Here is a 54,436-nt window from a genome sequence, read left to right as displayed (position 1 = left end):
AGCTTCCCCTTGATGTTGGACACCTGGAGACTGGGACGTGAGGTTCCAGAGGAAGTAGTGCCAGGTGGGAAGCAAGAGCAACCGCAGCAGGCGGTACTCGGAGGAGTTCAAGCGCGACGCGGTCGCGCTGGTCCGCTCCTCCGGCAAGACCGTCACCGAGGTGGCCCGGGAGATCGGGGTCAGCGCCGAAGGGCTGCGGAACTGGGTCAAACAGGACACGATCGACCGCGGACAGGGGACGCCGGGCGAGCTCACAAGCGCGGAGCGGGAGGAACTGCGTCGGCTGCGGCGGCAGAACCGTGAGCAGGCCGAGACGATCGAGGTGCTGCGAAAAGCGGCGGTCTTCTTCGCGGGGGAGAGCGATCGATGAACGATGTGTATGCGTTCATCGAGGCGGAGAAGACCACCCACCCAGTCGCTCTGTTGTGCCGGCTGCTGAAGGTGGCCCGCTCCTCCTTCTACGCCTGGATGGCCGGCGAGCAGGCCCGCGCCGCCCGCCGGGCCGCCGACGACGCCCTGGCCCACGAGATCACCGTCTTGCACATCGCCTCTCGGTGCACCTCCGGGGTGCCGCGCATCCATGCCGAACTGCGCAGGCTGGACCGGCGGGTCAACCGCAAGCGAGTGGAGCGGATCATGCGTGAGCGCGACATCACCGGGGTCACCCGGCGCAAGCGCCGGTCGCTGACCCGTCCGGCGAAGAAGGCGGTGCCCGCTCACGACCTGATCGGCCGCGACTTCACGGCCGCCGCCCCGGGGCGGAAACTGGTCGGTGACATCACCTACATCCCCACCGACGAGGGCTGGCTGTATCTGGCGACCTGGCTGGACCTGGCGACCCGCGAGATCGTCGGCTACTCGATGGCCGACCACCACCGCGCATCCCTGGTGGTCGACGCACTGACGATGGCCGCCGGCCGCAGCGACCTCCAGCCCGGCTGCATCGTGCACTCGGACCGCGGAGCGGAGTACACCGCTGACGAACTCCGCCGGGAAGTACGCCGGTTGGGGCTGCGGCAGAGCATGGGACGAACCGGCTCGTGCTACGACAATGCCGCCGCCGAGAGCTTCTTCGCGCTGCTGAAAGCGGAGATCGGCACTCGCCGCTGGCCCGACCGGATTACCGCCCGCGCGGAGATCTTCACCTTCATCGAGACCTTCTACAACCGCAAGCGGCTGCGGAGGCATCCAGTCTGGGGCTACCTCACCCCGCTGGAGACCCGGCAGCGACACGAGCAAGAACACGCCCTCGCAGCGTAAGCATCGAGTGTCCAGCATCACGGGGAAACTTCACCAGTGCGCGGAGTTGGAGGACGGGTTCGTACCGAAGTTCGCAGTGGAGCTGGATGTAATGATCATGCTCGCCGGCAGCGTCGTTGACCTCGAACTGCCGGGCAAGGTCCAGTGTGAAGACGCGCGGGCCCTCGAAGGAGTGGGTCCCGTACTGGAAGAGAAGACCATCAGCGTCGGGTGTGCCCGCGGTGTCGAAGCGTTGCGAGCCGAAGCAAACGAACCTAAGCCACACCTCGTCCAAGTCCAGGTCGGCGAGGGGCTGTTGCCCAGGGCTCAGCTCATATCGAAGTCGCTCCTGGGCCTGGTCTATGGGCAGTCTCCTCGACATCCCTACCGCCCGCGCCGCCGGCACCGAAAGTGCCGGACCATCCGGCCTACCAGCAATCATGGCGGTGTTCACCGCCGCCGACCGTCCGCTGCGTGCGCGGCAGGTGTGCGAGGCGATGGACGTGGCGGTCGCGCCCAACAACATCAACAACGTCCGCCTCAAGCTCAAGCGGCTGGCCGACCGCGGGCTCCTGGCCGAGACCGAGCCAGGCTTGTTCACCCAGCCTCGACCGTAGTCGCCACCACCTGCCCGCTTGTCCCGCACGAAACGAAGAATCGGGCATCAGGTCTCATACCGCCCTCTGAACAAGGCTGGCCGACGCCTGGGAAGCGGCTGGCGGCGCGGGGACCTGAACAACGCGGAGTATCGCGAGCTTTGGGACCAACGCAACGCTGCTCTGAAGCAGTTCGTTGCTCAGAGGCGGCTTTGAGTAGACGCTGAACTTCCGCGACGGTGTACGGCTCCACAACGGGAAGAGAAGCCCCTGCCCGAAGCCCCCGGAGCCGGAGCAGCCGGGCAAGGTCCTCGATCTCATGGCCGCCCTCAACGAATCCGTCCAGCAGGCCAAGGCCTCCCGCGGCGAGGCGCCGACGTCCACGAGATGCCGAAGAAGAAGACCGCGAAGAAGCAGCCAGCCAAGAAGACGACAGCGAAGAAGACCACGAAGAAGACGGCAGCACGCCGATCACGCAGCGCCTGGGACTGACCGCGGAAGACAACGGCGCCACCCAGCTCCTGCAGACCGCCGGCGTCTCGTCGGAGACGGTCCACCGGTCCGTCGGAACCCGGCTGAGCATGGGTGCCTCCCAAGCAGCCGAACGCATCGCCTGGACGCCCTACTCCCGCAAAGCCATCGCTATCGCGGAGGCACGGTCCGAGCAGAACGGATCCGACCGCATCGACTGCGACGACCTGCTGATCTGCCCTGCCCAGGTCGGCCGCGGAGCGGCCGCCAACGTCCTGACCGAGGCCGGCTTCGACCCAGCTCCTCCTGTGTGTCCTCGACTGTCGGTACCGCCTGTCGACGCGCTGACCCGGCGACGGATAGCGCAACGCCCCAGCCGGGCACGGCCACTGCGTGCTCGCTACCCGGCGTACCGGACCGCCCTCTTCACCTCAAGCTCCACCCCGGCCCGCATCGCGCCCTGCTCTTTCGCATGCACGGTGACCGCGGCCTGCACGTCTTGGGCAAGGTCGCGCCATGCCTGCCACGCGGTCTCGTAAGCGGGCGGGTCGCCTTGGTCGCGTAGGGCTTGTACGGTCGCGTGCGCCTGGTCGGCGGCGCGTTGCTTCTCCACGAGTTCCTCGAAGGTATGTGCCACATAGGGACCCTAAGCCGTGCACCACCGAGACCCCCCCCCGCGACGTGCGCAGCAGGGAGCTCACTCGTCTACTTCTCGGTTGGGCCGTCGTCGCTCGCGAGCTCAAGCCCGCGGCGCGTGCCAGGCCAGTTGAGCAGCGCCCACGCGGCCCCAGGTCAACTTTTTGTCCAAAAACCGATCGGTTGCTGGACAACGGACCTCAGATGCTTGAGAAAGGGTCCCGCGTGTTCAGCAAGCCTGTTCAACAAGGTGATTCGTCTCAGCTGCCGGAGCGCTCGCGGGGCTGGCCGATCAGCGAGCGCAGCACCGGCACCGTGGAGCCGGCCGCGCTCAGCCCGGCCAGCGCCGCACCCGCTACGGGGATGCCGGTCAGCACGGTGAGACCGTCGACGACCAGCCCGAGCACGAGCGCGGTGAGCAGTACGACGGTGGTGTGCAGGGACAGGAACGGCGGCTCCGCTTCGGGGCCGCTCGGGCCGTGTCCCGTCTCAAACGATCACGTCCGTGGCCGCGGCTCTGACCCGCGACGACCAGATCAGTTGAGACGGAATCAGCCCGTAAATCGCAGACGATCTGGTCCCGGAACCACGAATGCGCCGCGTGCGCTCTGCTGCTGACCAGGGCGTCTCAACCAACATGGCTCGGCAAGACCAGATCACCCGAGACGGGGACCAGATCGCCGGAGACGGGACAGGCCGGGCTGTACCGGCGGCGGTGTCATCTGGGTTGTCCTGTGCCATCGATTCCTACTGATCTTTTCGGGCTGTTGTCGGGTGCTGATCCCCGCGGTAGGTCGGTGGTATGCGGTACGAGCATGAGTACGTCACGCTCGGCGTAGGCGGCGGCGATGCGCCGGGTCCGGGCTGATGGCGTTGGCCTCGACGTACACGCCTCGGAAGGGGTGCGTGAGGACCTCGTGCGCCACGTCCTCCGCCGCGTGCGGCGGGCAGACTGACAGGACGAAGTCCGCTTGCGGCCAGGGCGGATTCGAGGGACTCGGCGGCCTCCAGGTCTGCCTCCTGGGCCCGTTGGAGGCTGGCGGGGCCGCGGCCGGTGGGGACGTACAACGCCCGGGCTCCCGAACGGGGCGCCTGGCCGCCGACTTTCGCGCCCGTGGCGCCGGGATGCAGAAGCGTCAACGTGGTCATGGGCCTCACGTTAGGCGGGGGCCGTCACCGGGCCCGGCGCGCGGTGCCGACAACCAAGCGCGGGCCATGACTTCCCCTCCGTCGGTCCTGTCCTACTGAAACATTCAACAAAGGGATCTTCGCGACCGGTAAAGGTTCTACCCGCATAGATGATCCCGGTGCTGTCATGCTCACGACCGCCCGGAATTCCTGCCGGGCACCGCTCCGGGAGATCCCCCCCCATGCCCCGAATATCCCGCTCCGTGGTCACCGCCCTCTCCTCCCTCGCCCTCGCTGGCGCCGGCCTCACGGTCGCAGCCGGCACCGCGCACGCGCAGAGCTGCAGCCAGGACTACCTCCCCCTCCCCGACCCCACCTGTCAGCCCGGTGCCTTCAACCCGGACGTCACCCAGTCCACCATCGACACCACGATCTGCGTCTCCGGGTGGACCGCGACCGTCCGGCCGTCCAGCTCGTACACCACCGCGCTGAAGAAGACGCAGATCGTCGAGTACGGCTATACCGACACCAGCACCTCGGACTACGAGGAGGACCACTTCGTTCCCCTCGAACTCGGCGGCTCCCCCAAGAGTGCGCTGAACCTCTGGCCCGAGCCGGAGTACGGCACCAAGACCGCCGCCAACAAGGACACCGTCGAGAACAAGCTCAAGAAGGCCGTCTGCGCCGGCACCGTCACCCTCGCCGACGCCCAGGACGCGATCGTCACCGACTGGACGACCGCGCTGGCCGACCTCGGCCTGAGCTGATCCCGTCCGCTCGACGTTGGGGTCGGTCTCCTCCTCCGGGAGTAGCCGGCCCCTCTCGGCTCCCTCTCGCGAGGCAGACCAAGTGCCTCCGCACGGGCGATGTTCTTGAGCATCGCGAGGACGAGTGCGGGGCATAGGAGAGGGGCACAGGAGCTACTGAGCTCGTCGGATTGTTGTCCGGTGCTGGGTGAGGGTGAGTCCGGTGCCCGCAAGGCAGCCGTCGATGAGGTCGGGCCGGAGCTGGATATGACGCAGGCCCCGGCGCAGAGTGCGTTCAAGATGCTCGTCGTCGGTGAAGGCGGTGTTGGCCAGCGGGCCGCGCCGTAACAGCGACCAGATGCCCTCCACCGGATTCAAGTCCGGCGCATAGGAGGGCAGTTGCACGATGGTGAGCCAGTCATGCGCGGCCGCGTACTCACGCATCCCGGCGGCCCGGTGGACGTTGAGATTGTCCCAGATCAAGACGATGGGCGCGCCGAGTTGGATGTGGGCGCGGACGACCAGGTCGCGGTAGTCGCGCCAGGAGAAGCTGTCGCGTCCGGTTCCCTTGTGCTTGCGGTGGCGGCGCGGCCGGTAGATCAGCCGGGACGCCTCGCCCGGCCGGTAACAGCACATGGCGGCGATCGACCAGCGGCGCCAGGACCGGCCCCGCACCCGCACCACGGGCGTATGCCCACGCCGGCCCCAGGTGCGGGCCCGTGGCGGCGTCATCGAGAACCCGGCCTCGTCCTCGAAGACGACAAAGGCCCCGAGCGCCGCCGCAGTCATTCCGCCTGCGGCCACACATCCTTCTTCCACAGTTCGACCGCATGCTCGTCGCGTTCCATGGCCCGGCGCGCGGGAGACTGCCAGGACCAGCCGTGGCGGTGCAGCAGCCGCCATACCGCCGCCATCGAACAGTCGATCCGGAACCTGAAGGCGATCAGGACTCTGATCCGTGCCAGGGTCCACCGCTGGTCCTCCCAGTCGTGCTCGGCGGGCCCGAGGGCCAACTCCTTCTCCAACTCCGCGAACTGGTCGTCGGACAGCTTGGGCAGTTTCGGCGGCCCTGCGGTGGCGAGGGCATCCATCCCGCCTTCCCGCCAGGCACGCCGCCAGCGTTCCACCGACCGCTCACTCACCCGCAGATCCCTCGCGATCACCGCGGTCCTCTCGCCGCGTGTGAACCGTTCGCCCGCCTCGTACCGGATCCGCTCACGAAACTGTCGCCGCTCGGCGGTCAACCCGCCGCCCTGCGCGTACCGCATACCACCGGCCTACCGCAGGGATCAGCACCCGACAACACCCCGAAAAGATCAGTAATGTCGTTTGTCAAGCGGCCAGGGGCGCCGGCGGCGTGAGCTCGTAGCACCGTCCGTCCCGCAGGAGGGCCCAGAGAACGTTGACGCGGCGGCGGGCGAGAGCGAGGACGGCCTGAGTGTGTCGTTTCCCCTCGGCACGTTTGCGGTCATAGAACCGTCGGGATTCCTCGCACCTTCGGATGCTGAACAGCGCGGAGGTGTAGAGGACCCGCTGGAGGCGCCGGTTGTATCGCTGCGGGCGCCGGAGGTTGCCGCTGATCTTGCCGGAGTCGCGGGGAACGGGTGCGACGCCGCCGAAGCCGGCGAGGCGGTCCGGGGTGCCGAAGACGGCCATGTCGCCGCCGGTGGCTGCGAGGAACTCGGCGCCGAGGATGACGCCCATGCCGGGCATGCTGGTGATCACTTCGAAGTGCCGGTGGTCGCGAAACCGGGCCTCGATGAGCTTGTCGAGCTCGGCGACTTGCTGGTTGAGGGCCATCACCTCCTTGGCCAGCGTGTGGACCATCTGGGCGGGCAGCTTCTCGCCGGGCAGGCTGGTGTGCTGACGATCGGCGGCATCGATGGCCGTCTCGGCCAGCTGGTCGGCGCTGCGGACGCTGCGGTTGCGGAGCCAAGTGGCCAGGCGCTTGATGCCGAGCCGGCGAAGGGCGGCTGGTGTCTGGTAGCCGGTCAGCAAGGTGAGCGGGCCGGTGTTGGTGAGGTCCAGGGACCGCTCCAGGCCGGGGAAGATGCCGGTCAGCTGGGCCCGGAGCCGATTGACGGTGCGAGTGCGGTCGGCGACCAGGTCCATGCGGCGGCCGGTGAGGATCTTGAGGTCAATCACGGTCTCGTCGCCGCCGCGTAAGGGGTGCAGGTCGCGGCGGATGCGGACCTGATCGGCGATGACCGCGGCGTCCTTGGCATCGGTCTTGCCTTCGCCGCGATAACTCTCGGAGGCGCGGTGGATGGCCCGGCCGGAGATGTAGTGGACCGGCTGGTCGTGATTGAGGAGGATCGCGATGGCCAGGGCCGCTCCGCCGTCGGCCAGGTCGATTCCCCAGGTCACCTCGTCGGCCAGGGTCAGGACGTCGGTGAGGAGTTCGAGGAGTTCGGGCTCGTCGTTGGCGACGCGCCGCGACAGCAGCCGGCGGCCGCTCTCGTCGATCGCGACGCAGTGATGGTGGGTCTTGCCTGCGTCGATGCCGGCCCAGATCGCGGCCATGGTGCCTCCGTGCGGTGGGTGCTGGGTGCCTCCCGACGGACGACCTCGCTGTCGATTCCCTACGGAGCGATCATTCGCAATTCCTAATTGGCAGCCGAGTCGTCGTGGGGCGTCGGGCGGCCAATCGATGGAAGCCACAAGCGGCAGAAGTTTGAAAGCCACACCTGACGCCCCTGGGTGGGCCAACCATACGAAGGGCTCGCCCTGTCCCGTCAGACAACGTAGGGAACTTTGAGCGGCATCAGCCCAGCTCACCGGGCGATGGGCCGGGTCGGATGGGACCGTCACCGTGCCACGGGCGCAGTCTCGGCCACCAGCCCGGTACCGCCCGGCGGTACTTCTCGTACTCCGCGCCGAACCTGCGCAACAGTGCCGGCTCTTCGTACCACCTTGCGAACGCCCACATCCCTGTTCCGACGAGCAGCCCGTACGCCAGCAGAATCGGTCGGCCCAGCAGCAGTGCCTGCCCCCCCGATCGACGCCGTGACTGCTCCATACATCGGGTTGCGCACATGGCGATACAGCCCGCCCACCACCAGATGCTCAGTGGGCGCGACCGGGGCCGGAGTGCCCAGCCCGTCCACTGCAAACCGCGTGAAGGCGTGCACCAACACCACCGCACCCACCGTCAGTAAGACGACGCCCACCAGCCGTATGGCGAGCGACCACTGACCGGCCTGCCACCCCGTCAACCACCAGGGCACAAGCCCGGCGACTGTGCCCGGAGCGAGCGCCATGAACACCGAGCTCCCCACGACCGCCCTCGATCTGCGCATACGGTCAGCATCGCCGCCGCGCCATGCGCCGTACACAGGACGGTCGGCCTCCGGTATTCACCGCTCAAACTTCCCTACGTTGTCTGACGGGACAGAAGGCGTCGAGAAGAGACTTCATCTTGTAAGCGCACTAGGAAGAGGAACCGACGGAATGCTGTGACCTGCTGGAAGGTGGCATGCGCCGAGTGATGGTCCTGCGTGGACGCGTGGAGATTCCCGGTGGACCTCCATACGCTGGCGGCGTCGGCCTGGGCAGCCATCCCTTGATCCTGGGTGGCCAAGGCGGTCATCTCGTCATGGGGAACCTGTGCTCGGGCCCAGGGGTGCAGGGGCGGACAGCGTGCTGCGGCCGTGCAACCTGCCACGCTCCTCGGGCGTGACGAGGTGGTGAGGGCACAACCCCTCGAATCAGTGATCTGGAGGGGGCAATGCGCGATGCACGCGTCTTCGACGATTTCTACTCCGGCAATGTGCGTCGGCTGACCAGCCAGATGTACGCGATGACCGGCAGTCTCCCCGAGGCCGAGGACCTGGTGCAGGAGGCCTTCGCCCGGGCCTGGCAGAACTGGGAGAAGGTATCGGGCTATGCGGACCCGGAGGCCTGGGTGCGTTCGGTGGCCTGCCGTATCCGGGTGAGCGTCTGGCGGAAGGCGGTCAACCGGCTCACGGCCCACCGCCGACATGGCGTACCCGACAAGGTTCCTGCTGTCAGCCCTGACTACGTAGCGATCGTCGCGGCGTTGCGGCGCATCCCCTACGAGCAACGGCGGGCGATCGTGCTGCATCACTTGGTCGGGTTGTCCGTCGAGGAGACTGCACGGGAAACCGAAGTCGCGCCGGGAACGGTCAAGGCCCGGCTGTCGCGCGGGCGCCAATCGATGGCGCTCCATCTGTCCGACATCGCGGGCGACAGCCCAGGCGGTGCCGCCCGCCCACCCGGTTTGCGGCCGGCGGTCTCGGCACCCGGCATCGTTCCCGCTGTCGCGACCGACGTCCTCGGCTCCGCCGACCAGGAGGTGCACCACCATGACTGAGGACTTCGAGGCCATCCTCCAGGCAGGGTCTGAGGAGCTCGCCGCGCGAACCAGCGCCCGGCCTGCCGCAGTGGTCCGCACTCGCGGCGACGAGCTGCGGCGCCGTCACCGGATGGCCACCGCCGCACTGGCCGTCGCCCTGGTGGCCGCGGTGGGCGGCGGTACCTTCGCCGTCACCGGCCATTCCCGCCAGGCCGCTGCGCCCGAGGCGGTCGTGAGCCCGACCACACCGGCCACGTCCACGGCCCAGCCGACCGTGACTCCGAAGACCCCCAGCGCGGCGCCGGACAACCCGGCGGCCACACACCCGTCGACCCCTTCACCGCCGTGCCGTTCCCTGGTGGTGCCACAAGAGGTCAAGGACGCGGTCACCCAGGCGTACCAGCGATCGCAGCCGGGGCTGGTGCACATCGCCCCGGTCAGGGGCACCTTTTACTACGGCGAGTGCGACGGCGTCTTCTACGCGGGAACCTCCTTCACACCGACGGCCGACGCCACCGAAAACGAGCTGGTCCAGCTCCAGGACGAGGGGGGCGCGGAGAAGTACTTCACCAAGGCCAAGGGCAGCGCGTGGACCTTTGCAGCCGGTGACGGGTTCCCGCGCGATCCCCGGGGCTGCGCCGCCATCCATGAGATCCCGGCACGGCTGGCCGCACTCTGGGGTGACTGCCTTGCCCGGCCCTGACCCCGCCAGACGGCGCCATGCCCGGGACTGGAGCTCCGAAGAAGACGGCGGCCCAGCGGAATCAGGCCCGCGCTGCCTCGCACTGCCGTGCCAGCGGACTTGCGCGGAACGGCCTGGTCGCGGACGGCGGCCGCGTCACATGCGGGAGGTCCTCCGCACCCCACCCCACGTTCCAGACGGGTATCCCCCGGGCGCCAGCGCATACGAACCCGCGACATCGCCCGGCCAGGCGCAGGGCCGAGCGCTCGCCGTACCCGGTCGAGGCCCAGCCGACAAGGAACCTCAGCCCCGCCAGGTAGAGCGCTTACCCGCCAACTGGAACGCTCAGTGTGCGACACGAAGTCGCTCCAGGTAAGTAAGTCCAGCCACGTGAAGGAGGTATCGATCGGCTGAACTTCGGGCCAGTGTCCAAGGTCCGTCCCCGCGCTCCCATGCGTCGCTGGTAACGGCGGGGTGTGAAGCGGAGCGTTCAAGCCCAAGAGCGTCCCGGCCATCGGGAGGCAACAGGTGAGGGGAAGGCTGGACGGGCGAACGCAAGTGAACCCTTGATGATGCCTCGTGACTTTAAGTGGCCGGTTCGTAAGGCAATGTCTGTTTCTGGCTGGGGTGGGAGCAAGGACGCTGGTGGAGGTTCCGTCGGCTATTGCTTCCTGGCGAAGTTGCCGGTGTCGGCCTCGGTGAGGATGCCGAGTTTGACCAGTCGCTTCAGCTTGGCGCGGGTACCTTCGACGTTCTTCGGCAGCAGTTCGTGGCCGAGGGCTTCGCAGACGTCCTTGGCCCGTAGCGGCCCGGTCGCGTGGTTGAAGGCGGCGAGGATGCGGGGGTAGTCCGGGTGCTCGGGCAGGTCCGGCGCGAGGGCCGGGAGCCGGTCGGCGAGGCCGGTGACGGTCTTGCGGGTGATCGTGAGGTGCTCCAGGTGCATCTCGGCCTCCCGCAACCGGGTCTGCAGGCCGTCGATCTGCGTGCGAAGGTCGTCGGCCAGGGCCCGGGCGGCGTCTTCCTGGAGATCCAGGGCGTCGAGCAGGGGCTGGATGTTCACGCTGCCACCGCCTGTTCTTCGCGCCAGGTGGGGGCGTTCGCGCCGGTGAGGAGTCGGGTCATGACATGGGTCATAGCCCAGTAGACGCGGGAGGCGGCGGAGGAGGGGTGGTGCTCGTAGTCGCGGACCAGGCGCCGGTGCAGTATCAGGATCCCGTAGGTCTGCTCGACCCTCCACCGCTTCGGCTGCGGCATGAACCCCTTGTCCTGCGGGTTGCGTGCGACGATCTCGACGTCAATTCCCAGGCCGGCGCCGTGCATCACGACCTGGTTCTTGAAGCCCTGGTCGACCAGGGCTTTGCGGACGGTGTCGCCGGCGTGCTCGGCGACCTGGTCCAGCAGGATGATGCCCGCGGCGTTGTCGTGGGTGTTCGCGGCGAGGACGACGACTGTGATGACCAGGCCGAGGACGTCCACGGCCAGTCCGCGTTTGCGGCCGGGCACCCGCTTGGCCGGATCCCGGCCGGTCGTGGCGGCGGGGACCCCGGCGGCCACGTGGACACTCTGGGTGTCCAGGACCACCAGGGTCGGGTCCTCTAATCGGCGGGCGCGTTCACGTACCTGGCAGCGCAGGAGTTCGTGGATGACCTGGTCGGTTCCGTCGTCCCGCCAGGCGGCGAAGTAGTAGTAGGTCGCGCTCTTCTGCGGCAGGTCGTGCGGGAGATAGGCCCACTGGCAGCCGGTCCGGCCCTGGTAGAGGATCGCGTTCACGATCTCCCGCATGTCGTAGGCGCCCTGGTGGCCGCTGACCGAGCGGTGTCGGTCCTTCCACGCGGTGATCACCGGCTCGATCAACGCCCACTGCTCGTCCGATAAGTCGCTCGGGTACGGCTTGCGTTCACTCACCCGGTCACATCACCAGATCAACAACCGCGGACCGGCAGATTCCGCCCCGCCGCCACACCATCAGGCGACAGCAGATCCCCTCAAAGACTCACGAACCGCCCACTTAAGAGGCCCCGGCCTTGATGTCTCAAGGCAAAGCGACGGTGTTCGGCGTCTCGTTGGCCGCCACCACGGGTCAGGAAGCTGATGGTCGTGGGTGTCGAGGGAACGTCTTGTTGGCACCGGACCTTCGAGGTCTCTTCGAAGAGGGACGGCGCTCGGTGCCTACGGCCGTCAACACTCGCCGCCTGATCACTCGTTGGTGTTGGTGGTGCGAGCCCACCGCATGGTGACTCCTTGATACGCCCGAGCCGCTTGAGCTCCTGCGCAGACCGGGGCCCGTGGGGTGCGCTGGTGCCACGAACGGCTAGGTGTGCTGTCCCGGGACGTTGGTGACAGGCGACACGCCCTTGAGTGGTCCTTGAAAGGGGTGAGGGCCTCTGGGTTCGGTGTGGATTGCGACATCTACAACCGACAGCCAGGAGGCCCTCGTTGTCTCACCGTAACGCCCCGCTGACTCCGACCGGCAGGCTGCGTCTGGCCCGGTGCGTCGTCGACGACGGCTGGCCAGTGCGGCGGGCCCGGAACGCTTCCAGGTCAGCCACACCACCGCCGCCCGGTGGGCCAGCCGCTACCGCCGCCACGGCGTCGACGGCATGCACGACCGCTCCAGCCGCACCCACCACAGCCCGCGCAAGACCCGCATCGACGTTGAAGCCCAGGTCGTGCGGCTGCGACAGGAACACCGCATCGGCCCTGTGCGGCTGGCAGCCCGCACCGGCATCGCCGCCTCCACAGCCCACCGCATCCTGACCCGCCATGGTCTGCCCGCGCTGGCCGCCTGCGACCGGGCCACCGGCGAGCCCGTGCGCCGCTACGAACGCGCCCGGCCCGGTGAACTGGTCCACATCGATGTCAAGAAGCTCGGCCGCATCCCCGACGGCGGCGGCCACAAGGCCCTGGGCCGGGCGGCCGGCCGCAAGAACCAGGCGCGCACCGGCCGCGGCTACCTCTACCTGCACACGGCCCTGGACGATCACTCCCGCCTGGCCTACACCGAAGACCTGCCCGACGAGAAAGCGGCCACCTGCGCCGCCTTCCTGGCCCGCGCCACCGCATGGTTCGCGGCACGCGGCGTCACCGTCGAACGAGTGCTGACCGACAACGCCTGGGCCTACACCAAGAACACCTGGCGCGACACCTGCCGTGACCTGGGCATCAGTCCTCGCTGGACCCGTCCCTGGCGGCCCCAGACCAACGGGAAGGTCGAACGCTTCCACCGCACTCTGCTGGAGGAGTGGGCTTACCAGCGGCCCTACAGCTCAGAAGCCGAGCGGCAGGCAGCGTTTCCCGACTGGCTGGACTGGTACAACTACCACCGACCCCACACCGGCATCCGTGGCCAAACCCCAGCCAGCCGCGTCACCAACCTGTCCGGACAACACAGCTAGGGCCTGTCTGGAGTCGTAACGACGTGGCGGGAAAGAGGGTTGAGGGGTGATCATCGGGCTGGTAACTTGCAGTCGACCGTGACACCGCCCGAGGAGGTGAGACCCATGAACGCTGTATCAACGTGGGTGCTCCCCCTTCCCATCACGGCCGGCGATTGACGTAGGTGTCGCCGGGAGCGCCTCGACAACACGGCACTCCCGAAAGGCAACACCTATGCACTCTCTGCAATTCACCGCCGAGTCGTCGTCGAACGGTATGGTCGAACGCGACTTCATCGTGGGCGGCGTCCCCGGCGTTCTCTGGTCGCCGGCTTCCGGCGCAGCCGATCGCGCACCCCTGGTCCTGATGGCCCACGGCGGCGGCAACCACAAGAAGCATCCGGCGATGTCCGGCCGCGCCCGGCTCCTCGTGACCGGCTGCGGCTTCCACGTCGCCGTCATCGACGCGCCCGGTCACGGCGACCGGCCGCGCACGACGCACGACGAGGCGGAAATCGCTGAGCTGTTCCGGGCGCGGGCGGCGGGCGAGCCGGAAGGCCCGATCGTCGTGCGGTACAACGCGCACTTGGCGGAGCTCGCCGTGCCCGAGTGCCAGGCGACCCTGGACGCCCTCCAGGAACTCCCGGAGATCGGCACCGAGGGGCCGGTCGGCTTCTGGGGCATCAACATGGGCACCGCGATCGGCATACCGTTCGTGGCGATCGAACCCAGGATCACCGCCGCGGTCTTCGGCCAGCACTGGCCCGATGTCCTGGCCGAGAAGGCGAAGCAGATCACCATCCCGATCGAGTTCGATCTGCAGTGGGACGACGAGCACATCTCGCGCGAGGAGGGTCTCGCGCTGTTCGACGCCTTCGCCTCAGAGGAGAAGTCGTTGCACGTGAACTCGGGCATGCACAAGGAGCTGCCCCGGTTCGAGGCCGACAGCGCGGTCCGGTTCTTCGCCCGGCACTTCGGCCGGCCGATCACCTCGCCGGCCTGACGTGCGCGGTTGCGGCGTCCGGCTTGCCAGCCGGGCGCCGCAACCGCGGCCCCGGGTTGAGGCTGCGCATCCAGATGATGGATCCGCGTAGTTGGAGCCCCGCCAGGTAGCTCGCGGGCGTCTTGTCGTAGCGGGTGGCCAGGCCCCGCCACGCCATGCCCGGATCTTGGTGATGCGGCGTTCCACCGTGTTGCGCTCCTTGTACTGCTCAGCGTCATGGGCCACCGGTCGACCGCCGTTCCTGCCGCGCTTCTTGCGATTCGCAGCCTGATCGGCCTTCTCCGGGATGACCGCCTTGATCCCGTGTCTGCGCAGATAGGCGCGGTTCGCTCGCGAGGAGTACGCCTTATCGGCAGCTACCGCGTCCGGTCGGGTGCGCGGCCGGCCCACCGGTCCGCGCACCTTGACCTTCTCCAACACCGCGACGAACCGGGGGCTGTCGGCGGCCTGCCCAGGCGTGAGCACGAACGCCAGCGGGCGGCATCGCCGGTCTGCCGCGAGGGGGACCTTGCTGGTCAGCCCGCCGCGCGAACGACCCAGCGCCGCTGCCTTGAGCCGGGCCCGGCGGCGCCGACGCAGCCGCCGGCGCTCGGCCCGTTCGGACTCACCAGCCAGCGAGTCGACGGTCGCCGGGACGATTTGCCCGGTTTCCATGGCCCCTTTTCCTGCGGCGCGGCCTCTTCCAGCGTCGCCAGGAACTCCGGTTCCACCACCATCCCGGCCGCGTCGTGATGGGAGCGGGCCACCGTGGAGTCCACGCTGACCAAAGACATGTCCGCCTGGCCGCGCCGAGCGGCCTCGGCGATCATCTGCTCCATCAGCGCGGCGAACACGCCGACGTCGCGCCACTGGGCGAAGCGGCCGTAGACCGTCTGCCAGGCCCCGAACTCCTCTGGCACCTCTCGCCATTGGCTGCCAGTGCGGAACCGCCAGATGACGCCCTCGAACTGAACCGCCCCGGGTTCGATAGAGATCTCAGATTATGGTTGTGACCTGGGGTTTCGTGGATTCCATGTAGTGGTTGGCTTCGTACTCGACGGGCGGAACGTGCCCTATCTCACCGTGGAGTCGGCGGTGGTTGTACCAGTCGACCCACTCTGCGGTGGCCAACTCGACCCGACCTGGGAGAGCGACTTCCAGGGCCGTCGGGGCTTGATGAGCTCGGTCTTGTACAGGCCGATCGTGCTCTCCATCAGGGCATTGTCGTAGGCGTCGCCGACCGATCCGATCGAGGCGGCGATGCCGGCGGCGTCCAGGTGCTCGGCGAGCCGGAAACTCGTGTATTGCGACCCGGCATCCGAGTGGTGGATCAACTCGCCTGGCTGAACTGGGTGTTGGTCGCGGTCGCGCTGCCAGATCGCCATCTCCACAGCGTCCAGGACGAAGACCGTTTCCTTCACGGTGGCCGCGGACCAGCCGACGATCCGGCGGGAGAACGTGTCCACGACGAAGGCGACATAGACAACACCGGCCCAGGTCTTCAGGTGGGTGAAGTCCGCGACCCAGCAGCGGTTCGGGGCGGCAGCGACGAAGTCGCGGTCCAGCAGGTCCGGCGCCCGTTCGGCCTGCCCGCCGGGCAGCGTAGTGATCACGCGTTTACCACGGACCGCCCCAGTGATGCCGAGTTCACGCATCAGGCGTTCGACGGTGCAGCGGGCCACGCGGCGTCCCTGCCGGTTCAGCTCACGCCAGATCTTCCTCGCCCCGTAGACGTGGTAGTTGGCCTCGAAGACCTCGCTGATCTGTTCCTTCAGTTCGGCGTCCCGCACGGTCCTGGCCGACGGCGTGCTCCGCCGTCTGTGGTGGGCGTAGTAGGTGGAAGGGGCGATCTTGCAGTCGTGCTCGGTGAGCGTCCTGCAGATCGGCTCGACGCCGCCGAAACGGTCCCGGTGCTCGTCGATGAACGCTACGAGCGTGTGTGTGGCCGGTCGAGCTCGGCCGCGAAGAAACTCGCCGCGGCCTTCAGGATCTCGTTGGCCCGCTTCAGTTCGGCGTTCTCCTTCTTCAACGCCTTGAGCTGGGCGGACTCCTCCGTCGTCGTCCCCGGACGTGTCCCCGCGTCGATCTCGTGCTGCTTCACCCAGTTCCGCAGCGTCTCGCGGGAGCCGATGCCGAGCTTCTCGGCCACCGCCTGCAGGGTGGCCGTCTCGTTCGGGTAGTCGTCGCCTACTTCGGCGACCATGCGCACCGCGCGACGGCGGAGCTCGAGCGGGTAACGGGAAGGTCGTGCCATGACTCGATCCCTTCATGAAATCGAGTCTCCATTCGAAACGGGGTGGTTCACGGCCCGACTGCACGTCGATCCCCGACACAACCCGCTCAGCCAGGTGCCCGTCAGCAGGCCTCCCCTGCCTTACGCCGCTGGACCCACGCAAGGCCTTCCGCCGACCGGACGCGCCGCACCGGACACGCCCAGGGCCTGACCCCGGCGCGGAGCGACCGACGGTTTGACGCCGAAGATCGTTGGGCCATGGCGCGTGCGGTGAATGTCCACTCGGTAACCGTGGAGGGCTCGGGAAGGATGGCCTTGTTTCGCTAGGCGCCGCCCGCGCCGCCCATTCGCGCCGCCCCCAGCAGCACGGACGCCCGCAGGTACGAGGTGACAAGGGCACGCGGCTCGGTACAACCGACAGCGTCTGCGGTCGCGTGCCGCGAGGCCCACCTACTCTCCCGGTGTCACCAGTCCCGTCTCGTACGCGATCACGACCGCCTGGGCCCGACTATCCAGGTCAAGCTTGGTCATGGTGCGGTTGAGGTGAGTTTTGACGGTTGCCTCGCTGATGCAGAGACGGTCGGCGATTTCCAGGTTGGACAGGCCTCGGGCGGTCAGCTTCAGCACCTCGACCTCGCGCGAGGTCAGCACGTCCAGGTCGGGCGGCGCGCTGTCCTGAGCGGGCCCGCGCTGCCGGGCGAAGGCCTCGATCAGTCGGCGAGTGACGCTGGGCGCGAAGAGGGCGTCGCCGCCGTCGACCGCGGCCACCGCGGCGAGTAGCCGTTCAGGCCCGGAATCCTTCAGCAGGAACCCGCAGGCCCCGGCCCGCAGGGCCCCGTACACGTACTCATCGAGGTCGAAGGTGGTCAGGATCAGGATGCGGGGAGCCCGGTCGAGGGCCTCCGCGAGGATGCGTTCGGTGGCCTCGATGCCGTTCACACCGGGCATCCGGATGTCCATGAGGATCACATCGGGCCGCCTCTTGGCAGCCAGCCGCACGGCCTCCGCGCCGTCCGCCGCCTCCCCCACGACCTCGAACCCGGGCGCCGCGTCCAGCAGGCCCACGAGACCGGCGCGGATGAGGAACTGGTCGTCGACGACGAGCACTCTGGTCATTTTGTCCGGTCGTCCCCCCGCCAGGTGGTCGATGCCGAGGTCGGCAGGGCCAGTTCGACCGCGAAGCCTCCCCCGGCGCGCGGGCCGAGGCTGATTGTCCCGCCGTAGAGCTTGGCGCGCTCGCGCATGCCGATCAAGCCATGTCCCGCCCCCGTCAGAACTGTATCCGGAATCACCCCCTTTCCGTCGTCCGTGACCAACACGGTCAACTCGTGCGTCCGGTAACGCAGTTCCACGCACGCGTTCGCCCGCCCGGCGTGCTTGAGGACGTTGGTGAGGGCCTCCTGGACGACGCGGTAGGCGCACAGCTCGACGCCGGGCGCGAGCGGGCGCGCAGTGCCTTCGACCGCCAGCTCGACCGGGACGCCGCCGTCCCGGACACGGTCGACCAGGTCCGCCAGCCGGTCCAGGGTGGGCATCGGGGCCCCTTCAGGTGCACCTGGGTCCTCGTCGCGGAGCACCTGGAGCATGCGCCTGAGCTCCTCCAGGGCCTCGCCACTGGTGTCCGCGATGGTGCCCAGCGCGCCGCGGGCCTTGGCCGGGTCGGAGTCGAAGACGAATCGGGCCAGGCCCGCCTGCACGGAGATCACCGCCATGTGGTGGGCGACCACGTCGTGCAGTTCCCGCGCGATCCGCCCACGCTCCTCGGCGACCGCCCGGCGGGCCCGCCCGGCCTGCTCCTGGCGCAGCCGGCGGGTGAGTTCGGCGGAGCGGCGGGTCAGAGTGCCGAACCAGACCAGCACCGAGCAGTACACCACCGCCTGGACCAGGATGGCCGCCATCGACGAGCCACGGCCGACCAGTCCGCCGTACCCCCACACGGCGATCACGTAGGCCGAGCAGACGACGGCGATCCGGAGCGGACACAGCGCCGCCACCGTGTACAGGGAGAGCATGGGGCCCAGGAAGCACGCCGCGGGCCAGTAGCCGAAGGTGACGTAGGCGACCGAGGCAGCGTGTACGGCGACGAAGACGCCCAGCGGCCACCTGCCGCGCAGGACGACCGGCAGATGCGAAAGAGCGATCAGAGCGTGGGCTCGCGCGTCGGGTTCGGGCCAGCCCTGGGCCGCCCGCGACACATGCACCAGCAGCACGGACACCCCGGTCATGGCAAGCGCGATCAGCGTGTCGACGACGAGCCTGTCGACGACGAACGGGCGGGGCGTCCTCAGGCACATCGCCGCAGCCTAGCCCCGCATCCCGGACGATGCATCAACCCATGGAAATACCACGGGAGTTGTACAACCTTGCGGCTACCGCGGTGGTTGGAGCGGGAGTTCCACCCACTGCGGGACGCGTCAGCCGTGGCACTGCTCCTACCGTCAGGGCACAGCGGCACCGCCCCGTCGAGCGGAGTCGCACGGCCCGTGGGCTGTTCGGGGTGCCCGACCGGGGACCCGGCCCGCGACCGGAAGGAGCCAGCATGGCTATACGCAAGCGCATCGCCCTGGCCACGGCCGCCCTCGCCCTGGGCAGCGGCCTTGCCGTACCGCCCGCGACCGCGGCGACGGCCGCGACCTCGGGACCCTGGGAATTCTCGTCCTCGCGGGCCATGACATTGTGCCTCGACACCCACGGCTGGTCGACGGCGAACAGCGCCCAGATCGAGCAGGGCGCATGCCAGGGCGACAACATCGACGACTGGTATTTCGAGCCGGTCTCCGGCGTATCCAACACGTACCGTTTCTCGCTGGGCGCCAACCGCAACAAGTGCATGAACGTTCAGAGCAACTCCACTGCCGACAACGCCAAGATCATCCTGTGGACGTGCAGTTGGGCCACCAACGAGCAGTTCCGTGTCGAGCTCAACCCGAGCAAGCACACCAACAACGTCGACTGGTACTGGATCGTCAGCGTCCGCAGCGGTAAGTGTTTGAAGATCGCCGGTGACTCCAACGCGAGCGGCGCGGATCTCGTCCAGACCTACTGCTACGACCCCAACGACGTCTTCACCTGGCAGGCGGCCTGAGGTGGGGCTGCGGGAAGCCCTCCGCGGCGTCCCGCAGCCGCTTTCGCGGTGCACCATCCACCACCAGGACGTATTGCTTTCGAAGCCGCTTCCGCACACTCGGTGGCCCTTGACCGGTCCCCCGTACGCGCACAGCAAGAGGCATCATGCCGTACGAATCGGGCCAGGCCCGCCTGCACGGAGATCACCGCCATGTGGTGGGCGACCACGTCGTGCAGTTCCCGCGCGATCCGCCCACGCTCCTCGGCGACCGCCCGGCGGGCCCGCCCGGCCTGCTCCTGGCGCAGCCGGCGGGTGAGTTCGGCGAAGCGGCGGGTCAGGGTGCCGAACCAGACCAGCACCGAGCAGTACACCACCGCCTGGACCAGGACGGCCGCCATCGACGAGCCACGGCCGACCAGTCCGCCGTACCCCCAGACGGCGATCACGTAGGCCGAGCAGGCGACGGCGATCCGGAGCGGACACAGCGCCGCCACCGTGTACAGGGAGAGCATGGGGCCCAGGAAGCACGCCGCGGGCCAGTAGCCGAAGGTGACGTAGGCGCCGAGGCGGCGTGTACGGCGACGAAGACGGCCAGCGGCCACCTGCCGCGCAGGACGACCGGCAGATGCGAAAGAGCGATCAGAGCGTGGGCTCGCCCATCACGGAAGCTGTACAACCTCGCGACTACCGCGGCGGTTGGAGCGGGAGGTCCACCCACCGCGGGACGCGTCAGCCGTGACACCGCCCCTACCTTCAAGACACAACGGCCGTGCCCCGTCGAGCGGAACGGGTCTCGTAGACCAGGAACCGAGGGGGCGCTGTCCGCCGCCGTCCCACTGCGACCGCACGGTTATCCACACCGATCGAAAAGGGACACCTATGAGTGCACGTACGAAGCGAGTCCAGCTGGCCGCGGGCATAGTCGGCGCGATAACCGCCGTCACACTCGCGCTGAGCACGTCGCCAGCCTCCGCGAGCGGCACCTACAGCGGCCGCGCCTACGTCTACGGAGGCGGCGACTGGGTGGGCGACTGGGGCGACGAAGGCATCCTGTCGACCAGCACCAACACGTCGTCCAACGCCACCTGCCTGTGGCAGAAAATCCTGTGGGCGGATCTCGCCATCGAAACGGACGGCACCACGTTCGACGCCTCGGACATCGACGGCCACTTCGGATCGAATACCAAGGCCGCGACCAAGGACTGGCAGAACAGGCACCACCTCGATGATGACGGGTCGGTCGGCAAGGACACCTTCGGAAAGGCGGGCACGTACCTGGAGGATCATTACGACCCCGGCGACACTGCCGTTGACACGTACATGGGCACCTGGGACAACTTCAGCGTCTCCCGCGACAGTGACGGCCGGTACCACTTCGAGGACGGCGACGGCAACGCACGGATCGCCGGCTACGACTACCTGACCTGCACCTGACGTCAGGTCCTCCGGTACAACGTGCGGTGCCCGGCTTCCACCGGGGGAGGCCGGGCACCGGACGGTCGTTGAGGTAGGGGATCTGGCTGGCTTCAGGGCTTGCATAACGCGAGGGCGACGTTGTGGCCGCCGAAACCGACGGAGTTGCTTACCGAGGCGTCGATGGGGCCCTCCGTCAGGTCGTTATGCGTCCCGCTGTTGAAGAGCTACCGTGCCCCTGGGGAGACCCCACTCGCTCGGCAACGAGGCAAGTGCGGTCGCCGAGGAGGGCAGCACCTTCCGCCACGCGCGGTACGGCTGAAAGCCCCCGCCGCGAGCCGGGGCCTTCTTCCATGCTGACTCACGGGCTGCTCGACGTCACCCCATCCGGGGTCAGGTGCGCGACAGCGTGAGCGGCGCGCTCTCGTACTTCGGCGGGCGGGCGAAGCCGAGCAGCCAGCCGAACCGAGGCGACAGGTGCTCCTCGGCGAGCCGGAAGACGCCGTAGTAGGAGAAGGTGGCGACCGGGGTCAGGACTCCCGTGATGGCCGTGGCGTTGAGATCGAGTCCGTGGCGGAGGGCCACCGCGACGAGCCAGCCGACCGCGGCCGGGACGCCCGTGCGCAGCAGCGAGGCGTAGAGGTTCATGGGGATGTGCTCCTTGAGCTGGTCAGGGGGATCAGGCGAAGAGACGGCGCCAGGTCTCCGGGCCGGGGTAGCCGTCGGCGTCGGAGCCGGTCCACTTCTGGGCGTGCTGGAAGTCGACGACGTTGAGGCGGTCCGCCTCACCCCAGTCGCGGGACGGGCCGACGCGGTAGTGCTTGCCGTAGCCCTTGCGCACGAGCTGCTGGCCCAGCAGGAGGATCGAGGTGTTCGACTTGCCGGGCCCGAACGCGCTTCGGCCGGGGAACGCCGGCGGGCCCGGCTTAGGCGTCGTCGACGTGGCGGTCGGCAGCTTCGGCATAGGGCCCGGGTCCGTGTGCGTGTTCTCGGGCGTCTGGCCGTGGCCGTAGTGCCCGCCCTCCGTCTCCCAGGTGTGCTCGCTGCGGTTCGCCTTCCAGGTCGGGCACCCATCGGCCAGGTGTCCGGGACCCCCCAACTCCGGGCCCAGGCGAGGATCTTGTCGAGGCCCTTGGCCGGAGTGTCCCGGATGGTCGCGTACGACTTCCCGTTCACGCGGCAGTACGGGAAGAACAGCGTCTCGACTTGGAGACACACCTTCCCGGTGCGGTTGGTCCGGGTGCCGCCTGCGAGATCGACGACCGACTTGGACCGGCTGTTCGCCGGGTAGAACTGGGCGGTCCTGCCCGTGAAGGGATCCCAGAGCAGATGCGGCGCGACTCCCTTGCCACCGCTGGTGAAGTACTGCGCCTTAGATTCAACCGGTCAAGGCAACACTCTCGGCTGGTGTTCGGAATCCCAGGCACTTGCGCGGCCGGTTGTTGAGTTTCGTCGCGATGGCGTCAAGGTCGTCCTGGCTGAACGTCGACAGGTTTGTGCCTTTGGGCAGGTTGAACCGCCCCGGGTTCGATAGAGATCTCAGATTATGGTTGTGACCTGGGGTTTCGTGGATTCCATGTAGTGGTTGGCTTCGTACTCGACGGGCGGAACGTGCCCTATCTCACCGTGGAGTCGGCGGTGGTTGTACCAGTCGACCCACTCTGCGGTGGCCAACTCGACCTGGGAGAGCGACTTCCAGGGCCGTCGGGGCTTGATGAGCTCGGTCTTGTACAGGCCGATCGTGCTCTCCATCAGGGCATTGGGCATTGTCACGTTGGCTGGGCGGGGTGGGATGATCATGTGGTTGATCGTGTCGGGAGGGGATCGCCCGTGTCGTCCGCGTCTCCGTCGTACAAGGGGCACCGGTACCCGGTGGAGATCATCTCGCACTGTGTGTGGCTGTACTTCCGGTTCCCGCTCAGCTTCCGTGAGGTCGAGGAGCTGATGCTGGAGCGCGGCGTGATCGTGTCCTACGAGAGCATCCGCCGCTGGTGTCTCAAGTTCGGGCAGGCCTACGCCAACTCCCTGCGCCGCAGGCGTCCCCGGCCCGGTGACAAGTGGCACCTGGACGAGGTCTTCATCAAGATCAATGGCGAGCAGAAGTACCTGTGGCGGGCCGTCGACCAGGACGGCAACGTCCTCGACATCCTGGTCCAGAACCGGCGTGACAAGACCGCGGCCAGGCGATTCTTCCGCCGGCTCCTCATGAAGACCGGGTCCGTGCCGCGGGTGGTCGTCACCGACAAGCTCCGCTCCTACGGCGCCGCCCACCGCGAGGTCATGCCCTCGGTCGAGCACCGCTCCCACAAAGGCCTGAACAACCGCGCCGAAAACTCCCACCAACCGACCCGGCAGCGCGAACAGGCCATGAAAGGCTTCCGCAGCGTCGGCGGAGCGCAGAGATTCCTCGCCGCGTTCAGCGGCATCTCACCCCACTTCCGACCCCGCCGCCACTGTTTCACCGCCCACGACTACCGCACCGAAAGGCACCACCGCTTCACCACCTGGCGCATCGTCACCGGCTGCGCCGCCGCGGATGCCTGACGGATGCAGCACCGGCGACACGATCACCCCAGCCCGCCCCAACTACCCCTCAGCCCCACAAGTTGACAGTGCCTGCAGCAGTGGTCGCCGTGCTTGCCGGAGGCGTCGGTGGGGTCGGTGGCGCCGCTTTTGGCAGAAGTTCGCGGGTGCATGTTACCCAGGGAGGCGGAAGCCGTTGAAGAGGTCGTCCATGCCGCGCAGGGCCAGGCGGTCGGGGGTGGCACGGACCGTGAGGTCGCGGGCCGTCACCGCGAGCGGGTTACTGAGGGCGCCCAGTCGGCCGATCCGGCGGGCGCGGACGCGGACGGCGTCGGTGCGGTCGCGGCGGGCAGCGGTGTACGCGGCGAGGGCGGCCGGGACGGCGTCGGTGCTGTCTGCGCTGTCTGCGGCGGGCACCAGGTGGGCGAGGACCACCGCGTCCTCGATGGCCTGGCAGCCGCCCTGGCCGAGGTTGGGGGCCATGGCGTGGGCGGCGTCGCCGAGCCAGGCGATCCGGCCGTGGTGCAGGTGGGGGAGCGGGGCGGCCAGGTCGTAGAGGTCGTTCTGGAGGACCTCGGCGGGGTGGAGGCGGCCGACGCGGTCCAGCAGGGCCGGAATCGGGTCGTGCCACGAGCCGAAGCGGTGGCGGAGTTCGGCGCGGGGGTCGGCTGACCGGGTGCCGGCCGGGACGACTGCGGTGGCGTAGAGGTACAACCGGCCGTCGGAGAGCGGGGTCACGCCGAACCGTTCGCCCCGTCCCCAGGTCTCGCTCATGGCCGGTATCCGGAGGTCCGGGGCTTCCACGATGGTTCGCCAGGCGGTCTCGCCGATGTAGTGCAGGCCGGGGTGGGCGGGGAAGTATGCGTGGCGCAGCGGGCTGTGGATGCCGTCGGCGGCGACGACCAGGTCGGCGGGAAGGTCAGGGGCGACTGTCGTACGGACGGTCGGGTGGCCCGTGGCGTCGTCTACGCCGGTCACGGCGGTGCCGTAGCGGAGGGCCTCCGGCGGCAGGGCGGCGGCCAGGGCGGCGCTGAGGGCCGGGCGCGGGACGGCGATCGGGGGTATGCCGTAGCGGGCGGCCATGTCCGCGGTGTCGGTCCGGGCGAGCCACTGGCCGTCCGAGCGGCGGAGGCCCATCGTCGTGGGTACGGCGCTGCCGGCAGCGCGGGCGGCGTCGATGCCGATGGTGTCGAGTGCGCGCAGGGCGTTGGGGGCGAGGCCGATGCCGGCGCCGGTGGTGGGGGGTTCGGGGGCGCGTTCGCAGACGGTGACGTGCCAGCCGCGGCGGTGCAGTGCGATGGCGGCCGTAAGACCGCCGATTCCGGCCCCGGCCACCACCGCGTGACGTTTCGGCATGGAACACCACTTCCGTTCGGTTCGAGCACCCTCCGCAGTTACGGAGCCTTGACTCTGCAACTGCGGAGTCAAGGCATGTTCAGCCCTGACCGCCGCACCATCATCGCGGACACCGCGATCGCCACGATGAAGTCTGGTAACCGCCCCTGGGCGCGGACCAGCTGGCGGTGCATCAGCCAGGCCGGGCTCCGCACTACCACCCGGCGAGGGGCGATGCTTGCGATGTGGAGTCCAGCCAGGCAGACAGTGGCCGTCTGTCACGGCGGGCGGCCGACCCCCGCCACTGCTTGATCTTGTTGATGCAGCGTTCCACCGTGTCGCACTGGCGATGTGCGACGCGGTCGAAGACTGGTGGGCCTTCGTACTCAGTCTGCCGCGGGACCGTCCGAGGGCATGGTGGTGTGGCTCGCCGGCCGGAGCCCTGCGAGCCCCGACGGCGTGCTGATGCGCACGCACGACGGTGGAGCCGACCGCGACGACCCAGTCCAGCTCACCCTCACCCTCGGCGTGGGTCTGGGCGACCAGAGCGGTGAAGATCCGCTCCCAGGTGACATCCATCGCCCACATCCGCGGCCCCTTGTGAGTGCCCTTCCACGAGCCGTACTCCGCCGGAAGGTCCGTCCAGGGCGAGCCCGTGCGGTACTTCCACGCGATTGTGTCGATCGCCTGCCGGTCGTCACGCAACCGGCCACCCCGCCTCGGTGTCGGGGGACAGGCCGCGGGCAGCCCGTAGTTCATCACGTGGACATCCACGCCCTGCGACACTGCCGGGCCGGTCGGGGCGGTTGTCGGGGATGAGCGTGGCGGGTGTGGTGTGTCGCAGTGTGAGCGGCTCCGGTCTCTGCGGGGTGGATGCGGGGCTATAGTCACGGGGTCGCGAAAAACGATGTCCCGCGGGTCCGTCTGCCGGGCATCGCTCGTACATCGATGCAGATGGTTCTGATCGGTGAGCGTCTCCTTGCCGGGGCCGGACATTGTGTCCGCTTCCGGCGCTGACCGTCGCCGACGCGTGTCGGCGCTGCAGAGGAGCGCAGCATGCAGAAGACCATCGCCATTGTCGGAGCGGGACTGGGCGGGCTGACGCTCGCCCGGGTACTTCAGGCTCACGGCGTCGCCGCGACGGTCTACGAGGGTGAGGCTTCGGCGACGACCCGCGCGCAGGGCGGCCTGCTTGACATCCACGAAGAGACCGGAAAGGTCGCGATTCGCACAGCTGGTCTGTACGACGAGTTCCTCACTCTGGTCCGACCGGGCGAGGACGCCAAACGTGTGGTGGACCGCCACGGCACGATCCTTTTCGACATGCCTGCGGACCCCGGTTCGGCCCGTCCAGAGGTGGATCGTGGCGAACTCAGGCGCCTGCTCATCGACTCGCTCGCGCCCGGGACGATCAGGTGGGGTCACAAGCTCGCCTCGATCCGGCACCGTCCCAAGGGCGGCTACGTCCTCACCTTCGCGGAAGGTTCCGCCACGCGCGCCGACATCGTCATCGGCGCGGACGGTGCCTGGTCGAAGGTGCGTCCGCTGCTCACCCCCGCCGAGCCTGTCTACAGCGGAACCTGCTTCCTCGAGACCGCCCTCACCTCGGGCGGCCAGAACCATCGGGCGAGCGTGACCGCGATCGGCAGTGGCACGTTGATGGCGGTCGCGCCGGGCAAAGGCATTATCGCCCATCGTTACGCCGACGGGCACGTGCGCGGATACGTGGCGCTGAACAAGCCCGAGACGTGGATGAGGTCGATCGACTTCGGCGACCCGTCCGCCGGCCTCCGTCAAGTCGCCGACGAGTTCGACGGCTGGTCGCCGCTGCTCACCGCCTTCGTGACAGAGAGCGACGCGGAACCGTGGCTCCGACCCATCTACGCCCTTCCTGTCGGGCTTGAATGGGACAGGGTGCCCGGCGTCACGCTCGTCGGCGACGCCGCGCACCTGATGTCACCCTTTGCTGGCGAAGGCGCAAACCTCGCCATGTACGACGGCGCCGACCTAGCGAGCGAGCTGGTTGAGCAACTCGACACCGAGGCCGCGCTCACCGCCTACGAAGAGCGGCTGTTCGCGCGTAGTGGCGACGCCGCCGACCGTTCGGCGCGGAATCTGGAGGGCTTCTTCGGCCGGGAGGCACCGCAGAGCGTAGTCACTCTGTTCGGTCGCTCCTGATGCTCCAGTGCGGTTTCGTGATCTTGTGGCCGTATCCGGCTGGGAACGGGTACTGCCTTGGGGGGCGGGCGTACAGAGGAGCCTTGCCCCTGTATGGAGACCAGTGATGACGACCTCCCGCGTGCCGCGGTCGTTGCCTGACGGGATACGGGACGGTGCCGCGATCGCCCGCCTGGAGCAGGAAAACGAGCAGCTGTGGCATGCCGTCGATTCTCACGCGACGGTGGACCAGGCCATGGGTGTCCTCATGTGAAACGCCGGGCGGCTTCAGGTCAGTGTGGTCGGGTGGCGCCGTTGTGGTGGTTGAGTGTGTTCCAGCGGCGTTCGAAGCCGGCGAGGAATTTCACGAGGTCGATCGCCCGGACGGGTTTGTTGTACTGCGCTCTGATGCCCCGTTGAGCGAGATCGTGGGCGACTTTGTCCAGGGGCGGGTTTGGAGTGTGCGCCCGGTGTTCGGCCCATGCGGTGTAGATGCGGAATTCGAGGAAGTACCGGGTCAGCGCCTTGGGCTTGATGGGTTCTCCTGCACGGTCGACGATGTTGTGTTCAGCGAGGTGGTGCGAGAGTTCGTTGCCTTGGGGTTCATGGCCGTGCTGCTGCGTAAACGTGTGCCAGGCCAGGTAGTAGCGGTCGACGGTGGTCGGCTGGGACGGAGCGGGAGCAGGTGTGCTGTCTTCTGGTTCCTTCGTCATAGATGCCTTCTCCGGGGTGGTGCGGGTCTGGTCCGGGAGATTCAGGCGTGGTGCCGGTGCCGGCTCTTGCGGGGAGTGCTCACCTGCCGGCGGTGGGGCTTCGGGCTCCTGCGCAGGGGGGCTGCCCATGCCTGACGGGTGTGTGGTGTCCGGATGGTCCGGGGTGGGCGTGCGGTCTGTGTCTTGCGGGCTGGGCTCGTATGGCTGGGACTGCTGCTCGTACTGTTCCTCGGGCACGTGCGACGGGTCGGGCATGTGTGAGGGGCCGTAGCTGCCCTCGTAGACGGTTTCCTGGCGCGGTGGCGCGGCCCGCGGGCTTGGTTCCGGCTCCTGCGCGTGCTCCTGCTCCGGGGCGGGGTAGCCGTCGTCGTTTGGTTGCGGGTGGCGCTGCTTGGCGGGGGGCGCCGCCGGGCCCTTCTGGGCCGGGGCTGGCGCCGGTGCCTCGGCCCGCTCCGGCTCCGTCTGCCGGCGGGGCGCCGCAGGCGCCAGCCCGGGCTCGATGCCTGCCGCTGCAAGGCCCGAGGGGGCCGTTTTTGTCAGGGGCACACCGTAGCGGGCCAGCCGCAGGGGCATCAGTGACTCCACGGGAGCCTTGCGGCGCCAGCCGCGGCCGAAACGCGAACGCAGCTGCGTCTGGTAGACGAGCCGCTCCTGTTCCAGCTGGATGGCCTGCTCGTAGGAGCGCAGCTCCCACAGCTTCATCCGGCGCCAGAGGAGAAAGGTCGGCACGGGGGACAGCAGCCAGCGTGTGAGGCGTATGCCCTCCATGTGCTTGTCGGCCGTGATGTCCGCGATCCGGCCGATCGCGTGCCGGGCCGCTTCCACACAGACCACGAACAGGATCGGTATGACGCCGTGCATGCCCACGCCCAGTGGGTCCGGCCAGGCGGCCGCGCCGTTGAACGCGATCGTCGCCGCCGTCAGCAGCCACGCCGTCTGACGCAGCAGGGGGAAGGGGATCCTGATCCAGGTGAGGAGCAGGTCGAGGGCGAGCAGGACGCAGATACCGGCGTCGATACCGATCGGGAGGATGTAACTGAACTTCCCGAAGCCCTTGTGGAGGGCGAGTTCGCGGACCGCTGCGTAGGAACCGGCGAAGCCGATACCGGCGATGGTGACCGCTCCGCAGACAACGGTTGCGGTCAGGAGGCGGTGGGCCCGGGTGAAGGCCACGGCGTTCCTCGTGCGCCCGGCGCTCACGAGCTTTTGCCCGTGATCGGCGGGTGGCCTCGCATCTGAACGGTTTTCATGACTGCGCGTCGGGTGATTCGGTGTGCCCGGCTGGCCGGCGGTCGGGAGGCGTCCGAGGGCGGAAGTCCGTCATCGCGGACTGCGGGACGCTCACGGTTGCTTGTGCCCGATGGTCCCGGGCCGGATCGAGAAGATCGTTGATGAGTTGTTCGGTTTCGGTTTCGAGTGAGCAGTCAAGTGTCTGGTTGATTTGTTGGAGGCGGGTGATGGCGGTGTGGAGTCCTTGCCGGTTGCCTGCCGCGGCCTCAATCCTGAACCAGTCGCGATACAGCAGCTCCGACGTGTCGTCGGCCTCGAGGCCGGTCGTGATGGCTTGGCGTGCTTTGCTGAGGTCGTGGTGGGGGCCTGCGGGGGTGCGGTAGGTGGCCACGGTGTGCGCGACGTCGATGATGCGGGTGGTCATTTCCTGTTGGTGGGGCTCGGCCCAGGGCAGGGGCTTGCCTCCGAATGGCCGGCCCCGGACCATCGCGAGCGCTCTTTCCAGGTCCGGCAGACCGAACACGCCCTGTGGCAGGGCGTGTTCGGCGAGTTGGAGGAAGCGGGTCCAGTCGCAGCGCACGCCGGGTGCGAGCCGGTAGGGGTCCTCGCCGGACGTGCGGCGGGGCACGTAGGGGGTGCCGGCGGGATCATTCCCCAGGGAACGACGCAGGCCCTGCATGCGGGCGTTGAGGGTGGCCGTCGACCACGGACTGACGGGATCCATGTCCGAACACAGGACATCCGCACTCCGCCCGGGCCGGAAATACAGCAGGGCGGCGAGCTGTGCCATCCGCGGGCCGTGGCCGGTGTGTGCCACGCCGGTCACCTGGAGCGGGCCCAGCACCCGGATCTGCGGCGCGTGCAGGTCGTGTGCCTCGCCCTCATCCCTGTCCGCCACCGTGGATTCCTCAACGGTGTCCTCCTCCGTGTCGGCTTCTCCGGCCGCCGTGGCCTTTCCAGCCGCCGGGGTCTCCCTGGCTGCTGGGTCCCTGGGAGCCGGGGGCGCCGGCGCTTGGGTGTCTGGACCTGCTCCTTCCTCGGCCTGAGTCGGCGTCTCGGCGGTAGGCAGGAGCCGGAGTGCGGACGGGTCGGTGGTGGCGGCGAGCAGGGCGGGGAAGACGCCGCCGCTTACCTCTGCTGTCGGCGTCGGTGTCGGCGTCGGTGTCGGTGTCGGTGTCGGGTTCGTGTCAGGGTCGGTCGTGGGTGTGTCGGTCTCCTGCGGCGTGGGTGTGTGCGGTGTGGTCTGATCGGGCTGCTGCTCGTTGTCGGGTTCGTTGGGGACGTTCTGCCAGGGGCCTTGGGCCGGGTGGGGCGGCTGGGCGGACACGGTCAGCGCGGTGGTGATCTGGAGGTAGGCGGTGTGTTCCAGGCGTTGCACCGTGACGTCGGTGCCGGTGTGGTTGAGGTGCTGGGGTTCGTTGAGTGAGGCGTTGAGGATTTCTGCTTCGGGGAAGTGTGGGGCTGCCGTGCTGGCCGGGGCGATCAGGGTGACGGGGACCGTTCCGGCTTTGTCGATGAGGTCGGCGAACTGCCAGGCGGTGTCCGCGTCGAGTGGGGATGCGCACAGCAGCAGATACGGCTGATGCCGGGTTTCGGGTATCTGGTGTGCTTCCAGCAGCCGTTCGCTCAGATCGCGCAAGGCGTGCGCGGGCTGGCGCATGTGGGTGATCCGCGTGGTGGGCAGCAGGTGTGGCAGGTCCTCGCCGAAGCCCACGGTGACGACTTCGGCTTCGGCCGCCCAGGGGCTCATGGCGAGTTCCAGGGCGAGTGAGGTGCACATTTCGGTGATGTGGACCGGGTTGCCGTCCAGCAGCAGGGCGGGCAGCCGGGCGAGGTTGAGCAGCAGCAGGTCACCTGTCTTGGTGCTGCCGATCGTGGCCAGTCCCGGGTACGGGGGCGGTACCTCGCGGGCGGCCTCTTCGTTAAGGAGGGTGGTGTCCGCGTCCAGGGCCCACCATCCGCCCTTTGCGGTGACGAAGGGAGCCGTCGGCTCCTGGGAGAGATCCTCGGGCAGTACCTGAACCGTGCGGGTACCGATCCGTGCGGCCCGCAGCGGCGGCAGACCCGCAGTCTCCTCCTGGGGCAGCTGGTGGGCCAGGGTGCGCAGGGCGACGTCCAGGCGGGTGGCGCCGTCCGGTTCGGCGGCCGCCGCCAACTGGGCTTCGGCCGGCGAGGTTTGCGGTGCGATGGCGATCGTCTCGCCCGGTTTGCGGCGGCGGCGCTGCAGCGTCCTGCGCAGGGCGAGAGCTCCGGTGAGGGCGGCGGCCAGCAGCGCGCCGGCGCCGAGAACGGTGTGCAGGTTCAACGGGCTGCCGGCCGGGGCCGGCGCCTCGGATGCCGTGGCCGTGGGGGAGGAGGCAGCGGAACCGGACGGCTGGGCCGACACCGACACCGACACCGACGGCGAAGCGGCAGAGGCGCTGGCGCTGGGCTGGGGCGCCGCGGTAGCCGTCGCGGAACCAGGGTCCTGATCCTGCCCGGGTTGCTCGGCGGGACGGCTGTCCGGTGTGCTGGGGGCCGACGAGCGTGGCGCGGGCGCCGTGGTGTGGCTCGGCGTGGGGGGTGCCTGCTCCTGCCCGGTGCCCTCGCCCGGGTTCTGCTCGCTGTCTGGCGTCGGGGTGGCTGGGGGAGTGGTCTCCTGGCTGCCCGCCTCCTCGCCCTGGTCACCATCGCGGGGCGGCGTGTCCTGGCCGGGCTGAAGGTCGGGCACGGTGACCTGCTGCCCCGCGTAGATCATGTCCGGGTCGGAGATGGCGGGCAGGCCGTGCGGCTGCGGCTTGCCCCGGCTTGCCTTGAACAACTCCGGCCACGCGCTGGCGTCACCGACCTCGTCCTCAGCGATCTTCGACAGGTAGTCGCCCGGGTGGACCGTGACGACATGCTCACCCTTCTCCTCGGCAATCGGCACGCCGTCACCGAGCTGCGTACGGACACCTCTCGCAGACGCGCTGGGATCGGGCATTTGAAGCTGCCAGCCGGGCTGCAGAAAGCTGTTCGCACGGAAGACCGTGCCGTCGGCCATGGTCCGGCCGTCGTTCAGTGCGGCGATCTCCCGCCACAGCTCGCCGTCCCCCAACTCCCGTTCTGCGATGCCCCACAGGCTTTCCGCGGGCCGCATCTCGCGCACCGTGTACGTGCGGGACGCCGGCGTACTCGCGGCGGACGACCGAGCCTGATCGGCTTCGGTGGCTTGCGGGGCCCGCGATGCCTGTCCGGGGATGGGAGCCGCGGTGGCGGCCGGCGCGGCCTGCGCGTCGGAGGCCAGCGCCGAACTCGTGGGCAGCAGTACCAGGATGCTGCCCACCAGAAGCGCGGCGGCCCGCTGTGAGGAGCCCAGACCGCGCGGGGCGCGCCAGGTCCGGCCCCGCAGCTGTGCGATCAGCTCACGGACGGCGCAGAACGCAAACTGCATCCACCCGATCCAGCCCACGCAGGCGAGCAGCAGCAGGAACGCCGCCCCGGTGTCCTGCCGGTCGAGCAGGTGGGTGAGGTCGTCGTGGGTGGAAGCCCAGATGACCGGGGTGATCCAGGCCAGCAGCAGCGGCAGCCCGCAGACCGCGCCGGCCAGCACGAGCAGGCTCAGCACGGCCTTGAGGATCCGGCCCAGGGTGCGGGCGGCCGCTGTGGCGGGGGAGTGGGTGGCGGGCATCAGTTTCCTTCGGGGGCGGTGACGCCGTGCAGGAGGGCGGCCGTGCCCTGGCCGGTCACCGACAGCGAGCCGATCCCGACCACCGACAGGAACTTCGTGTCGTAGGAGCCGGTCACGACGACCGTGAGGGTCTTGCCGTCGCCGGACACGCTGACCGTGCCGGTGGCGCCGGCGGAGTTCAGGTAGGCCTGGGCGGCGGCCTGCGCGTCCTGCGGATCCACGACGATCGCGTTACCGCTGATGGCCTCGGCGGCGTCGATGGCCTGACCGCCTGCCCGGGCGGCCTCGCCGGCGATGTAGTCGGCGCGTTCGACCGCGCGCATCTTGCTGCCGCCGTCGACGGCGACGCCGATGATGCCGAGCAGCGCGACGACGCACACCGCGACGAACACGGTGACGCCTCCCCGGTCATCCCGCCGTGCCCGGCTCAGCCCCAGCTGCTGAAAGATCATCAGTCGCCCCGCTGCCGGTACTGGTCCACCACGGACGTTGCCGTCGAGGTAGGCGTCCGGGCTCCGGGCACGCCCGGCAGCAGGTCGCAGAGGCTGACCGTGCAGGTCACGGTCACTGTTCCCACCTGGACCACTCCTGCCGCGTTGGTGGGGGAGTGGGGTAAAGCCGGGCATGAGCAAGCGGGATGTGTTCCCGCCCTGCCAGGTCCTGCTGGGTTCCCGGCCTGCTTCCGGCGTGCCGGGACTGGCCGCTCTCGCGGCTGGGCAAGGTAACGCGTCCAGCGTTGTCGGCAGGGGGGAAGGTGACACCAATGCGGTCGCATCGAAGGGTGTTCGGCGCACTGGGTGGAGTTGCTGTGCTGATCGCTTTGGCTGCGGTTGTCTGGCTTCCCCGAGTGCTCTATCCGCCCCTCACGTCGCGCGAGTTGGGTCATGTCGCAGGCAAGGCGAAGGGCGTCGAACTGCAACAAGCCCAGGCCCGGGTACAAAACGACTTCCGCAGCCAATTGCTGCAAGCCATGGGTGGGCTGGTCGTCGTCGCAGGTGCAGCTGTCGGCTGGCAGCAACTCCGGCTGGCCCGCGAGGGGCAGATCGCGGAACGCTTCACCCGGGCAATTGATCACCTCGGGAGCGAAACGCTCGATGTCCGGCTCGGGGGCATCTACGCCCTGGAAAGGGTCGCCAAGAACTCTCCCGACGACCGACCGACCGTCACCGATATCCTGTGCGCGTTCGTCCGTGAGCACTCTCGATGGCCGGTTGGCGCCCCCGACGGACCGGAACACCCCACACCCACCGTGGACCGCGATGTGCCTTGGCTGACGATCCGGTGTCCGGACGTGCAGACCGCTCTGTACGTGCTGGGCCGCCGCCCTGGGCATCCTCAGGAACACCCGTTGTACCTGTCGCGAGCGGATCTGCGCCGCGCGCAGCTCGGCGGGGCCCAGCTGGAGGGGACCAACCTGCGGCATTCGAATCTGGCCCGTGCCTACATGCCCAACAGCAACTTGGGAAACGGCCAGCTGGTGAACGTTGATCTCCGTCACGCCCACCTTCGAGGCGCCCGGTTGCCGGGCGCTGACCTGCGCAACGCGCACCTGGAACACGCCGACCTGCGGCAAGCCAGCTTGCACGGTGCTGATCTGAGAGGAGCCGACCTGTCGGACGCTCTCTTGGACGGGGCCGACCTCACCGATGTCCGCACCGACGACACGACGACCTTGCCCGGCACCCGCCACCGCACATAGATCGCGCCACTGTCCTGGGCACAAGCGCACGCCCGCATACCCCCAACCAGCGTGTACCGGGCGCTTCAGGAGGGCAGGACTGCGCCGCCTTCTCCCACAGGGATCGAACGGTCGAGGCCGCCGCAGTTCGCCGTCTCCCAGGACAACGGTGCAGTGCCGTGTCTGAGACGGGGAGGATGGAGTTCGAGAATCCATGCAGTCAGACATCTTCCCCACCTACCTCGGCGCCTGAGTTCCACAGCGAGGGCAATGCGGGATCTGTGAACCCAAGAGCTCGCTGCCGGTACTGATCCACCACGGAGGTTGCCGTCGACGTGAGCGTGCGGGCTCCTGGGACGCCCGGCAGCAGCAGGTCGGAGAGGGTGACTGTGCAGGTCACCGTCACGGTCACGGTGCCGACCTGGCCCACCGGCACGCTCAGTCCGCCGGTGTTGACGGTGACGTCGGCGGACGCGCACGTGATGCCCTGGTCGCCCAGAGACTCGGCGGCCGCCGCCTGCGCGGCGTTCTGGGCGGCCGCCACGGTGCGGTGGATGGATGCTTCCCGGGCCGCGTCCTCGGCCGCCGCATCGATTTTCGCCCCGGAGGTGACCAGGCGTCCCCCGGCGATCGCCAGACAGATGAACATGATCAGCGGTGGGAGGATGACGGCGGCCTCGATCGCCACACTGCCCTCGTCACCGCGCCCCCAGCGCGCCCAACAAGCCCTGCTGCTCAACGACTTCATCCCCCCGGCACCGTCCAGCGCTCCACCGCTCCGGAGGCCGACTGACTGACCCGCAGCCCGGACAGGCCCGGGATCATCGACTGGGCCGTGCCCGTCACCTGGATCCGCACCCGCTCGCCAGTGCTCCCGGCGGTGGAGACGCTGTAGCCGACCAGGCTGTCGCCCGCCGAACGGCCCAGCACCTCGCGGGCCTTGGCGGTGCCGTCGGCCGGGCTTGCCTGGTAGGCGCGGGCCGCGCTGGCGCCCTCGCGGGCGGCGGTCAGGGCGATCTGGCGGGCGTAGTACCACATGGAGGCCTGGATGACGGCGATGGTGGCGAGCAGCACGAACGGGTAGACGATCGCCATCTGGATGGACGTGTCGCCCCGGTCATCGCGCCACCGTCGCCCGTGCCACCAGGTTTTCAGCCGGTCGCCGTTTGGCATCAGATGCCGGCCAGGTTGCCGTTGTACTTGGCGATCACCACGGCGATGGTTCCGGCGATCACCAGGGCGCCGGTGACGGCGGCGACCCAGATGATGACGGTGGTGATGCTGATGTCACCCCTGTCCGGGTGACGCGCGGCCTCGGCCGTGGCCTCCTGAAGGTGCCTGGTCAGCCGGCGGATGGCGCGGTAGGAATGGGCTGCGGTGTGCTTCATCGGGAGTGCTCCTCCACCAGGTTGAACATGTGTAAAGGGTTGGTCAGACGGTGAGCATGCGGATCACCGCGGGGAACGCCATCAGCAGCATGACCAGCACGGCGAGCAGGGCTCCGGGGGCGGTCATCTTCTCGCTGGCGGCGTTCGCCTCGGCCGCCTGTGTGGCCAGCAGCTCGCTGTTGAGGGCGGCGGTGCGGGCGCGCAGGGCTTTGTAGACGGCGGCGCCGTCGGTGGCGCTGCCGCGCATGATGTCGGCGACGTCGTCCAGGACGGGCAGCTCGTACTCGGCGGCGAGCTCGGTCAGTGCCTGGTAGGGCGGGATCTTCTCCAGCCTGGCCCGGCGCAGGGCCGCCTGCAGGTAGAGGAAGGGCCAGCCGCGGCCGACCTCGGCGGCCTTCTCCAGCGCCTCGGCGGGGCCGGCATCGGCGGCCCGTTTGAGCGCGACCAGGTCCAGGTAGGCGGACAGGGCGTGTGCGAACTCCTCCCGGGCCCGCCTGGCCTGGTCCCGCACCGCGAGATCCGGCGTGATGAACAGCAGCCCCGCCACGACCAGGCCGGCGCCGGCGGGCACGTAGAACGGCAGGGAGACGCCCGCGATGATCCACGGGATCGTGACGAGCACCGGGCAGAGCAGGCCGAGACCAGCCAGTGCGGTCTTCTTCAGCATGAACTGGCCCGGTCCCTGCCCGAGCAGGGCCAGGTTGGTGGCAGGGACCCGCACGCCGGGCAGGCGCTCGAGGCGGGCCAGCAGCCACCGGCCCCACCGCTCTTCGCGGTCCAGTTCCGGCTCGGGCAGGGTCAAGGCCGTCGGGGCGCTGCGTGCGAGGGCGGGCCCTAGCGCGGGCTGAGGGCGCAGCAGTTCCCGTACCAGCAACGCCAGGCCGGCGCCAACCGTGCCCCCGGTGACTACGACGGGAAGCAGGTTCACGAGCTGGCTCCTTCCGGCTCACGGCCGGCAGCCGGCAGGTCCGGCGTGCCGGGTTCCTCGGCGGGTGCGGGCAGGCGGACGGTGCTGGACGGGTCGGTGATCAAAAAGCGGGGGATGCGGCGGAAGGAACCCAGCTGCCGCATCAAAGCGAGCACCCCGATGAAGGCGGCCATCAGGAAGGCGAGCACCAGCTGACCCAGCAGCGTGGAGTACGGCTTGGTGTAGGCAGGCACGAAGAACCCGGCCACCACGACGCCCACGGTGAGGATGGTCATCCACCGCACCGTGGTGCGGGGCTTGGCCCGGTCCGCCTCGATAGAACGCTTCTTGGCGACCTCGTCGCGGACCGTGCCCGCCAGATCCTCCAGCGCCTGCGCCAGACCCGGGCCGCGGTCGCCCGCCGACAGGATGAGTGCGGCGACCACCTTGTCCGCGGTCACATCGTCCAACTCCCCGGCGAACGCGCGCAGCGCCTCCTGCGGCCGCCAGCCCAGACGCAGCCGGTCGGACAGGTTGACGACCTGCCCGGAAAGCTCGTCTGGTGCCCCCTGACGGCTGGTGATCATCGCCTGTTCCAGACCCATCCCCAACCTCAAGAGCCCGGCCAGGCGCTGGGTCCACTCGCTGAGCGCCTCCAACTGCCCGATGCGTTCCTGCGCAAGCTGCGCCGGGGCGATCAGCCAGGGCACGCCGATGACGGCCGCGCCGAGCAGCGCGCCGCCCACGAAGTTCCCCGAGACCAGCCACACGGCGACGAACACCACGACCGCCACCACGGCAAGGGTCCGCCGGCGCAGCCGGACGTCCTCGGCCTGCTCGGGGCCCGAGCGCAGGGCCTGCCACCGTTGCCGCAGCGAGGCCCGGCGCGGTGCGGTCGTGCCGACGAGTCCGGCCACGATGCCGATCAGCCCGCCGATGACGGCCATGCCGCTCAGCAGCCCCAGCAACAAGGTCATCGGCCTGCTCCCACCTTCAGCGGCAGCGGTGCCTGCCAGGCCCCGTAGGGCTGCTGCAGCAGGGCGGAGTCGAAGCCGACGCGGCGCAGGTCGTCGATACAGCCCGGATCCATCCGCGGCACCGCCCGCAGCTCCCCGAACTCAGTCCCGGGGGAGAAGATCTCGTTGGTCGCGGGCCGGCCGTTCTCGCCGATCCCGGTCAGCTCCAGGACATGGGAGACGTAGCGGTGGCGCCGTCCGCCGATCTGCGTCTCGTCGGTCATGTCGACGTAGACGATGAAGTCCAGGCCGTTGGCGGTCTGCCGGTAGGCGAGCTGCTCGGACAGGTTCTCCTGGGCGAGCGCGTACAGTTCGGCGATCCGGTCGAAGATGATGTCCGGGCGCCGGGCGTGGATCGTGCACAGGTTGCCGCCCGACCCGTTCGTCAACGCCTGCATCATCGCGACGACTTCAGGCCCGCGGACCTCGCCGACCACGATCCGCTCCAGCGACATCCGCAACGCCGGATGCATCAGATCCAGCAGCGTGACCTCGCCGGCGCCGCGCCCGGTGACGTCCTTCTCCCCGTTGGACTCACGCCCGACCAGGGAGACGACCTGGCGGTGATAGCCGTTGGCGTGAGCGAACAGCTCATCCTCGGTCTGGATGGTGGCAAACCGCGTGTCCGGGTCGAACTCCTTGAGCATCGCCCGCAGCAGCGTGGTTTTCCCCGCCTTCTGCTTGCCTGCGATCATGATGTTCTTCTCCGCGCGCACGCACGCGCCGAGGAAGTCACGCAGGATCGGGTCGATCGTGCCCAGCCGTACCAGGTCGTCGAGAGCGGCGTGGGAGACCCGGTGCCGGCGGATGACCGCGTAGGTCATCGGCCCCAGCCCGCTGATGGCCTGCAGACGGGAACCGTCCTGCAACGACAGAGCCAGCGTCGGGTTCGCGGTGGAGATGGTGCGCTCGTTTTGCCCGGAGCCGCGGGCCAGCTCCCGCAGCAGCTCCAGCAGTTCCTCTTCCGAGTCCGCGATCGGCCCCACCATGCGGCGCTCGCCGTCGCCGTAGTCCAGCCACACCTCATGCGGGCCCTGGATGATGATGTCCTCGACCCGCTCATCGTCCAGATATGGTTGCAATCGACCCGCCCTGAAGAGCAGGTCATAGACGGCACGCCGGAGGGCTTCGTCCTCCTGCGGCGCCATGGCCTGGGCGTCCGACCACAGGGCGACAGCCTCGTTGATCCAGTTCAGGCAGCGCTGTTCCTCGCTCGCCCGGTCCATATCCGGCGTCGTCTTCAGCAGCTCCTCACGCTGCTTGGCTACCTGGGCCGCGATATGCCGGGCGACCTTGTAATCGACGGTGACCTGAGGCGTGGCGGTGCCCAGCGCGTGCGTACTCGAGACAGCACCAGTCGGAGCATGTGCGCCGTCCGCCTGGTGCGTCCACGACTGCAAGGGATGGCCAGGCGGCGCAGCGACACTGGGATCGGTGTGCAGAGGCCTACCGCGCACGGGTCACCTGCCCGCCCGCGGCACGCACGCCGCCTGGATCGAGACGGGCCCGCCGCAGAGCAACCCGCTGCACCAGCAGGGCGCTGCCCGTCCGGGCGGCCTTCATCAGCGGCGACTTGGTGAAACGACGGGCCTGCTCGGCGCCGTCCGACAGCACACGGGCGTCGTCCGGCGCGTAGGGCAGGGTCGCCACCACCGGCACCTGCAGCACCCGCTGCACCTCGCCCGCAGGGTAGGGACCCTGGTCGATCACAATCAGCCCCACCTCGCCGACCTGTTCCGCCAGCGCACGCACCCGGGCCTCCGCGGCCTGCAGGCAGCGCAGGGTGTTACGCACCACCACGAGGACCGTGTCGGCCTGCTCGGCCAGGACACCGGAGGGCCCGAACGCCCCGCGGCGGCCGAGGTCGATCAGAACGTCGTGACTGTGCTCGGCCTCGATGCCGCGGAAGATGACCCCCAACGCCTTCCACACCGAACCCAGGCTCGCCGCCTGCGCAGGATCAGTAATGCCCGGCAGCAACAACCGGTCGCGCGGCGACTCCTTCTTGCCGTCCTCGCTGCTCAAGTCGATCAGCTGACGCCAGAAGACGTCACCAAGATCGCCCTGGCGGGCGGCGACGGAGAGGTTGCGCAGCCCGTACCGGTCGCCCAGGGTGCCCTGCAGCAGTCCGTGCAGCACCGCGCCGCCGTCCGGGTCGCACTCGGCCAGGATCATCTTCCGGCCCGGCTCCAGCGGCCACGACAGCAGCAAGGCGAGAGCACTCGTGGTCACCCCGGGCGCGCCACTGCAGCCAGCTAAGGCGATCACACTCATCGGCTGCCGTCCGGAGCGTCAAGGACCAGCCGCAGTGTGCCGGCCGACACCCAGGCCGCGGCCGTGGGGCCGTCCTGCGCGGTGGTGGCGACGTCGACGACCACGACGCCGGTGCCGGGGGCAGGCTTCGATGCCTTCACGACTCGCCCCGCGATCGTCTTGGGCGCTGTGCCGCTCTCCGCCGTTCCCGTCGCGCTTTGAGCCGGGACATGGACCAACTGCACTTTCTGTCCCGGCACCAGTGCCGTGGCGGGCACCATCTCCGGCTTCAGGCCGATCGGCACCAGCTGCTCGCCAGCCTTCACCAGAGAGTCTTTCGTCACCTGTGACGGCGTCAGCAGGGAACCGGGCTTGAGCTCCACCGCCGCCCGCTTGCCCACCACTGAGTCCAGGTTGTCGCTGTGAACCGTCTTGACGGCGGGATCCAGGGCTACCGATGCTTTGCCCAGGTCCTGCTCGGTGAGGACCTGGCCGACCTGGACGTCGCGAACTACGGTGACTACCTCCGTGCGGTTGCCGACCTGCAGCAGTAAAACCGCGACCCCGGCGCCGCCAGCAGCAATCAGCGCCAGCGACAACGCGATCACGCCGGGGCGGCGCCTGCGTGCCGACACCCGCGGCGGCGCCACCGGGCCAGCCACCTGCCCCTGCGGCGGTACGCCGTGCGCAGGGCTCGTGCGTTCTTGTGTCTTGCTCAACGCTCCATCCTTCCGGCGGCGTTATCTGACAACCTGCAGTTCGCCGATCCCCACCTGCATCTGCGACTGCCTGGTCTCGGTGAACTGCCCCGCTTCATCGCCGCCGGCCACTTGCCAGTCGACCGTCCACGTCGACGTGGCCGTTACCGTGTACTTGCCTTGGGGCTGGGGGGCGGAACTGCGGGAGTAGGCGTGTCCGCAGGTCGGAGACTCCTGCTTGCCGTATGACGCCACGTACTTCGTGCCAGCCCCGTTGCAGGTGACGGTCGACCCGTCCCCCATCGCCCAGACGATTTTGGTGACCTTTGCGGTCGCGGTCACGGTCACGCCGCCCGCGCTGGCGCTCGTGGCATTCGGGCCGAAGGTGGTGGGACTCTGATTCACCCACATCCACATGGGCACGCCCACGAGGTACGTGCCAGCGGCGCGGGGGCTGGCGATATCTGGTCCGATGAGCTTCATTTTGTTGACGGCCTGCTGTGCCACCACGAGGGGATCGACAGCTGGAACGTCTGCAACGTCATCGGCGATGAAATATGTGTAGACCGGGGTGCCGCCCGGCCCGGTAAGGCAGGAGCGTTCATAGACCGCTCCTCCGTCTTTGGGGGACTGGTCTTTCCAGTACATGCTGCCTTCGGGGGGCTGCGGGTCCAGCTTCCTACTGGTGCACACCGGCTGGGTATCGCTGTTCTTTCCGCTACCGGAGTCGGCCGGCTGCGCGCCCGATCCAGAGGTGGCTGAGTCGTTGTCCGCTTCGCACACCACCCATTTGCCCGCCCCGCTGCAGCCACCCCCCAGAGGCGGTCCAGCGAAGGCCTGCGTGGGCCAGACCAGGGACAGGACGGCCGCCGCGGCCAGTCCGAGGCCGGTGTGAGTCAGCAGACGCTCTGCTGCGGCGTGACGTTCACGATCTTCCACTGCTTCCCCCACTTCTCCGCGTCGATCTTCGTCACGTAGCGGATGAGCCGGTCCTCCGGCATCTCCACGGGCTTGCCGGTCTTGCGATAGACGAACTTCCAGTCGGTGCTGTCCATGCAGTCCGTCAGCTTCGCGGACGGCACCTTCTTCGCTGCGGCGAGACTGTCGACTGTGGTGTCGTGCGTGGGCGCGCCAGTCGTCACGATGCCTTTGGACCGCAGATCCTTCAGGTCCGCCTCGGTGCTCGACATGGCCTCCGCGGCGGCGTACTGGTCGAATGCAGTGCCGGCCGTGTCGCCCTTGGCATAGGCCTTGGCCTGCTCGTCCCAGAAGTGGTCGTATGCGTCCAGTACGGCTGCTTTCTCAGCTGCCTGAGGGTCTGTATTGGCAGAAGATGTGGCAGGCGCGGGCGTGTCGCTGGAGGTGACCGAGGGGGTTGTAGCCGAGCTGTCGGCCTCCCCGCCGTTTCCGCTGCACGCGGTCATCGTGAACGCGGCGCCGAGCAGGAGGGAAGCAGCAGCGATGTTTCGTACGCGAACATCGAAACGAACGGTGCGATGTCCTACCCGGCGTGTCACGAGTCCTCCCCATTCAGTGCTGGGCGATCAGGCCGGTGGGTCCGGGAGTTGCCGGAGTCGGGACCCGGCCGTGCGCTCTGGTCGAGGTGCATCGACGCGCTTTTTGTAGTCGAAAGGCTGCGCATATGCCAGCCAACTTCCCAGCTGTGACCGGAAGTTCTCGCTCGTAACTCGGGGCATATCTGGTCACAGGCGAGCGTGGAGGCCGGCGGGTCGTTCTGCGTGAAAGGGATCGCACGGCCGGTTTTGGGGGCGTCGGCTCGTCGGGCTCTTGCTTCGGTGGATGGCCGCACGGGTTCGGCGGCCTGCCCGGTGGTTGTCGGGTGGCTGGCCTCCGTGGTGCTGGACGCGACCGGGCGTCGCTCCAGTCCTGCTGTGATCGTCATGGTGGTCAGGTGTCTGCCGGGAGCTGTGGTGGTCCGTGTGTTCATGGATGTGCTTTCGGGTGGGTGGTCTGCGGTCGGGAGGGTGCGTGGCCGGTTGCGGGGTGTGGTGCTGGTTCGCCGGGCCAGGGCTGCCGGTTGGGGGAGTCCTCTTCCCGGGTGGGTGGTGGGGTTGGCCATACGGTGATCACGTCGCCGTCGAGGGTGACGCGTCGGTTGGGGAATCGGTGGCGGACAAGGTTGAGGTCGTCCAGGTCGAAGTCGCCGGTCCCTTGGATCACGCAGGCAGTGCCGATGCGGGAGACGTTGCGCGTCCGGGCGGGCCATGCGTCTTCAACGCAGCGTTCGTTGCTGCGAATTCCGTTGGTAGCTTGTGTCATCTGCCGCTCCTTAAGGTCCCGTCTGTTCCAGGCTTTTATGATGCGATGCTTTCATCGCACGCCTGTAAGTTATGCGTTCGCAAGAGCAAAGTTCAAGGGGGTTTCGGGGGCGGTTACGGGGCTGCGACATTCCGTCCGGAAGACCTGATGACGTGTCACAGTGCGGTCCAGGGGTGTGCCGCGGCGTGCGGCCAGTCCCTTGTGAGGCGGGCGCCCTTCGGGGTGAGGTACCAGGCCCGGGTGCGGTGGGACTGGGGCAGTACCACGTAGTCGACCAGGTGCTCGCCGTGCGGCTGGTTCGGCTGCTGTGAGACCGGCTGCCGGGAGGGGTCGGGCCGCAGCAGCATGTGCAGTTGGTGGGTGGTGGCCGTGCGGTGCTGGGCGAGGGTGGCCAGGAGCTGATGGGTGAGGGGTTCGGCGGGGCTGGGCGTGAAGCCCGCCGCCGTACGCTCCTTGGGCGGGGTGGTGGTCAGGTCCATTCGTTGTCCTTGGGCAGGCCGGCAGCGGTGGTGGCGGCGGGGGAGTGCTGGGCGAGAAAGGCGGTGACGCGGTCGAGCTGGGCGGTGGCGCGCTGGGTGAGCTGGGTGAGTGGGAGTGCTTGGGCGTTGGCCCGGGCGGCTCGTTCCAGCGCGGGGACGTCCCTGGGGCGGGCCAGGTGGGCGAAGATGTCGTCGAGATGCGGGCCGCGCAGCTGGAGGGGTCCGATGCGGTGGCCGTGCACGTTCAGGGAGATGTAGTGCTGGAAGCGTTCCATGGTGGCGACCCGGTCGGGGGTGGGGTTGTCGCCCCATTCGGCGGTGATGGGTGCGATCGCGGATGTGGATCCGGCGGTGGTGGCGAGTGTGGAGGCGTTCTGTACCAGGGACAGCCGCACTGGCGTGGGGAGGCGGGCCAGTAGCTGGGTCATGCCGTGGACGTGGCAGCGGTATTTGCGGAGGTCCTCGAACATGCTCGCGATGGTTTCCGGGGTGGCTCCGGTGAGGGTGATCAGTTCGTCGAAGTAGGGGCGGAACGGCACCCGCCTGCTTTCGGGTGTGTCGCGGCGGGAGCGTGCGGCGCGCAGCAGGTCGCGGGCGAGGAGCGCGGTGATCAGGCGGTCGGTGGGTCCGGTGCCGCCCGGGCACACCCACACGATCATCCGGGTGTCCATGGCGGCGCGGATGTTGTAGACGCCGGCGGGCTGGCCGAGGAAGGCGCGGGTGATGGGGTTGGCGGCCAGGCGGGTGATCGGGTTGAGGACGACGGCGAACGCGTCAGGGGGCAGGGTCGGGAACACGACTTGCCACCAGGCGCGGGTCTCCTCATCCAGTCGGCCCGCCACCGCGGCGAGCGCTGCCTTGCGGAAGGTGGTGTCGGTGAGCAGGGCCCGTATATGGAAGATGGTGGCCTGGTCCTCGGGCCGGCCCACCTGGCAGGCCGCCTCGTTGATGGCGGCCAGGACGGTGAGCGCGGCGGTCAGGATGGTGAGGGCACGGGGCGCGGTTGCGTCGTCCCAGGCCAGTGCGGAGGCGTAGGAGTCGGCGATCGCCTCGACGACCTCGTGCGCCGTCTGGCCGTGGTGCATCCCGAGCGGATTCCAAGAACTCACCCGCGGGTTGGGGCCAAGAGCGTTGAGGTCGATCAGCGCGATCCGGGGCATCAGGGTCTCGTGTGCCAGGAACCTGGTGGCCCGCGGCCACGAGTCGCGGTGCGGGTCGACGAAGACCAGCCCCCCGCCCGCGTGTGCCCAGCCGATCGCCTGCGCCAGGGCCCTTTCCGTCTTGCCGCCGCCCGCCTTGCCCACCCCCACCTCGAACAGAGTCTCCTCTGCGTAGGTGGCGACCAGACGCTCACGGCCGTCCGGGCTCCGGTAGATGCCCTGCAGCAGCAACTCGGGGTCGCCGAAGGCGAAGGTGGGCAGGTCACCGGCGAGCACCGGCAGCCGGCAGTGCACGGTGGGGGGCTTGAGCAGGCCGGTGATCTCTTCCAGTTGGACCCAGTTGGCGCGGGGCGGCTGGCAGTGCCCCAGATTCCAGCGGCGCTCGAAGCCGCGGCGGGTGGGCCAGTGGTCGGCCCCGATCCGCCACGGTCCCAGCCGCCAGCCGCGCATCGCCCACCGGGAGCGGCCGCCGAACACGTCGAGGGCGGCCTGGAGTTGGGCGAGGCGGGCCTGGGCGCGGCCCTGGGTGTTCGAGGCGCACATGACGAGCAGCTGGACGCGGACCAGGTGGTCGTCTTCGGCGAGCTTGCCCAGCGCCTGGGCCGCATCCACCCGGCGGGGCACCGGCGGCATCACCAGCCGCCGCCCGCCGCCTGGGCCGGGTTTGTCGGTGAGGAGCTGCTGCAGCTGCCAGCCCATCGAGTCCTCGATGCCGCTGGCGTCCTGCCGCAGCCAGCGCGCGGACCGCTGGGCTTCGCGGCGTTCCGTGCGGCGCGCGGCGCTCATCAGCTGCAGGCGGCGTGCCCGCAGTGCCCACTTGGGGGCGCGCTGGAGGTCGAGGCGGATCTCGGCGAGGTCGCCGAGCTCGGCGCGCAGGTCGGCCACGGCGTCGACGAGGGGCTGGAGGGGGTCGGGGGCCAGCGGCACCTCGCGCAGCGGGGCGATGGGCTTGCCGCGCAGGATGAACTCGGCGCGCACGGTGTGTGTGCGGGGCGTGTCGGCGATGGGGCGGGCCCGGGTGACGGTGATGTCCGGCCCGAACGGGGTGACCGACAGCAGGCGTTCGCCGCCGGCGGGGCCTTCGATGCGGTAGCGCAGCGGGCTGGTGCCGTCCGCGCGCAGCCGGATCTGCACGGCCTTCGCCCGGCGGGGCGCCCACCAGGGCATGGCCGTGGAGGCGCGGGCGAGCTGGACGCCGCGGCGGAAGATCTCCTCCAGGCTCGGGTCGAAGTGCCGGCTGGAGACGAGTTCCAGGGCCATCCGCTCGGCGGAGGCGCGTGCTGCGAGCCGGCGTACCGCCAACTGGCTGCCTCCCCAGCATGCGGAGATGGCCAGGGCGAGGAGATACCAGTGGTCGTAGAGCCAGTCGGCGGCGCCGGCCAGGCTGGTGACCAGGCCGGGTACCTGACCAGCTGGTGCTTGATCGGCACGGTCCGTCAGGTACGGGGCTGCGGCGTCCACGTCGCTGCTCCCTTCGTGATGGTGCGGGTGAAGTGCCAGTCGGTGATGCGGAGGTCGGTGAAGGTGGAGCCGCGGTCCCTGCCGGCCCACACCAGATGGACCACCGCCTTGTCCGGGCTGCCGTCGCGGCGGGCGATCGCGGCCTGGATGCGAAAGCGAGCGGTGGCGAATGCCGGGGCCACCGCCTGGCCCGAGTCGGGGAAGATGTCTGGCCACGTCGCGCGGCCGACTCCAGTGGCGTCCGCACGCAGCAGCGCGCGGCCGGCGGTAAGCAGCTCCCGCTCGTCGCCGACGGGAAGGTCGGCAGGCCAGGCGGCCTCCAGGTTCCGCTGGACCGCCGGGTCGCCGGCCACGCCCTCGCCATGCGCCGCCAGCGCGGACTCGACGGCCGACGGGGTCGATGCGGCGGACGTCGCGGAGGGAGCCGTGCCAGCGGTCGGCTTCCTGGCGGGAGGCACCGTGGCCGCCGATGATGGATCCGCGGTCGCGTGCGCCGTCGACGCCGGGACGGGTTGTTCCTGACCGCGCGGCACGCCCAGCAAGGCGACACCCGCGACGGCGAGCATCACGGTGCTCAGCAACAGCAGAAGCGGTGAGCGCTGGGTGGTGGTCACAGCAGCCGTGCTCCCCCCGCGAAGCCGGACATCGCACTGACCGCGTCCAGGCGCACCACGGTCCCCGGCCGGGGAGCGTTGACCATCTGTCCGCCGCCCAGGTAGATCCCGACGTGATAGATCGTCTGGTCGCGTCCGGGAGCGGTGGCGTAGAAGACGAGGTCACCGGGCTTGAGCGCGCTGGTGCCGAGGCGGGCCGGGATCCGCTGGCCGGCTCCGGCCTGGGCGGCCGCGGTACGCGGCAGGCGGATGCCGGCCTTCGCGTATGCGTACTGGGTCAGCCCGGAGCAGTCGAAGCCCTTGATGCTTGCGCCGCTTTTGCCGCTGGGGGAGCAGCAGATGCCGGTCGACTTGCCGCCCGCGTTGCCGCCGCCCCACGAGTAGGGAACACCGCGCTGGGAGAGTGCGGCCTCGATGACGGTGCGGACCTTGCCCGTGACGTTCTTCAGGTCCGGGTCCTTGGCGGCCGCCGTGTACTGGTCGATCCAGCCCAGCACGTTGGCGACGTACTCATGCGACCGGTTGTACTGGAAGATCGCGGCCTTCAGCTGCGCCCGCTTGGTCAGGTCACGGGCCGGGTTGCCGCACAGGTAGATCGCGGCGCCGAGCGCGGCGTCGTCGGCGTTGTGCGGGTCGGCGGTCTTGTCACCGCCTGCGTCCTGGCCGACGCCTTCCCAGGTGGAGGGCAGGAACTGGAAGGGGCCAACGGCACGCTCCGCGCTCGGGGTGCCGTCCCATTTGCCGTTGTCGGTGTCGGGGAAGACGGTGGTGTTGCCACCGGCTCCGGAGCCGGTGAGGAGTACCCCGTAGATCTTCGGGCGGATGTCACCGTTGTCGGCGATGTTCCGGCCCACCGCGTGGTGGGACTCGGCCTTGGCGATCCCGGCGAGGATCGGCCAGCGCATGCCCTGGCACTTCGGCACATGCTTGCCGGCCTGCTGGACGGCCTTCTTGTACGCGGCCAGCATCCGGGGCGGAATGTCCGCGGCGCTGCCGCCTTCGGCGATCCCGCCGTCGTCCTGGGCACCCGTCTTCAGCGCGACGTACGCGCTGATCGCGTTCCCTGCCGGTGCGGCACAGCACACGGCGGCGAACAGCAGCAGCACCACCCCACACCCCCACCGCGCCCTACGGTGCCGGGCCGGCCTCACGCGTCGTCACCGCCCTCGTCGCGCTGCCGCTGCTCGCGTTCCTGGCGCAGCCGCTCGGCGTCGGCCGAGGTGCGCCGCATCAGCTCCTGGAACCGGGCGCGCGCCTGGTCACGGGTGCTGCTGCGGGCGCCTTCGCCTCCGGGAAAGACCGGCCTGGACCTGTCCGGTGACGCCCCGGCCGGGCGCCGGGGCGCGCCGCCTGGGAGCCGCGTCGGGGACGTGGGCGGGGCGCTCGGCCGTGTGCTGGCAGCAGGCATGGTCGCAGCTGCGGGCGCGCTGGCCGGCGGGGAGGCCGGTCTCCTGCCGGCCGGGGAACTGGAGGACCTGGTCGTCCGTGGTGCCGGTGCGGGACGGGTTTGCAGGCGACGGCGGACGAAGGGGCCGGGTCCACCGCTGTCGTCCGTGTGCTCCCGCAGGACACGGGCCACGTGACGGCCCGTGTCGGCCCAGGCCCGGCCGTCCTCGCGCACCGTGTTGCCCCACACCCGCACCTGCTGGCGGGCGTCCTGGGAATAGCGCGAGCCTCCCGACCGGGCCCGGCGGATGTTCGCGGGAAGACCGACCGTGGTCCCGTATGCGGTGCGGCCCCCGCGGTGGAGGATGCGGTAGCCGCGGAAGCGGACCAGCCGGTTGTGGGCGCGGGTGGACAGCAGGGTGCGGTCGGTGTTCTGGTCGTGCAGCACCTGGCCGGAGGTGCGGTCGACGACCTGGCCCTGCTCGTTGCGGTAGCGGTCGGGCGGGCCCGAGGGCCGCCGCGGTCCTGTGCCGCCTGAACCGTCCCCGCCGTCCGAAGGGCCGCGCGTGTTCGGGTCGCCGTCGGCGGTGGGCTTGCGCCACGTGGCCAGCTGCTCCTGGTCCGGCCGTCGGCCGATCAGCAGCCAGTGCGCGCCCTTCGCACCGAGCCGGGCGCCCAGTGCGCCCACGGCGGCGGCCGCGGTGAGCGGGGCCAGACCACGTCCGGCTTCCGCGGTGGCATCGGCGAGCAGGCGGCCGGTGTCCACCGGCATGCCCGCCCCGTCGAGCAAGGAGCCGAGCGCGCCCGTCAGCCGCTGGCGGGTGCCGAGCATCCCGTACCGGCCGCCGCCACCTGCGGTGAAGGCGCGCAAGCCGCCGCCGTAACCGCCGAGCGCGGCCGGGGAGTTCATGGCGAGCGCGGCGCCGAGCTCGCTGGTGTCGCCGGGCAGGTGGGTGCCGCCGACCTTGGCGTAGCGCATCCGCATCGCCATGCGACGGCCGAAGGAGGTGATCCCGGTCAGCAGGCGGCGGTGACCGGCGGCGCCCGCGATGGACAGGACGTCGATCAGCAGGATCCGTTCCACCATCAGGTCGGGCCCGTCGGTGAGGGTGGCGTCCACGGCGATCCCGAAGAACGGCACGAACGCGCAGATCCCCACCACCGCGAGGACCGAGATGCCCCACAGGGACAGCCACTTCCACACCGACTGCCGGGCGGGCCCGGGCAGCATGCCCGCGATGAACGTGACGCCGCCGACGGCTGCGGCCGCCGCGCAGACGCCCTGGGTGCCCAGCAGGACGATCGCGCTGGACAGCAGCATGCCGCAGAGGAACAGGGCGGCGACCAGCAGCAGGGCGGCGCCGCCGACCCGCCACCAGGTGGGCTCCTCGGCGTAGTCGGCGCAGGACGTGCCCACGTCGCCGGCCTTCTTCATGTCCGCCAGGAAGGCGGAGAACTCGCGGTCCTCGTCGGTGACGACCGCATTCGAGGCGTCCAGCAGTTCCCCGCCCGGAGTGAGCTCCGGCAGCGTGCCGCCTGCTTCGGGGGTCTCGTCGGTGTCGCGCTCGCAGTACTGCTTGGCCGGACCGTAAACCAGGCTGCAGGCGTCCTTCCGGTCCTGCGACGTCGTGCCGGCCTGGTACCCGCCCGTGATCCACTTCAGGTGGACGGCGTAGGCCTTGCGGTCGGCCGTCTTGGCGGGGTCCAGGATGCGCCCGTACTGCAGCAGCATGTAGGGCTTGACGATCAGCGCGTTGGTGATCGAGTCCTGGATCGGGCGGGCCACGTCGGTCGACGAAACCGGCTGGGCTTCCTCACGCTCCAGGCACTTGACCTCCTGCATGCCGGCCATGCCGTCGCACGGGCTCAGGCTGGCGAGCTTGCCGCCCCAGTCGTAGGAGTTGACACTCTGCTGCGCGACCTCGGCGGCCACCTGCTGGGCCTGCCCCAACGGCCCGTCCTGGGAGAGCAGCGTGTCGGGGCGGACAAGAGCCGAGGCGGCGACCGCACCGATCAGAAGGGTCAGGAAGATCTCGCCCAGACCACGGCCCACGCGGCCGCGCACGATCATGAAACCGGCGAACACGAACGCCCAGGCCAGCAACAGCCCCTTCACCCCGAGCGTGTCGACGACCACGGTGTCGTACGTGTCGGCGACCTTCTGCGCCGGGCGGGTGAGGATCTTCAGCAGCGGGAACCGGAAAGCCACCTCGATCGCCCACCCCGCAAGACCCACCAGCAGCCGGATCACGGTGAACAGCCCGGACAGGGCGAAGGCCAGGGCCTGGGTCTTGAAAGCGACGATGGAACCGCCCTCGGCGTTCAGCTCGTAGCCGTTGATCGCCACCCCCTCGGAGGAGGTGATGTTCAGCGGGGCGAGCAGATCTCCACTCTCACTGGTGCTGCCGGCCGCGTACACGACCTGGCTGTTCACCATGACGAACACACCGGTGAGCAGCGCCACGAAGCCGGCCGAGCGCAGGGCCCTGCGGTCTGGACGGAACATCTCAGCGCCGCCTTTGCCCAGCAGAGCTCCGGCGCCGCCACATCACGAGGGCGGCCAGGCCCGCGCCGGCCAGCACCAGCCGCCACACCGCTCCGGCGGCGTCGGCGTGGTGGTCGGCGGACGCGGAGTTCATAGCGCCGCGCTCGCAGTACGCCTTGGCCGGTCCCACGATCAGGTCGCACGGGTCCTCGTGCGCGGGGCGGGTGCCGGCGGCGAAAGCCTGCCCGGTGTGCGGCCACCACGGCTCCGGCACGCTCATCCCGATGGCCAGGACCAGCACGCCGGCGGCAACAGCGATCACAGTGAGGACGCTCGCGGCGGCACGGATGCGGCGGGAGCTGTCCCAGGAAGAAGAGATCATCGGACGTGTTCCTTCGGACGGGCATCAACGGCCTCACCGGCAAGCGACTCAGCTGCTGAACCTGGGTGCGTGGCGGCGTGGGTGCGGCGTCCCGGGGTGGTGGTGATGGACGACTTGATGCGCGCGATGTTCGGGATCACGGCCTTGACCCGGCCGGTGTTCTGCCGCGGGCAGGTCAGCAGGAACTCGCCCTCCCGGCCGCGTTGCCCGACGGGGGACAGGCCGGTGGTCACCAGCCGCAGCAGCTCCGGGTCGCCCGGGTCGAGTCCGACGAACTCCAGTCCGCGACGGGCGCGTTCACGGTCCGCCGTGCGGGCGAGTGCCCGGTAGGCCATCAGCCCGCGGTCGGGGCCGAGTTCGGCGGCGTCGTGGGAGGCAGCGAGCAGGCCGGCGCCGTGCTTGCGGCCGTCGTGGAGGATCTCGTGTACCAGGGCGGTGCCCTCGGCCGACGAGGTGAGCCAGTACAGCTCGTCCAGGACCACGGTGGTGAACCGCTCCGGGTCCTCGAATGCGGTCTGCCGGGCGATCGCGGCGATCAGATAGAGCACCGCGCGCCCGATCAGAGCCTCCAGCGGCTGCTGGTGCAGGACCTCGGGCTTGTCGAACGCCGCCTTTGGCGGCAGCTTCAGCCCGGTCGTGGTGATCACGATCATGTCGGAGGCGCTGGAGGCGTCCAGCCGCACCGGCGGCAGCGCCGGGTCGAACACCATCCGGGCCAGGGAGTTGGTGGACACCACCCGGATGAGGCCGGCCAGGGTGGCGGCCGCGTCCTGCCGCTTGCCCGCCTCACGGACGGCCATCTCCTCGATGACTTCCACCACGCGGTGCATGGAGGGGGCGTCACTGGCGGCGGCCTGCTCGACGGCGTGGTGCAGGACCTCGCCGTTGGTGCTCATCGGGCCGATGCCGAGCTGCAGGGTGAGGTAGGACAGCGCGTAGTGACAGCCCTCGGGGCCGTCGAACATCCGCAGCGGGTCGATCGACACCTCGGCCTTGGCGGCGTCGATGATCTGGACGCGGCCCTTCGCAGCCGTACGGGCGAAGGTGGCCCACTCGCGCACCGGGGTGCGGTCGATGCAGATCGCGCAGCCGCCGCGCGCCCACACCGCCTCCGCGATCAGCTTCTCCAGGACGCTCTTGCCCGCCCCCAGGTCCCCGACGATGCCCATCGACGCGGACGCATCCACTTTGGGCGCATCCGCCACGTTGATCATCACGGGGCGGCTGGTGCCGCAGTCCAGGTCGAGGCCGAGGAACATCCCGTTCGGGTCGCCGACCTCCGCGGTGGTGAAGGCCCCGCCCAGCGCCCAGTCCTCCGAGACCTGGTGCTGGGTGAACTCCCGCACCACACCCGGCCGCACCGTGCCGGGCAGCCCCAGCGTGAAGAGGGCCTCCTGCAGGCCGGCCGGGCGCACCGCCCGGTAGTCGGCGCCACCGAGCAGCGCCGCCAGGGCGCGGGCCCGCGCGTCGCAGACGGCGGCGGTCGGCCCCCACACCGTCAGCACGGTCACGGACTGCACCTCGACCTCGACCGAGGTGCGCGACAGGCGGGCGTCCAGCTCGCCCAGGTCACGGGCGGCCTCGGTCAGCGAGGCCGGCATCCCCGTGGGGCGGGCGTCGTACTGGTCGGCCTGGTCGATCAACTCGTTCTTCTTGCGCCGCACCTGATCCCGCGCCTTCTCCGCCGGAACGAGCGTGAGATCGACGGCGTAGTCGACGGGGAAAGCGAGCGTCTCCAGTTGGGCGAACAGGTCGGCTGCGTCCTGGCTGACCGCGGGCGGGCACTCGGCCAGCGCCAACTGCGCCTGATAGCCCACCCCGGCGTCGGATTCGACTTGCAGCCAGCGCCTGCGCAGCGGGGAGGCGGTGTTCAAACGCCACCACGCCTTGCGCCCCGACCGCGTGATCTGCCCCGCGCTCTTGAGGTCCTCGACGTCGTCCAGCTCCGGGTCGATGCCTCCTTCCTGCAGGCGGACTTGGCCAAGGTCGGCGTAGCTGGGGGAGCGCAGCACACCATCCCGGAGCTGCCCGCCGTACAGGTCGCTGGTCTCGGCTTCGGTGAGCAGCGGCTCCGGCAGACCGCGGTGCAGAGCGTGCTGGATCATCCACACGACCTCTGCCGGACGGGCCGGACGGAAGGCGATCCCGCCGGCGAGCGCAGCCTCCACCCGCAAGGCCTGCTCGCGGTAGCTGGCCACCTCACGCCGTGCCACCGGCGCCGGCCGCATGCCGAGCATCGAAGACAGCTCCGCCCACGCCGCGCCGAGCGACGCCGACACCTGCAGACCGGCCTGATCGGTCTGCAGCGGCACCGCCAGCCACAGCGTGCGGCGGTGCATCTCCTGGCCGTCCAGCAGATCCAGCGTGGCCTCGACGTTCTCCACCCACGGGTGAGGGCCGTCAGCCGGTGCCGTGTCGGCCGGTTCGATGCCCTCGATCATGCGCAGGGCGATCTCGCCCGGGTCGACCTGCGCACACAGCCCGATCAGCCGCGGCGCCCCGGACAGCGAGCGGATCAAGTGGGTGACCTTGGCGAGCTGTTCGTCGCGGACCGCGGCCGGCACATACGTGCCCTGGACAGTCTCCTCGCGGCGGCCGCGGGCGTCCGGGCCGGGGTGCAGGCGGTAGAGGGCCCACACGCTGCCGTGCGTCGCCCACACCAGATGCCCGGCGATGTGCCGGATCGGAACCCTCACCGCACACCACCGCCCTGCTCGGCGAGCGCGAGCAACTGCTGAACACCCGACACCGGCCCCACCACCGCCGGGGGAGCAGCCGACTCCGTGCGGTGGGGCGTGGACGAGCAAGCGGCGGCCGGGCTCGGGTGCGGCACCCGGTCGGCGGGCCGCTGAGCCGCACGCGACGGGGTGGCTGCCAGATCGGGGCTGGGTGTGTCCTCGATCGTGAAGCCGCCGAGCAGCGAGTGGGGAGCGCGGTCGCGGGCGGCCCGCCCGCCGATCCGCCCTCCCCTCGGCTGCCATCCCAGCAGCACCCAGCCCAAAGCGGCCTGCACCGGGGCACGGCCCCGGATCTTCGGACGGCGCACCGCCCAGATCGCCAGCAGCCACGCCGCGATCGGGACCGGCCCCAGCACCGACCACCAGCTGATGGTCTTGACCAGAAGGAAGCCGCCGACGACGGCCACCGCGATCTGCGCAGGCGTATACGGGCCGAGGGGAATCTTCCAGTCCGCGACCTTCCCCAGCACCCACGGGTGACGTCGGGCGGCGGTGTAGCAGCGCCCCACCCGCCCAGCGGCCGCGGCGCTCACAGCCAGCCTCCCGCGCCGGCAGCGTGCTCCCGCAGAGCCGGATCAGAACCGCGCACGATGCCGGGGACAGCGGGCCCGCCCTTGGCAGGGTTTTTGACCTCGTCCTCGAACATGCCCGAGAGGTCCTCGCGGGAGTTGTACAACCCCAGCGCGATGATCATCAGCAGCAGGGCGCCGATCCCCGCCTTGAGGCTGAACTTCTGGATCATGATCACGACGACGAGCACGAGCAGACCAGCCTGCAGACCCTTGGTCGCCCAGTCCTTGAACATGTTGATCCACGAGTCGCCGAGGTCGTCCAGCTGCCCGGCGAGGATCACGCTGTGCACGGTGTTCACCGCACGCCCCCGTTCTGGGCGGTGCCGGACTCAAGCGCGGCGACTTCCCACCGGCCCGAGCGGGCCGTGAACGCGAGCTCGTAACCCAGCGGCCACCGCCTCTCCTCGTCCCGGGCTTCCACCGACGCGACGATGCGCACCTTGGTGCCGT

The 54,436-nt window shown here is 69.5% G+C and carries 50 protein-coding genes and 8 pseudogenes (1 of these 58 cut by a window edge); 14 read left to right on the top strand and 44 right to left on the bottom strand.

Features of this window, described 5'->3' with window-relative positions; all coding sequences use genetic code 11:
* Nucleotides 1–64: 64 nt before the first annotated feature.
* From QFZ76_RS00700 to QFZ76_RS00690, 3 genes are all read left to right on the top strand, one after another.
* A complete protein-coding gene (locus QFZ76_RS00700; RefSeq protein ID WP_307671841.1) occupies nucleotides 65–370 on the top strand; it encodes a transposase in 306 nt (101 codons plus the stop codon).
* The gene (locus tag QFZ76_RS00695) at nucleotides 367–1,260 is read left to right on the top strand and encodes an IS3 family transposase (protein WP_307671840.1); all 894 of its coding nucleotides are present in this window, start codon (nucleotides 367–369) and stop codon (nucleotides 1,258–1,260) included. The genes QFZ76_RS00700 and QFZ76_RS00695 overlap by 4 nt, the downstream gene beginning before the upstream one ends.
* Before the next feature lie 419 nt (nucleotides 1,261–1,679).
* Entirely contained in the window at nucleotides 1,680–1,856 is a 177-nt protein-coding gene (locus tag QFZ76_RS00690; protein ID WP_307671839.1) for a hypothetical protein, read from the top strand.
* Nucleotides 1,857–2,706: 850 nt separating this feature from the next.
* On the opposite strand, the gene QFZ76_RS00685 is transcribed toward QFZ76_RS00690, so the two are convergent.
* Both QFZ76_RS00685 and QFZ76_RS00680 read right to left on the bottom strand, forming a co-directional pair.
* Nucleotides 2,707–2,943: a hypothetical protein gene (locus QFZ76_RS00685; protein WP_307671838.1), complete on the bottom strand. Its 237-nt coding sequence runs from the start codon at nucleotides 2,941–2,943 to the stop codon at nucleotides 2,707–2,709.
* 259 nt (nucleotides 2,944–3,202) lie between these two features.
* Nucleotides 3,203–3,349 (bottom strand): hypothetical protein, encoded by a 147-nt coding sequence (locus tag QFZ76_RS00680; RefSeq protein ID WP_307671837.1) that lies wholly within the window; start codon nucleotides 3,347–3,349, stop codon nucleotides 3,203–3,205.
* A 963-nt stretch (nucleotides 3,350–4,312) separates the two neighbouring features.
* Between QFZ76_RS00680 and QFZ76_RS00675 the strand changes: the two genes are divergently transcribed.
* Nucleotides 4,313–4,837: a hypothetical protein gene (locus tag QFZ76_RS00675; RefSeq protein WP_307671836.1), complete on the top strand. Its 525-nt coding sequence runs from the start codon at nucleotides 4,313–4,315 to the stop codon at nucleotides 4,835–4,837.
* Nucleotides 4,838–4,990: 153 nt separating this feature from the next.
* On the opposite strand, the gene QFZ76_RS00670 is transcribed toward QFZ76_RS00675, so the two are convergent.
* The 3 genes from QFZ76_RS00670 to QFZ76_RS00660 all read right to left on the bottom strand — a co-directional run bounded on the left by QFZ76_RS00670 (nucleotide 4,991) and on the right by QFZ76_RS00660 (nucleotide 7,339).
* Nucleotides 4,991–5,605 carry a transposase gene (locus tag QFZ76_RS00670; RefSeq protein ID WP_307671844.1) on the bottom strand — a complete coding sequence of 205 codons (615 nt, stop codon included), beginning with the start codon at nucleotides 5,603–5,605 and terminating at the stop codon, nucleotides 4,991–4,993.
* The gene (locus tag QFZ76_RS00665) at nucleotides 5,602–6,084 is read right to left on the bottom strand and encodes a winged helix-turn-helix domain-containing protein (protein ID WP_307671835.1); all 483 of its coding nucleotides are present in this window, start codon (nucleotides 6,082–6,084) and stop codon (nucleotides 5,602–5,604) included. The genes QFZ76_RS00670 and QFZ76_RS00665 overlap by 4 nt, the downstream gene beginning before the upstream one ends.
* 64 nt (nucleotides 6,085–6,148) lie before the next feature.
* Complete coding sequence (locus tag QFZ76_RS00660; protein WP_307671834.1) at nucleotides 6,149–7,339, bottom strand: IS110 family transposase; 1,191 nt, start codon at nucleotides 7,337–7,339, stop codon at nucleotides 6,149–6,151.
* 1,204 nt (nucleotides 7,340–8,543) lie between these two features.
* Here QFZ76_RS00660 and QFZ76_RS00655 point away from each other — a divergent pair.
* On the top strand, nucleotides 8,544–9,149 hold the full coding sequence (locus QFZ76_RS00655) for a SigE family RNA polymerase sigma factor (RefSeq protein ID WP_307671833.1): 606 nt from the start codon (nucleotides 8,544–8,546) through the stop codon (nucleotides 9,147–9,149).
* Entirely contained in the window at nucleotides 9,142–9,834 is a 693-nt protein-coding gene (locus tag QFZ76_RS00650; RefSeq protein WP_307671832.1) for a hypothetical protein, read from the top strand. The genes QFZ76_RS00655 and QFZ76_RS00650 overlap by 8 nt, the downstream gene beginning before the upstream one ends.
* A 640-nt stretch (nucleotides 9,835–10,474) precedes the next feature.
* On the opposite strand, the gene QFZ76_RS00645 is transcribed toward QFZ76_RS00650, so the two are convergent.
* Nucleotides 10,475–10,873: a hypothetical protein gene (locus QFZ76_RS00645; protein WP_307671831.1), complete on the bottom strand. Its 399-nt coding sequence runs from the start codon at nucleotides 10,871–10,873 to the stop codon at nucleotides 10,475–10,477.
* The gene (locus QFZ76_RS00640; RefSeq protein WP_307671830.1) at nucleotides 10,870–11,718 is read right to left on the bottom strand and encodes an IS5 family transposase; all 849 of its coding nucleotides are present in this window, start codon (nucleotides 11,716–11,718) and stop codon (nucleotides 10,870–10,872) included. Before QFZ76_RS00640 ends, QFZ76_RS00645 begins: the two co-directional genes overlap by 4 nt.
* Before the next feature lie 531 nt (nucleotides 11,719–12,249).
* On the opposite strand from QFZ76_RS00640, the pseudogene QFZ76_RS00635 reads away from it, so the two are divergent.
* Both QFZ76_RS00635 and QFZ76_RS00630 read left to right on the top strand, forming a co-directional pair.
* Nucleotides 12,250–13,208: pseudogene (locus tag QFZ76_RS00635) on the top strand (IS481 family transposase).
* 214 nt (nucleotides 13,209–13,422) lie between these two features.
* Entirely contained in the window at nucleotides 13,423–14,190 is a 768-nt protein-coding gene (locus QFZ76_RS00630; protein WP_307671829.1) for an alpha/beta hydrolase, read from the top strand.
* A gap of 58 nt (nucleotides 14,191–14,248) precedes the next feature.
* Here the strand turns inward: QFZ76_RS00630 and QFZ76_RS51590 are convergent.
* From QFZ76_RS51590 to QFZ76_RS00610, 5 genes and pseudogenes are all read right to left on the bottom strand, one after another.
* A pseudogene (locus QFZ76_RS51590) lies at nucleotides 14,249–14,784 on the bottom strand (IS5 family transposase); the annotation flags it as partial.
* Nucleotides 14,785–14,857: 73 nt separating this feature from the next.
* Nucleotides 14,858–15,140 (bottom strand): annotated as a pseudogene (locus QFZ76_RS51585) (transposase); the annotation flags it as partial.
* Nucleotides 15,141–15,165: 25 nt separating this feature from the next.
* Nucleotides 15,166–16,423 (bottom strand): annotated as a pseudogene (locus tag QFZ76_RS00620) (IS3 family transposase).
* 429 nt (nucleotides 16,424–16,852) lie between these two features.
* Complete coding sequence (locus QFZ76_RS00615; protein ID WP_307671828.1) at nucleotides 16,853–17,518, bottom strand: response regulator transcription factor; 666 nt, start codon at nucleotides 17,516–17,518, stop codon at nucleotides 16,853–16,855.
* Complete coding sequence (locus tag QFZ76_RS00610; protein ID WP_307671827.1) at nucleotides 17,515–18,696, bottom strand: sensor histidine kinase; 1,182 nt, start codon at nucleotides 18,694–18,696, stop codon at nucleotides 17,515–17,517. Before QFZ76_RS00610 ends, QFZ76_RS00615 begins: the two co-directional genes overlap by 4 nt.
* 245 nt (nucleotides 18,697–18,941) lie before the next feature.
* Here QFZ76_RS00610 and QFZ76_RS00605 point away from each other — a divergent pair, with 245 nt between their 5' ends.
* Entirely contained in the window at nucleotides 18,942–19,487 is a 546-nt protein-coding gene (locus QFZ76_RS00605) for an RICIN domain-containing protein (RefSeq protein WP_307671826.1), read from the top strand.
* On the opposite strand, the gene QFZ76_RS51580 is transcribed toward QFZ76_RS00605, so the two are convergent.
* Complete coding sequence (locus QFZ76_RS51580; RefSeq protein ID WP_373464240.1) at nucleotides 19,448–20,071, bottom strand: histidine kinase; 624 nt, start codon at nucleotides 20,069–20,071, stop codon at nucleotides 19,448–19,450. The two genes, QFZ76_RS00605 and QFZ76_RS51580, sit on opposite strands and share 40 nt — an antisense overlap.
* 277 nt (nucleotides 20,072–20,348) lie before the next feature.
* Here QFZ76_RS51580 and QFZ76_RS00595 point away from each other — a divergent pair, with 277 nt between their 5' ends.
* Nucleotides 20,349–20,903, top strand: a complete 555-nt coding sequence (locus QFZ76_RS00595; RefSeq protein ID WP_307671825.1) for a peptidoglycan-binding protein — start codon at nucleotides 20,349–20,351, stop codon at nucleotides 20,901–20,903.
* 372 nt (nucleotides 20,904–21,275) lie between these two features.
* Here QFZ76_RS00595 and QFZ76_RS00590 read toward each other — a convergent pair whose 3' ends face one another.
* From QFZ76_RS00590 to QFZ76_RS00575, 4 genes and pseudogenes are all read right to left on the bottom strand, one after another.
* Nucleotides 21,276–21,530, bottom strand: coding sequence for a hypothetical protein (locus QFZ76_RS00590; RefSeq protein WP_307671824.1), 255 nt, complete (start codon nucleotides 21,528–21,530; stop codon nucleotides 21,276–21,278).
* A gap of 31 nt (nucleotides 21,531–21,561) precedes the next feature.
* A complete protein-coding gene (locus tag QFZ76_RS00585; RefSeq protein WP_373464239.1) occupies nucleotides 21,562–21,846 on the bottom strand; it encodes a peptidoglycan-binding protein in 285 nt (94 codons plus the stop codon).
* A gap of 414 nt (nucleotides 21,847–22,260) precedes the next feature.
* A pseudogene (locus tag QFZ76_RS00580) lies at nucleotides 22,261–22,389 on the bottom strand (IS30 family transposase); the annotation flags it as partial.
* Between the two features lie 32 nt (nucleotides 22,390–22,421).
* Nucleotides 22,422–22,643 (bottom strand): annotated as a pseudogene (locus QFZ76_RS00575) (integrase core domain-containing protein); the annotation flags it as partial.
* A 69-nt stretch (nucleotides 22,644–22,712) separates the two neighbouring features.
* On the opposite strand from QFZ76_RS00575, the gene QFZ76_RS00570 reads away from it, so the two are divergent.
* Nucleotides 22,713–23,426, top strand: coding sequence for an IS6 family transposase (locus QFZ76_RS00570; protein WP_307671823.1), 714 nt, complete (start codon nucleotides 22,713–22,715; stop codon nucleotides 23,424–23,426).
* Between the two features lie 153 nt (nucleotides 23,427–23,579).
* On the opposite strand, the gene QFZ76_RS00565 is transcribed toward QFZ76_RS00570, so the two are convergent.
* From QFZ76_RS00565 to QFZ76_RS51570, 3 genes and pseudogenes are all read right to left on the bottom strand, one after another.
* Nucleotides 23,580–24,761, bottom strand: a complete 1,182-nt coding sequence (locus tag QFZ76_RS00565; RefSeq protein ID WP_307671822.1) for an FAD-dependent oxidoreductase — start codon at nucleotides 24,759–24,761, stop codon at nucleotides 23,580–23,582.
* Between the two features lie 253 nt (nucleotides 24,762–25,014).
* Nucleotides 25,015–25,116: pseudogene (locus QFZ76_RS51575) on the bottom strand (IS5/IS1182 family transposase); the annotation flags it as partial.
* 188 nt (nucleotides 25,117–25,304) lie between these two features.
* A pseudogene (locus QFZ76_RS51570) lies at nucleotides 25,305–25,499 on the bottom strand (transposase); the annotation flags it as partial.
* 297 nt (nucleotides 25,500–25,796) lie between these two features.
* Here QFZ76_RS51570 and QFZ76_RS00560 point away from each other — a divergent pair.
* Nucleotides 25,797–26,918, top strand: coding sequence for an NAD(P)/FAD-dependent oxidoreductase (locus QFZ76_RS00560; RefSeq protein ID WP_307671821.1), 1,122 nt, complete (start codon nucleotides 25,797–25,799; stop codon nucleotides 26,916–26,918).
* Nucleotides 26,919–27,024: 106 nt separating this feature from the next.
* The gene (locus QFZ76_RS00555) at nucleotides 27,025–27,171 is read left to right on the top strand and encodes a hypothetical protein (protein WP_307671820.1); all 147 of its coding nucleotides are present in this window, start codon (nucleotides 27,025–27,027) and stop codon (nucleotides 27,169–27,171) included.
* Between the two features lie 19 nt (nucleotides 27,172–27,190).
* Here the strand turns inward: QFZ76_RS00555 and QFZ76_RS00550 are convergent, their stop codons facing one another.
* The 4 genes from QFZ76_RS00550 to QFZ76_RS00535 all read right to left on the bottom strand — a co-directional run bounded on the left by QFZ76_RS00550 (nucleotide 27,191) and on the right by QFZ76_RS00535 (nucleotide 33,066).
* Nucleotides 27,191–28,783 (bottom strand): DUF2637 domain-containing protein, encoded by a 1,593-nt coding sequence (locus QFZ76_RS00550; protein ID WP_307671819.1) that lies wholly within the window; start codon nucleotides 28,781–28,783, stop codon nucleotides 27,191–27,193.
* 73 nt (nucleotides 28,784–28,856) lie between these two features.
* A complete protein-coding gene (locus tag QFZ76_RS00545; RefSeq protein ID WP_307671818.1) occupies nucleotides 28,857–32,489 on the bottom strand; it encodes a LysM peptidoglycan-binding domain-containing protein in 3,633 nt (1,210 codons plus the stop codon).
* The gene (locus QFZ76_RS00540) at nucleotides 32,489–32,941 is read right to left on the bottom strand and encodes a pilus assembly protein TadG-related protein (RefSeq protein ID WP_307671817.1); all 453 of its coding nucleotides are present in this window, start codon (nucleotides 32,939–32,941) and stop codon (nucleotides 32,489–32,491) included. Before QFZ76_RS00540 ends, QFZ76_RS00545 begins: the two co-directional genes overlap by 1 nt.
* Nucleotides 32,941–33,066, bottom strand: a complete 126-nt coding sequence (locus tag QFZ76_RS00535; RefSeq protein ID WP_373464238.1) for a hypothetical protein — start codon at nucleotides 33,064–33,066, stop codon at nucleotides 32,941–32,943. Before QFZ76_RS00535 ends, QFZ76_RS00540 begins: the two co-directional genes overlap by 1 nt.
* 231 nt (nucleotides 33,067–33,297) lie before the next feature.
* Here QFZ76_RS00535 and QFZ76_RS00530 point away from each other — a divergent pair, with 231 nt between their 5' ends.
* The gene (locus tag QFZ76_RS00530; RefSeq protein WP_307671816.1) at nucleotides 33,298–34,188 is read left to right on the top strand and encodes a pentapeptide repeat-containing protein; all 891 of its coding nucleotides are present in this window, start codon (nucleotides 33,298–33,300) and stop codon (nucleotides 34,186–34,188) included.
* A 199-nt stretch (nucleotides 34,189–34,387) separates the two neighbouring features.
* Here the strand turns inward: QFZ76_RS00530 and QFZ76_RS00525 are convergent, their stop codons facing one another.
* The 20 genes from QFZ76_RS00525 to QFZ76_RS00430 all read right to left on the bottom strand — a co-directional run.
* A complete protein-coding gene (locus QFZ76_RS00525; RefSeq protein WP_307671815.1) occupies nucleotides 34,388–34,915 on the bottom strand; it encodes a TadE/TadG family type IV pilus assembly protein in 528 nt (175 codons plus the stop codon).
* A complete protein-coding gene (locus QFZ76_RS00520; RefSeq protein ID WP_373464237.1) occupies nucleotides 34,912–35,340 on the bottom strand; it encodes a TadE/TadG family type IV pilus assembly protein in 429 nt (142 codons plus the stop codon). The genes QFZ76_RS00525 and QFZ76_RS00520 overlap by 4 nt, the downstream gene beginning before the upstream one ends.
* A complete protein-coding gene (locus QFZ76_RS00515) occupies nucleotides 35,340–35,555 on the bottom strand; it encodes a hypothetical protein (protein ID WP_307671813.1) in 216 nt (71 codons plus the stop codon). The genes QFZ76_RS00520 and QFZ76_RS00515 overlap by 1 nt, the downstream gene beginning before the upstream one ends.
* A 43-nt stretch (nucleotides 35,556–35,598) precedes the next feature.
* Complete coding sequence (locus tag QFZ76_RS00510) at nucleotides 35,599–36,483, bottom strand: type II secretion system F family protein (RefSeq protein ID WP_307671812.1); 885 nt, start codon at nucleotides 36,481–36,483, stop codon at nucleotides 35,599–35,601.
* The gene (locus QFZ76_RS00505) at nucleotides 36,480–37,439 is read right to left on the bottom strand and encodes a type II secretion system F family protein (protein ID WP_307671811.1); all 960 of its coding nucleotides are present in this window, start codon (nucleotides 37,437–37,439) and stop codon (nucleotides 36,480–36,482) included. The genes QFZ76_RS00510 and QFZ76_RS00505 overlap by 4 nt, the downstream gene beginning before the upstream one ends.
* Entirely contained in the window at nucleotides 37,436–38,935 is a 1,500-nt protein-coding gene (locus tag QFZ76_RS00500; RefSeq protein ID WP_307671810.1) for a CpaF family protein, read from the bottom strand. The genes QFZ76_RS00505 and QFZ76_RS00500 overlap by 4 nt, the downstream gene beginning before the upstream one ends.
* Nucleotides 38,925–39,752: a hypothetical protein gene (locus QFZ76_RS00495; RefSeq protein WP_307671809.1), complete on the bottom strand. Its 828-nt coding sequence runs from the start codon at nucleotides 39,750–39,752 to the stop codon at nucleotides 38,925–38,927. Before QFZ76_RS00495 ends, QFZ76_RS00500 begins: the two co-directional genes overlap by 11 nt.
* Nucleotides 39,749–40,450 (bottom strand): SAF domain-containing protein, encoded by a 702-nt coding sequence (locus QFZ76_RS00490; RefSeq protein ID WP_307671808.1) that lies wholly within the window; start codon nucleotides 40,448–40,450, stop codon nucleotides 39,749–39,751. Before QFZ76_RS00490 ends, QFZ76_RS00495 begins: the two co-directional genes overlap by 4 nt.
* A gap of 21 nt (nucleotides 40,451–40,471) precedes the next feature.
* Nucleotides 40,472–41,368 (bottom strand): ATP/GTP-binding protein, encoded by an 897-nt coding sequence (locus QFZ76_RS00485; RefSeq protein WP_307671807.1) that lies wholly within the window; start codon nucleotides 41,366–41,368, stop codon nucleotides 40,472–40,474.
* Nucleotides 41,326–41,946, bottom strand: coding sequence for a hypothetical protein (locus QFZ76_RS00480; RefSeq protein ID WP_307671806.1), 621 nt, complete (start codon nucleotides 41,944–41,946; stop codon nucleotides 41,326–41,328). The genes QFZ76_RS00485 and QFZ76_RS00480 overlap by 43 nt, the downstream gene beginning before the upstream one ends.
* A 918-nt stretch (nucleotides 41,947–42,864) precedes the next feature.
* Entirely contained in the window at nucleotides 42,865–43,188 is a 324-nt protein-coding gene (locus tag QFZ76_RS00475) for a hypothetical protein (RefSeq protein ID WP_307671805.1), read from the bottom strand.
* Nucleotides 43,179–45,809, bottom strand: coding sequence for an ATP/GTP-binding protein (locus QFZ76_RS00470; protein WP_307671804.1), 2,631 nt, complete (start codon nucleotides 45,807–45,809; stop codon nucleotides 43,179–43,181). Before QFZ76_RS00470 ends, QFZ76_RS00475 begins: the two co-directional genes overlap by 10 nt.
* Nucleotides 45,785–46,423 carry a hypothetical protein gene (locus tag QFZ76_RS00465; protein WP_307671803.1) on the bottom strand — a complete coding sequence of 213 codons (639 nt, stop codon included), beginning with the start codon at nucleotides 46,421–46,423 and terminating at the stop codon, nucleotides 45,785–45,787. The genes QFZ76_RS00470 and QFZ76_RS00465 overlap by 25 nt, the downstream gene beginning before the upstream one ends.
* A complete protein-coding gene (locus tag QFZ76_RS00460; RefSeq protein WP_307671802.1) occupies nucleotides 46,420–47,529 on the bottom strand; it encodes a C40 family peptidase in 1,110 nt (369 codons plus the stop codon). Before QFZ76_RS00460 ends, QFZ76_RS00465 begins: the two co-directional genes overlap by 4 nt.
* 41 nt (nucleotides 47,530–47,570) lie before the next feature.
* On the bottom strand, nucleotides 47,571–50,315 hold the full coding sequence (locus tag QFZ76_RS00455) for a hypothetical protein (protein WP_307671801.1): 2,745 nt from the start codon (nucleotides 50,313–50,315) through the stop codon (nucleotides 47,571–47,573).
* 1 nt (nucleotide 50,316) lies between these two features.
* Complete coding sequence (locus QFZ76_RS00450; protein ID WP_307671800.1) at nucleotides 50,317–50,676, bottom strand: hypothetical protein; 360 nt, start codon at nucleotides 50,674–50,676, stop codon at nucleotides 50,317–50,319.
* Nucleotides 50,673–53,372 carry an ATP-binding protein gene (locus QFZ76_RS00445; protein ID WP_307671799.1) on the bottom strand — a complete coding sequence of 900 codons (2,700 nt, stop codon included), beginning with the start codon at nucleotides 53,370–53,372 and terminating at the stop codon, nucleotides 50,673–50,675. The genes QFZ76_RS00450 and QFZ76_RS00445 overlap by 4 nt, the downstream gene beginning before the upstream one ends.
* Nucleotides 53,369–53,947 (bottom strand): hypothetical protein, encoded by a 579-nt coding sequence (locus tag QFZ76_RS00440; protein WP_307671798.1) that lies wholly within the window; start codon nucleotides 53,945–53,947, stop codon nucleotides 53,369–53,371. The genes QFZ76_RS00445 and QFZ76_RS00440 overlap by 4 nt, the downstream gene beginning before the upstream one ends.
* On the bottom strand, nucleotides 53,944–54,285 hold the full coding sequence (locus QFZ76_RS00435; RefSeq protein ID WP_307671797.1) for a hypothetical protein: 342 nt from the start codon (nucleotides 54,283–54,285) through the stop codon (nucleotides 53,944–53,946). Before QFZ76_RS00435 ends, QFZ76_RS00440 begins: the two co-directional genes overlap by 4 nt.
* A protein-coding gene (locus tag QFZ76_RS00430) for a conjugal transfer protein (RefSeq protein ID WP_307671796.1) crosses the window boundary here: on the bottom strand, nucleotides 54,282–54,436 show its final stretch. 778 nt of this gene lie beyond the right edge of the window; 155 of the gene's 933 nt are visible here — the last part of the coding sequence; its start codon lies off the right edge, out of view; it ends in the stop codon at nucleotides 54,282–54,284. The genes QFZ76_RS00435 and QFZ76_RS00430 overlap by 4 nt, the downstream gene beginning before the upstream one ends.

This window comes from Streptomyces sp. V4I2 (genome assembly GCF_030817655.1).
GTDB lineage: Bacteria > Actinomycetota > Actinomycetes > Streptomycetales > Streptomycetaceae > Streptomyces > Streptomyces plumbiresistens.
This window is presented reverse-complemented; position numbering and strand designations above follow the sequence as displayed.

Coding starts and splice junctions, on each gene's coding strand:
- QFZ76_RS00690 (WP_307671839.1), top strand. CDS start 1,680: ATGGCGGTGTTCACCGCCGCCGACCGTCCGCTGCGTGCGCGGCAGGTG.
- QFZ76_RS00455 (WP_307671801.1), bottom strand. CDS start 50,315: ATGTTCCGTCCAGACCGCAGGGCCCTGCGCTCGGCCGGCTTCGTGGCG.
- QFZ76_RS00695 (WP_307671840.1), top strand. CDS start 367: ATGAACGATGTGTATGCGTTCATCGAGGCGGAGAAGACCACCCACCCA.
- QFZ76_RS00555 (WP_307671820.1), top strand. CDS start 27,025: ATGACGACCTCCCGCGTGCCGCGGTCGTTGCCTGACGGGATACGGGAC.
- QFZ76_RS00475 (WP_307671805.1), bottom strand. CDS start 43,188: ATGGACCTGACCACCACCCCGCCCAAGGAGCGTACGGCGGCGGGCTTC.
- QFZ76_RS00505 (WP_307671811.1), bottom strand. CDS start 37,439: ATGACCTTGTTGCTGGGGCTGCTGAGCGGCATGGCCGTCATCGGCGGG.
- QFZ76_RS00595 (WP_307671825.1), top strand. CDS start 20,349: ATGAGTGCACGTACGAAGCGAGTCCAGCTGGCCGCGGGCATAGTCGGC.
- QFZ76_RS00630 (WP_307671829.1), top strand. CDS start 13,423: ATGCACTCTCTGCAATTCACCGCCGAGTCGTCGTCGAACGGTATGGTC.
- QFZ76_RS00565 (WP_307671822.1), bottom strand. CDS start 24,761: ATGCCGAAACGTCACGCGGTGGTGGCCGGGGCCGGAATCGGCGGTCTT.
- QFZ76_RS00450 (WP_307671800.1), bottom strand. CDS start 50,676: ATGATCTCTTCTTCCTGGGACAGCTCCCGCCGCATCCGTGCCGCCGCG.
- QFZ76_RS00665 (WP_307671835.1), bottom strand. CDS start 6,084: ATGCGGTACGCGCAGGGCGGCGGGTTGACCGCCGAGCGGCGACAGTTT.
- QFZ76_RS00495 (WP_307671809.1), bottom strand. CDS start 39,752: ATGAGTGTGATCGCCTTAGCTGGCTGCAGTGGCGCGCCCGGGGTGACC.
- QFZ76_RS00650 (WP_307671832.1), top strand. CDS start 9,142: ATGACTGAGGACTTCGAGGCCATCCTCCAGGCAGGGTCTGAGGAGCTC.
- QFZ76_RS00610 (WP_307671827.1), bottom strand. CDS start 18,696: ATGTGCCTGAGGACGCCCCGCCCGTTCGTCGTCGACAGGCTCGTCGTC.
- QFZ76_RS00615 (WP_307671828.1), bottom strand. CDS start 17,518: ATGACCAGAGTGCTCGTCGTCGACGACCAGTTCCTCATCCGCGCCGGT.
- QFZ76_RS00585 (WP_373464239.1), bottom strand. CDS start 21,846: ATGCCGAAGCTGCCGACCGCCACGTCGACGACGCCTAAGCCGGGCCCG.
- QFZ76_RS00545 (WP_307671818.1), bottom strand. CDS start 32,489: ATGCCCGCCACCCACTCCCCCGCCACAGCGGCCGCCCGCACCCTGGGC.
- QFZ76_RS00560 (WP_307671821.1), top strand. CDS start 25,797: ATGCAGAAGACCATCGCCATTGTCGGAGCGGGACTGGGCGGGCTGACG.
- QFZ76_RS00655 (WP_307671833.1), top strand. CDS start 8,544: ATGCGCGATGCACGCGTCTTCGACGATTTCTACTCCGGCAATGTGCGT.
- QFZ76_RS00515 (WP_307671813.1), bottom strand. CDS start 35,555: ATGAAGCACACCGCAGCCCATTCCTACCGCGCCATCCGCCGGCTGACC.
- QFZ76_RS00590 (WP_307671824.1), bottom strand. CDS start 21,530: ATGAACCTCTACGCCTCGCTGCTGCGCACGGGCGTCCCGGCCGCGGTC.
- QFZ76_RS00660 (WP_307671834.1), bottom strand. CDS start 7,339: ATGGCCGCGATCTGGGCCGGCATCGACGCAGGCAAGACCCACCATCAC.
- QFZ76_RS00520 (WP_373464237.1), bottom strand. CDS start 35,340: ATGCCAAACGGCGACCGGCTGAAAACCTGGTGGCACGGGCGACGGTGG.
- QFZ76_RS00540 (WP_307671817.1), bottom strand. CDS start 32,941: ATGATCTTTCAGCAGCTGGGGCTGAGCCGGGCACGGCGGGATGACCGG.
- QFZ76_RS00670 (WP_307671844.1), bottom strand. CDS start 5,605: ATGACTGCGGCGGCGCTCGGGGCCTTTGTCGTCTTCGAGGACGAGGCC.
- QFZ76_RS00525 (WP_307671815.1), bottom strand. CDS start 34,915: ATGAAGTCGTTGAGCAGCAGGGCTTGTTGGGCGCGCTGGGGGCGCGGT.
- QFZ76_RS00605 (WP_307671826.1), top strand. CDS start 18,942: ATGGCTATACGCAAGCGCATCGCCCTGGCCACGGCCGCCCTCGCCCTG.
- QFZ76_RS00675 (WP_307671836.1), top strand. CDS start 4,313: ATGCCCCGAATATCCCGCTCCGTGGTCACCGCCCTCTCCTCCCTCGCC.